Source organism: Bradyrhizobium sp. 191 (assembly GCF_023100985.1).
In the GTDB taxonomy this organism is placed as follows: Bacteria; Pseudomonadota; Alphaproteobacteria; order Rhizobiales; family Xanthobacteraceae; genus Bradyrhizobium; species Bradyrhizobium diversitatis.
In genome coordinates this window covers 5,399,232-5,456,902 of record NZ_CP064692.1, presented here as the reverse complement: position 1 = coordinate 5,456,902, position 57,671 = coordinate 5,399,232, and the positions used below count along the sequence as shown (strand labels likewise).

Sequence of the window (57,671 nt, the reverse complement as noted above, 5' to 3'; positions counted from 1 at the left end):
ACACTTGTTGGTCTTGGTGTTGAAGTTGCCGCACTTCTTGCCGACCCAGTCGCCGATCAGGTCCTTGGAGCCTTCCAGCTCCTTCGACCAGGCATCGCCCGCGACGAGGCCCGGCGTCTTCCAGACCACGTCGAACTGGCCGTTCGCCTTGATCTCGCCGATGAACACCGGCTTGGTGATGTGGTGGTTCGGCAGCATCTTCGACACGCCGCCGGTCAGGTTCGGCGCCTCGATGCCGGGAAGCGCGTCGATCACCTTGTCCGGATCGGTCGACTTCACCTTCTCGACCGCCTTTACCCACATGTTGAAGCCGATCACGTGCGCTTCCATCGGGTCGTTGGTCACGCGCTTGGGGTTCTTGGTGTAGGCCTGCCAGTCCTTGATGAACTTCTCGTTCGACCCGTCCTTGGTCTTGATCGACTCGAAGTAGTTCCAGGCAGCGAGATGACCGACCAGCGGTTTGGTGTCGATGCCGGCGAGCTCTTCCTCACCCACGGAGAACGCGACGACCGGGATGTCCTTTGCCTTGATGCCCTGGTTGCCGAGCTCCTTGTAGAAGGGAACGTTGGCGTCACCATTGATGGTCGAGACCACCGCGGTCTTCTTGCCGGCCGAGCCGAACTTTTTGATGTCGGCCACGATCGTCTGCCAGTCGGAGTGACCGAACGGCGTGTAGTTGATCATGATGTCTTCCTGGGCGACACCCTTCGACTTCAGATAGGCTTCCAGGATCTTGTTGGTCGTGCGCGGATAAACGTAGTCGGTGCCCGCGAGCACCCAGCGCTTCACCTTCTCTTCCTTCATCAGATAGTCGACGGCCGGGATCGCCTGCTGGTTCGGTGCCGCACCCGTGTAGAACACGTTGCGCTCGCTCTCCTCACCCTCGTACTGCACGGGGTAGAACAGGATGTTGTTCAGCTCCTTGAAGACCGGCAGCACCGACTTGCGCGACACCGAGGTCCAGCAGCCGAACACGACCGAGACCTTGTCCTTGGTGATCAGCTCGCGCGCCTTTTCGGCGAACAGCGGCCAGTTCGAAGCGGGGTCGACGACGACGGCTTCCAGCTTCTTGCCGAGCACGCCGCCCTTCTTGTTCTGCTCATCGATCAGGAAGAGGATGGTATCCTTCAGCGTGGTTTCGCTGATGGCCATGGTGCCGGACAGGGAGTGGAGCACGCCGACCTTGATGGTGTCGTCCGCGGCCTTCGCGCCAGTCAATGAAGCCAGACCAAGCACCAGTCCGGCGGTCGCGGCGAGCACGCCACGGCGGCTAAATGAAGCCGCTATATCGTGAGTGGATTTGCTAAACATGAGTGTCTCATCTCCCTGACGCAGACGTGAAAATGCTGCGAAACGGCCCCACGGCCGCCTGCGATTAACGGAATCGCAAGAACCATGCCATGGGCTGAGCACCCATCAACGCTTTGATGTCGCTTATAGAATCGGCCGAAATCGAAGTTTGGCCATAGTCAGACTGACTAAATTCTAGGCGTCCGAAATGTGTGCGAAAGCGGCATGCAGTTTATTTTATGGGCAAATCGCCAGTTCTGGCTAAATTTCCGGCATCACTATTTTTGCACCGCAATCGCTATTTCAGGCGCGCCTGCCTTGAAAGCGCCCCTTCAATGTTCCATATGACCACCCGAGACCTCTTGCGAATCAAGAGGTCATAGCGAGCCGCGTGTTCTTAAGCCCATACGGGCGTCTGGCTTGCCCCACATCTCCCAAGCCCATCCGACACCCCAAACACGCAGGTGTCTTCTCGACACCTTTTTGCGCGCGCCGCGCCGAATGCGCCGGGCGCTCGCTTTTGACATGGAAAGAACCCCTCTTTTGACTTCGTTTCAGGATTTCGGCCTCGCCGAACCCATCGCGCGCGCTCTTCGTGAAGAGAATTACGTCACCCCCACCCCGATCCAGGCCCAGACCATTCCGCTAGCGCTGACCGGCCGCGACGTCGTCGGTATCGCCCAGACCGGAACCGGCAAGACCGCGTCCTTCGCGCTTCCGATCCTCCACCGGTTGCTCGAGAACCGCATCAAGCCGCAGCCCAAGACCTGTCGCGTCCTCGTGCTCTCTCCGACCCGCGAGCTGTCCGGCCAGATCCTGGACAGCTTCAACGCCTATGGCCGTCACCTGCGGCTGGCGTCGACCCTCGCCATCGGCGGCGTGCCGATGGGCCGTCAGGTCCGCGCCCTGATGCAGGGCGTCGACGTTCTGGTTGCCACTCCAGGCCGCCTGCTCGACCTCGTGCAGAGCAACGGGCTGAAGCTTGGAAGCGTCGAGTTCCTCGTGCTCGACGAAGCGGACCGCATGCTCGACATGGGGTTCATCAACGACATCCGCAAAATCGTCGCCAAGCTGCCGATCAAGCGGCAGACGCTGTTCTTCTCGGCCACCATGCCCAAGGACATCGCCGAGCTCGCCGACGCCATGCTGCGCGATCCGGCCCGCGTCGCGGTGACCCCGGTCTCCTCGACCGCCGAGCGGATCAACCAGCGCATCATCCAGGTCGACTTCTCTTCCAAGCCCGCCTTCCTGACCAAGCTCCTGAAGGACGAGCCGATCAACCGCGCACTGGTTTTCACCCGCACCAAGCACGGCGCCGACAAGGTGGTGAAGACCCTTGAAAAGGCCGGCATTGCCGCGAGCGCCATCCACGGGAACAAGTCCCAGAACCATCGCGAGCGGACGCTCGCCCAGTTCCGCTCCGGCGAGATCCGCACCCTGGTGGCGACCGACATCGCCGCCCGCGGCATCGACGTCGACGGCATCACCCACGTGATCAATTTCGACCTGCCCAACGTCCCCGAGACCTACGTCCACCGCATCGGCCGCACCGCCCGCGCCGGCGCCGACGGCACCGCGATCTCGCTGGTCGCAGGGGGCGAGGAGCTCAGCTATCTCCGCGACATCGAACGGCTGATCCGCGTCGCGCTGCCGCGCGAGGACCACCGCACCGACGCCGGGCGCCGCGATGCCGGCCCCGCCCCGTCGCAGCAACGGCAGGGCCGGCCGGGTGGCCGCCCGGGCCAACGCCCGCAAGGGACGCGGCACGGTGACGGGCGGCGTGCTGACGAAAGACATGCCGACGGACGTCACCATGGTGCCGGCAAGCAAAGTGACGGAAGGCACGGTGAAGGACGGCACGCCGAGGCGAGGCATGCTGACGGACGACCCGGCAATGGCCCGAATGCTTCGAAGGGTTCTCGGCGCCGCCGCTCCGGTGGTAAGATGCATGCATCGCCGGTCGACCGTCCGGAACAACGTTCCGCGCATAGCGCCGGGACGCCTGATGGGATACAAGGCGTTGCCTTTTTGCGCCGCGAGAGTCGGCCAAACAGCCAACCGAACCGCAAACCCTATTCGCACTAGCCGTCCACGACCTGGAGAAATTCATGGCTAAGGAAGAGCTGATCCAGTTCGAAGGACTGGTCACCGAAATCCTCCCCGACGCCCGTTACCGCGTACAACTCGACGCCGGACACGAGATCGTTGCCTATACCGCCGGCAAGATGAAGAAGAACCGCATCAAAACGCTCGCAGGCGACCGCGTGACGGTGGAGATGTCGCCGTACGACCTGGAGAAGGGCCGGCTCATTTTCCGCCACAAGGACGAACGTCCCAGCACGGCGGGCGGACCGCCCCGTCCCGGCCAGCGCGGCGGCCAGTTCCGCCGCCGCTGATCGGCTGGGGCGCGCACGCGCGAGATAAAACCCGACTTGGATCTTGATCCGCCGTTGGCAGCACGGCGGATCAAAAAATCGTGCGCGTCCCGATTGTCTCGAATCCCTGTTTCTGATAAAATGAATTAATCGATTTTCGGCCGGACGACATTGGCATCCACCGGTACAGCCGGTTCAGACACCCTGACGACCCTTCCAGAAATTCGATCTAAACCTGCCCGCGCGAGCGGGCTCCGACATTGTGTATCTGAGAAGGAACTACCCATGAGCATGGGAACCGTGAAGTGGTTTAACGCGACCAAGGGCTTCGGATTCATCCAGCCCGACGACGGCGGCCAGGACGTGTTCGTTCACATCAGCGCCGTGGAGCGCGCCGGTCTCGGCTCGCTGCGCGAAGGCCAGAAGATCTCCTACGAGATCGTGGCCGACCGCCGCTCCGGCAAGTCGGCGGCGGACAACCTCCGCGCCGCGGGCTGAGCCCACCGGGCTCTTGGCCCGATCGAGGAAACAAGAAGGCCGTGCGTCGCGCACGGCCTTTTTTATTCTACGGCATGATCCGGAAAAGTGTGCAGCGCTTTCCCGAGAAGAACATGCTCGAACAATAACCTAGAGCGCGCCGACCATTCATCCTGATCGCGTCGCGCCTTAGTTGGGTTTGGTGCTGCCGCTGGCACTGCTGTTCAGCGAACCAGCCTGGCTCATCGTGTTGTTGAAGTAGGCGTCGCTGTCGCCGAGCGTCACGCGACGCTGGCAAAGCGGTACGCAGCTGTAGGACTCGCGCTCGATCCCACGATAGACGGTGACGAGCCGGTCGCTCGGACCTTCAACCTGGATCTGGCGGTCGACCAGGATCTCGCCGCCCCGGTCGAGCGCGATGAAGTTGGTGGCACCATAGCCCTTTCCGGTCACGACGATCATGCCGCCCGGCTGGAGCGTGACGTCGGCGATCAGGGGATTGCCGACCACGATGGTTGCCACCTTGCCGGGCAGCCGTACCAGCTTGGCCTGATCGACATTGACGGCGATCGTATCGGCGGTGGACTCGGCAAGGCCGGCGGCCGGCCATGCCAGCACCGCAGCGGCAACCAGAAGACACACGCGCGCATGACGGCGCAGCAATTCCTTACGCATACTCTTACCCCCGGGACGTCACAAACCGGCAGAAGCGACCAGATAACAGCGGAGCCGGCGCCCGACCCGGCCAACCTGCCTTTAATTCATGAACGTTCCGCAAACTCGCCGGCTATTGTTTGAACGGATAGGAGAGTTGGCCCCAGATCTCCTTCGGCATGGTCGCTTCGTCCTTGCCGTAGTCCTGCGGCAGCTTCCCCTCCGGCATGCGGAAGGTGCCGAACAGCACGTCCCAGATCGGAAACGTTCCCGCGAAATTGGTGTCGCCGCCCTCTTCGAGGGAGGTGTGGTGCCAACGGTGGAATACCGGCGTCGCCAGCACGTATTTGAACGGTCCGAAGGTCCAGTTCAGGTTGGCGTGCACGAAGGCCGAATGGAAGGTGGTGAACGGGCCGACCCAGATCATGACGTTGGGGGAGATACCGGCCATCAGCAGCACGACGTCGACGCTGATCGTCCCGAGCAAGAGATTGACGGGATGGAAGCGGGCCGCGGAGATCCAGCCGATCTCCTCCGACGAATGATGGACGGCGTGGTACTTCCAGAAGCCGCCGTCGTGGAAAAGCCGGTGCAGCCAGTACAGCATGAAATCGGACAGCACCAGGAACAGCAGGGCCTGGACCCACAGCGGCAGCTGCGACAGCGGACCATGGCCATTGTCGTAGAAAGCAATGAGCTCGTCGGCGTCGTGGATGTTGAAGACGACGCTGGCGCCGACGATCAGAAGCCCGATCCGCATGGTGCGGGCGAACACCGGGACGAAGAACCAGTAGCAGATGTCGGTGATGATCTCCCGCTTGCGCCACCACGGCGCGCCGGGATTGCAGGCCCAGAAATGCTCCAGCACGGTGAAGACGGCCGCGAGTACGAAGGTGACGGGGATCACCTTGACGATGGTCTCGCCGAGCATCAGGGCGACTTGCATGGGCAGGCTCGACATCGTCGCCTCTCTTGCGAATTCCAGTCCTGCCTAGGCGTACTCCGCGAAATTTAAGGGAGCGTGAAGCAGGCACCGCGCTGCCGATGCACCGGGAACCGGAATGCATCGCGGCTGCCGTCTTAAGGCGAAATTCACTCTGCGCGAAAGCTTCGCGCCGGACCTTGGTTTATGCGATCGATTTAACTTTACCGAAAGAGCTCGGCTCTCATGGTCTTCGCCGCAGACAGCGCCGAACGAGGCGATTTCACCCAGACGGAGTTTGTTCATGAAGAACTTGATCGCGCGTTTCGCGAAGGATGAATCCGGCGCCACCGCCATCGAATACGGTCTGATCGCCGCCGGCATCGCGCTGGCCATCATCACCGTCGTCAACAGTCTCGGCACCGCGCTGAACGGCAAGTTCACCTCGATCAGCACGTCGCTGAAGTAGGCAACCGACGATCGACAACAAAAGCCCCGGGCCTCCGGGGCCTTTGCTTTTTTGAAGACGGCAAGTTCCAGTGGCGTTGTACAAGTTCAGAACCGATGCCGCGGTCGCGGCGAAAGAGGTGGGGGCGGCTCAAGCCGGCTCGCCGGCCTATTGGATCTGCCTTGCGCTGCTGCTTGCGACGGTCGCGCTCGCCGCACGCATTGCCAGCTTCTGGTGAAAACGCATTCGGCGGCCTTGGCCGCACGCCCCTGTCGCCGTTGTCGGTTTGTTTAGCACTACGCGCTAGCATCCGGCGACGCCAGCTCCCGCGGCCAACCCAGGCCTCAAGACGCAGCCCATGATCCTCGACCTTGCGCGCCTTCTGCTCTTCCCGGCCCTGATGGCATTCGCTGCCGCGAGCGATCTCTTCACGATGACGATCTCGAACCGCGTGTCGCTGGCGCTGGTCGCAGGCTTCTTCGTGCTCGCCCTTGCTGGTGGCATGGCACCTTACGAAATCATGAGTCATGTCGGCGCCGGAGCGCTCGTCCTGGTCGTGGCCTTCACCTGCTTCGCGATGGGCTGGGTGGGCGGCGGCGACGCCAAGGTCGCGGCTTCCGTCGCGCTCTGGTTCGGCTTCGCGCAGCTGATGAACTTCCTGCTCTACGCCTCCCTGTTCGGCGGCGCGCTGACGCTGCTCCTGCTCCAGTTCCGGCAATGGCCGCTGCCCTACGGGCTGGCGGGTCAGGCCTGGCTCGCACGGCTGCACGCCAAGGAGAGCGGCATTCCCTACGGCATCGCGCTCGCCCTGAGCGCGTTGATGGTCTACCCGGAGACCGAATGGGTGAAGGCGATCGACCTCACTCACCTCGCACTGCGCTGAACGCACCGGGTAACCCGGCGTTAAGGCGATTTAGATACGCCTCATTAACCATGCTTTGACGAATAGCTGGTCAACTGCCGATCACGGCGGCGGCAGCGTCGCCGCGTATTGTTGGAAAGTGAAGCGTATGAATAGGGCACGCATTGTCGTCCTGACGGTCGCCATCTGCGCCGGCGGCGTCGCCGCGTACCTGGCGAGCGGCACCGACAATTCTGCGCCGCCTCCGCTTCCGGTCGCACAACTGCCGACCGTCGACGTCCTCGTCGCCAAGAACGACATCGGCCTCGGCCAGACCGTGAAGCCGGAAGACGTGCAATGGCAGACCTGGCCGACCGCGACCGCCAGCGCCACCTTCATCCGACGCAACGAGCGCCCCGACGGCGCGACCCAGGTGGCCGGCTCGATCGCGCGCGCGCCCTTCATTCAGGGTGAGCCGATCCGCGACCAGAAGCTGGTCAAGGCCGAAGGCTCCGGCTTCATGGCGGCGATCCTGCCCACCGGCATGCGGGCGATCTCGACCGAGATCTCGCCGGAGACCGGCGCGGGCGGCTTCATCCTGCCCAACGATCGCGTCGACGTGCTTCTCACGCGCCGGTTGAAGAACCCGGACGAGAGCAGCGGCGCCCCCGACCTCGTCACGTCCGAGATCATCCTGGCGAATATCCGCGTCCTGGCCATCGACCAGGCGCCCAAGGAGAAGGACGGCCAGAACGCGGTGATCGGCAAGACCGTCACCCTCGAGCTCAATCCAGCGCAGACCGCAACACTCTCCGCGGCGCGGCAGAGCGGCACGCTGTCGCTGGCGCTGCGCAGTATCGCCGACGTCAAGCTGAGCGAGATCACGCTCGACGACTCCGCGCAGAAGCGAGACGGCGTTTCGATCATTCGCTACGGCATTCCAAGTCAGACGGCTAAGGCACGATGAAGACAGTCGATATGAAATGCAGGGCGGATTCGGCGACGATACGAACCTCACTGGTCCGCGCCCTGTCGTTTTCGGCAGCCTTCGCGCTGGCGTTCAACCCGGTGATCGCTGCCGACTACCGCCCCGTGGCGCCGGCCGCGGCGGACGGCCAGATCAACGCGCGCTTCCTCTCGCTCGGCATCGGCAAGTCCATCGTGATCGACCTGCCGCGCGACATCAAGGACGTGCTTGTCGCCGATCCCAAGATCGCCAATGCCGTGGTTCGCTCGGCGCAGCGCGCCTATATCATCGGCGCCGCGGTGGGCCAGACCAACATCGTGTTCTTCGATTCGGCCGGTCAGCAGATAGCGGCCTATGACATCGCGGTGAAGCGTGATCTCAACGGCGTGCGGGCCGCGCTGAAGCAGGTGCTGCCCAATTCAGACATCCAGATCGATGGCCTCGGCGACGGCATCGTCCTGACCGGAACGGCTGCTAACCCGATGGAAGCTCAGCAGGCCAACGAGCTCGCCGCGCGCCTGGCCGGCGGCGCCGACAAGGTGGTGAACTCGATCGTGGTGCGCGGCCGCGACCAGATCATGCTCAAGGTGACGGTGGCCGAGGTCCAGCGCAGCATCATCAAGCAGCTCGGCATCGACCTGACCGCCAACCTCAACTACGGCACGTCGGTGGTGAGCTTCTCCAACTCCAATCCGTTCACGGCTCTCGGCAAGAACCTCGTGGACGGCAACAACCTGACCACGAAGTTCGGCGCGACGCCATCCGTGCAGGCCACCCTGCGTGCGATGGAAACCGCTGGCGTGATCCGCACGCTGGCCGAACCGAACCTGACCGCAATCTCCGGTGAATCGGCGACGTTCGTCGCCGGCGGTGAATTCCCGGTGCCGTCAGGCTATGCATGCGATCCCGTCACTCACGTCTGTACAACGCAGATCAACTTCAAGAAGTTCGGCATCTCGCTGAACTTCACGCCCGTGGTGCTGAGTGAAGGAAAAATCAGCCTGCGGGTGATGACGGAAGTCTCGGAGCTGTCGAACGAGAATTCGATCACGCTGTCGCAGGCGGTGACATCGACCACGGTGAACTCGCTGACGGTGCCCTCGATCAGGACCCGCCGCGCGGAGACCTCGCTGGAAATTCCGTCCGGCGGCGCGATGGCGATGGCCGGCCTGATCCAGCAGCAGACCAAGCAGGCGATCAGCGGATTGCCGGGACTGATGCAACTCCCGATCCTGGGAACGCTGTTCCGCAGCCGCGACTTCGTCAACAACACGACCGAACTGGTCGTGATCGTGACGCCCTATGTCGTTCGCGCGGTGGCGCCGAAGGACCTGTCGCGGCCGGATGACGGCTTCGCTCCGCCTGCGGATCCGCAGGCCCAGCTGATCGGCAATATCAACCGGCTCTACGGCGTGCCCGGACGGGCCGAGCCGGGCAAGAGCTACCGCGGCACCTACGGCTTCATCACCGACTGAGGCGGAACGGGGACTTCACGATGATCACGAGACCACCCCAGCTTCGCAGACGCGCCATCCGCCTCGGTGGCGCGCTCGTCGGCATGGCGCTCGCGCTCGGCGGCTGCCAGCACGACGAGGTCGCCACGGCCTCCATTCCCGACGATTACAAGCAGCGCCATCCGATCGCAATCGAGGAGCAAAATCGCTCGATCGTCGTCTTCGTCGGCCATGCCCGCGGCGGACTGACCGCCGCCCAGCGCGCCGACGTGATGGGGGTCGCATCGGCATGGTTGCACGAAGGCACCGGCGCCATTCGCATCGACGTACCGTCCCAGACGCCCAACGCTCGTCCGATCGCGGATACGATGCGAGAGATCCAGGCGATGCTGGCGGCGGCTGGCATTCCGCCGCGCGGCGTCAGCGTTCACCCCTACCGGCCGGAGGACAAGCGCTTCCTGCCGCCGATCCGGCTCACCTATTCCAGGATCGCCGCGATCGCCGGTCCCTGCGGCCTGTGGCCTGAGGACATCGGCCCCTCGATGAAGAACAAGCGCTGGTTCGAGAACAAGGACTACTACAATTATGGTTGCGCCTATCAGCGCAACCTCGCGGCCATGGTCGACAATCCATCGGATCTGGAGCAGCCGCGGCCCGAAACTCCGTCATACACGCCACGGCGCATCACCGGTCTCGAGAAATATCGCAAAGGGCTCTCGACGGCGACGACCTATCCCGAGGCCGACAAGGCCAAACTCAGCGAAACCGGCAGATGATCAGCTACGCGCGCCAGACACAAGAAGAGCAGCAGCAAGCCGCTCCTCCGCCGATGGAGGAGCATATTGCGCCTGCGCCGCGCGTCTCGGTCCAGGCCTTCTGCGAAACCGTTGAGACTGCCGCCGCGGTACAGGCGGCCGGCGAGGATCGCCGTCTCGGCAAGGCCCACCTGAAGATCCAGATGGGCGGCATGGCGGCCGCGATCGAAGCCTATCGCTCGGCTCCCACGCCGAACGTGATCGTGCTCGAGAGCGACGGCCGCAGCGATCTGTTGAGCGGGCTCGACCAGCTCGCCACCGTCTGCGACGCCGGCACCCGCGTGGTCGTGATCGGCCGCATCAACGACGTCACGCTCTATCGCGAGCTGGTTCGCCGCGGCGTCAGCGACTACGTGCTCGCGCCGGTCGGCGCGATCGACGTCGTACGCTCGATCTGCAACCTGTTCTCGGCGCCGGAAGCCAAGGCGGTCGGCCGCATCATCGCCGTGGTCGGCGCCAAGGGTGGCGTCGGGGCTTCCACCATCTCCCACAATGTCGCCTGGGCGATCGCGCGTGACCTCGCGATGGACGCCGTCGTCGCCGATCTCGACCTCGCCTTCGGCACCGCCGGGCTCGACTACAACCAGGATCCGCCGCAGGGCATTGCCGACGCCGTGTTCTCGCCCGACCGCGTCGACACTGCCTTCATCGACCGACTGCTGTCGAAATGCACCGACCATCTCAGCCTGCTGGCGGCGCCTGCGACGCTCGACCGGGTCTATGATTTCGGCACCGACGCTTTCGACGCCGTGTTCGACACGCTGCGCTCCACCATGCCCTGCATCGTGCTCGACGTTCCGCATCAATGGGCGGGCTGGACCAAGCGCGCCTTGATCGGAGCGGACGACATCCTGATCGTGGCCGCGCCTGACCTCGCCAACCTGCGTAATACCAAGAACCTGTTCGATCTGTTGAAGGCCGCACGCCCCAACGACCGGCCGCCGCTCTACTGCCTCAACCAGGTCGGCGTACCGAAACGGCCCGAAATCGCCGCCACGGAGTTCGCCAAGGCGATCGAGAGCCAGCCGGTCGTCTCGATCCCGTTCGAGCCGCAGATCTTCGGCTCGGCAGCCAACAACGGCCAGATGATCGCGGAGATCTCCGCCAACCACAAGTCGATCGAGATGTTCCTGCAGATCGCCCAACGCCTGACCGGCCGCAGCGAGACCAAGAAACAAAAGTCGTCCCTGCTTTCACCTCTGATTGAGAAGTTGCGGGGAAGATAAGCGCCGCATGGAGCTGTTAAGTGTTCGGTAAGCGTAGCGGAACAGACACCGACTTTCGGGCGCCTAAGCCCGGCGCCGTGTCGCACGAGCCTGCCCCGGCTCCGGCGCCGACGATGTCGCGCGCCCCAACTCCGCCGGCCGTCGCCTCGCCGCCGCTTGCCCCTGCCAAGGTCGCGCCGCCTCCGGCCATGGAGAGCCGGCGTTCGGACAATTACTACGAGGTCAAGGCGACCATCTTCGGCGCACTGATCGAGGCGATCGACCTCGCCCAGCTCGCCAAGCTCGATTCGGAGTCCGCGCGCGAGGAAATCCGCGACATCGTCAACGAGATCATCGCGATCAAGAACATCGTGATGTCGATCGCCGAGCAGGAAGAGCTGCTCGACGACATCTGCAACGACGTCCTCGGCTACGGCCCGCTCGAACCGCTGTTGTCGCGCGACGACATCGCCGACATCATGGTCAATGGTGCCAATACCGTCTACATCGAGGTCGGCGGCAAGATCCAGCGCACCGGCATTCGCTTTCGAGACAACCAGCAGCTTCTCAACATCTGCCAGCGCATTGTCAGCCAGGTCGGCCGGCGCGTCGACGAATCCTCGCCGATCTGCGACGCGCGCCTCGCCGACGGTTCTCGCGTCAACGCCATCGTGCCGCCGCTGTCGATCGACGGCCCGACGCTCACCATCCGCAAGTTCAAGAAGGACAAGCTGACGCTGGATCAGCTCGTCAAGTTCGGCGCCATCTCGCCGGAGGGCGCCGAGATCCTCCAGATCATCGGTCGCGTCCGCTGCAACGTGCTGATCTCCGGCGGTACAGGCTCGGGCAAGACGACGCTGCTCAACTGTCTGACCAATTACATCGAGCACGACGAGCGCGTCATCACCTGCGAGGACGCCGCCGAGCTCCAGCTCCAGCAGCCCCATGTGGTGCGGCTGGAGACCCGTCCGCCCAACATCGAGGGCGAGGGCCAGGTCACCATGCGCGAACTGGTGCGCAACTGCCTGCGTATGCGGCCCGAACGCATCATCGTCGGCGAGGTCCGCGGACCCGAGGCGTTCGACCTGCTCCAGGCCATGAACACCGGCCATGACGGCTCGATGGGCACGCTGCATGCCAACAACCCGCGCGAGGCGCTGTCGCGCTGCGAATCCATGATCACGATGGGCGGCTTCTCCCTGCCCTCGCGAACCATCCGCGAGATGATCTGCGCATCGATCGACGTCATCATCCAGGCCGCGCGCCTGCGCGACGGTTCGCGCCGCATCACCCACATCACCGAGGTGATGGGCATGGAAGGTGACACCATCATCACCCAGGACATCTTCCTCTACGACATGGTCGGAGAGGACGCCAACGGCAAGATCATCGGCCGGCACCGCTCGACCGGCATCGGCCGTCCGAAGTTCTGGGAACGCGCCCGCTATTACGGCGAGGAGAAGCGCCTTGCCGCTGCGCTCGACGCAGCGGAAGTCGCTCCGAAGACGTGAGCAGGTCAGCACCGCCATGAACATGCAGGTCCTCGCCCTCGCCTTCCTCGCCACCGCAGCCGTCGGTGGCATCGCCTGGGTCTTCCTCTATCCGTTGCTGTCCGGGGAGCGAAAGGCGGAAAGCCGCCGCGCATCGGTCGCGCGCGCCGAGGCGCCGACGGCCCGCCAGGCCGAGAAGACCCAGCGCTCGCGCCGCGAGCAGGTCGAGACCACGCTCAAGGACCTCGAGGCGCGGCGCGCCCAGGAGAAGAGTGCTCCGCTCAGCGTCCGCCTGTCGCAGGCGGGGCTTGACTGGACGCCGCAGAAATTCTGGATCGCGTCCGCCGTCGTGGCGGGCTTGTTCTTCGCAGTCGCGCTGATCGGCGGCGGCGGCATGATCGGCGCCGCCGGGCTCGCCTTCGCCGGCGGCTTCGGCCTGCCGCGCTGGGCGCTCAGCTTCCTGAAGAAGCGTCGCGAGGCCAAGTTCCTGGCTGCGCTGCCCGACGCGGTCGACGTGATCGTTCGCGGCATCAAGGCGGGCCTGCCGCTGTTCGAATCGATCAAGGTCGTCGCCGCCGATTCTCCCGAGCCGCTGCGCAGCGAATTCCTGGCTATCATCGAGACGCAGGCGATCGGCATGCCGCTCGGCGAGGCCTGCGCGCGGCTCTACGAGCGCATGCCGCTGCCGGAGGCCAATTTCTTCGGTATCGTGGTGTCGATCCAACAGAAGTCGGGCGGCAACCTGTCCGAAGCGCTCGGCAACCTCTCCAAGGTGCTGCGCGACCGCAAGAAGATGCGGGAGAAGATCCAGGCGATGTCGATGGAAGCCAAGGCCTCGGCCGGCATCATCGGCTCGCTGCCGCCGATCGTGATGTTCCTCGTCTATCTCACGACGCCGCAATACATCTCGGTGCTTTGGACTCATCCTACCGGCCAGCTGATGCTGGTCGGCTGCGTCGTCTGGATGTCGATCGGCATCATGGTGATGAAGAAGATGATCAACTTCGATTTCTGACGGTGCCGTATGGTCGAATTCCTCGTCTCGAAACTGCACGACGTCCGTTTCATGACCATGCTGCTCGCGGCCGTCGCCGCCAGCGCAACCGTGTATACGCTGGTGATGCCGTTGTTCGCCGGCGAGGGCCTCTCCAAGCGCATGAAGGCGGTGGCGAGCGAGCGTGAGCGCATCCGGCAGCGCGAGCGTGAGCGTCTTCACAAGAGCGAAAAAGTCTCGCTGCGCCAGACCCCCAAGCAGCTCGTCTCCAAGGTGGTCGAGGACTTCAACCTGACCAAATGGCTCGCGCAGGAAGCTGCGCGGGACAAGCTCATCATGGCAGGTTACCGCGGCCAGGCGCCCTACATCACCTTCCTGTTTGCCCGCATGGTCGCCCCGATCGTGCTCTTCATCGGCTCGGCCCTCTACGTCTTCGTGATCGCGCGCATGGAACAGGCGCTGCCGGTCAAGATCGGCATCTGCATCGGCGCTGCCTATCTCGGCCTTCAGGCGCCGATGCTGTTCCTCAGGAATGCGATCGCCAAGCGCCAGCTCTCGATCAAGCGTGCATTTCCCGACGCGCTCGACCTGCTCCTGATCTGCATCGAATCCGGCATGTCGGTCGAGATGGCGTTCCGGAAGGTCGCGACCGAAATCGTGGGCCAGTCGATCGCGCTCTCGGAGGAGTTCACCCTGACCACGGCCGAACTGTCCTATCTGCAGGATCGCAAGGTCGCCTACGAGAACCTCGCACGGCGCACCGGGCTCGAGGGCGTCAAGTCGGTGTGTCTCGCGCTTCAGCAGGCGGAGCGCTACGGCACCCCGCTCGGCCACTCCCTGCGCGTCATGGCGCAGGAGAACCGCGACATGCGCATGAGCGAGGCCGAGAAGAAGGCCGCCGCCCTGCCACCGAAGCTGACGGTGCCGATGATCCTGTTCTTCCTGCCGGTGCTGTTCGTGGTCATTCTCGGGCCGACCGCCATCAAGGTCACCGAGTTGCACTGAGCGAGAGCGGACCGCGCGGCTCGTCGCTCAGGCTGAGATCGGGCGATCAGATCTGATCAGTCGGGCTGGCTGAGCGAAGCAACCGGCGTCCGCTTCGGTGCACCGTGCGGGGCGTCGTTGCGGCTGAGCATGTCCTTGAGATAGGCGACATTGGCGGCGGCCTGGTCCGGCGGCAGGTCCGCTTTCACGATGGTCTCCGCTTCCGCGAAGCGACCCTGGAGACCGACGACCAAAGCGAGGTTCTGCCGCACCCGCGCGCTCGCACGCGGCGAGGCGTAGGCCTGCCGCAGCGCCTCTTCGGCTTTCGGCAGCTCTCGCGACAACATGTAGGACAGGCCGAGATTGGAGAGCACGCCGGGATCACCCGGTGCGATCTTGAGCGCGCTCGCGTAGTAGGATCGCGCCTCCTCATGACGGCCCATCTGGTCCAGCGCCGTGCCCTGCACCGAAAGCAGGCGCCAGTCCGGATTGTCGGGCGAGTGCGCCTTCGAGAGGACGTCGTAAGCCTGCTGGAAATTGCCGTTGTCGGCGAGTGCGCGGCCGTACTGGGCGAGCAGCGCCTTGTTGCCGGGATTGGCGATGGTCGCCTGCTCGAGCACGGCGGCGGCCTGGGCGCGCTGGCCGTTGGCGCGCAAGGCCTGTCCGTAGGCGAGTGCGGCGTCGGCATCCCTGGGATTGGCGCGGTAGCGCTGGCCATAGGTGTCGACGGCCCGCGCCGGATCGGTGGACGCGCGGTCGGCGGGAGCCGGCTCCGCCCGAGGGCCGACCGAGCCCGTCACGTCGGAGAGTTTCGACATGGCCGTGCAACCGCCGAGGCCCATGGCCACCGCTGCGATCAGCGACGTCGAGGCAAGAAGCCGGGCAGGACTGATCCGTTGACGCATGAGGCTTTGATTCTGGAACCGCTTGATCGAGCCGAACGCGCCAGCAATAGAATGTTAACCCTAACGGCCGGTTAACGACGCCCTCTGGCCTCTCGCGGCGGCATCACGGGCCGCAACGCTCGCAAAGGCGTGAGGCCGTCCCCTTTCCAACCGTAGCTCTCGGCGCGAGATACGGGATCCGCCCGAGGACGGCGTCCTCTCACCCGGTCAATATTCGATGGCGAGCCGCCTGCGGATTTCGTCGATGCGCTTGTCGAGCGCATCGAACCGCGCGTGGACGGAGCGGTCGTGGAGATAGAAGACGTAGCCGCCGGCAAGGAATGCGAAGATCCAATGGTGATGTTCGATATAGCCAAAAATCGCCTCGACGGCCTGGCCGACGAATGTGACCACGCTCCACACAAATTCCATCGCATTTCCTCCCGGCGCTTCCTGGTCGGTCGCCTCCGATCTCCACATCTGGCGGCCGCACCCCGAACCTAGCATGGCCTTGCTGCGCGCAGCAGTTCGCTGAACGGTGACGGCAATGCCGATTGCAGCGGCGCCGAAACTCTGCGAAGTCTCGTCAGTTCGCATGACCCCGCTTGATCTGACGATCCGGACCCGCCAATGCCCTCTGTCTTCGAGACGTCGCCCACCGCCATCCCGATCACTTTCGTCACCAAGTCGAGCTGGGATCAGATTGCCGAGACGCTGCCCCCGGCGCAGCGCCAGTTCGCCGCCGCGAGCGCCTTTGCCGCAAAGCCGGCTGGCTATCTGGCACTTCCCGCGCCGGACGGGACGATTGCTCAGGTGCTGTTCGGCCTCGAGGATGAGGGTGCAAGATCGCGGGACCTGTTCCGACCCGGGGCCCTGCCCGGCCTGTTGCCGCCGGGAACCTATCGCTTTGCCAACGCGCCGCACGATCTGCGGCTGGCGGCGCTCGCCTTCGCACTGGGGTGCTACCGCTTCGCCCGCTACCGCAAGGCCGATCGCCCGGAGGTCCGGCTGGTGCCGCCTGACGGTGTCGACGCAGCCGAGATCGAGCGGATCGCCGATGCCGCAATGCTGGCGCGCGACCTCATCAACACGCCGTCCAACGACATGGGCCCGGCGGAACTCGCCGCAGCCGCGCAGGCGCTCGCAACCGAGTTCGGCGCGAGCTTCGCCTGCACCGTCGGCGACGATCTGAAGACGAATTTCCCGCTGATCCACGCCGTCGGCATGGCCTCCAGCCGTGCGCCACGGCTGATCGACATCGGTTGGGGCGATCCTGATCATCCCAAGGTGACGCTGGTCGGCAAGGGCGTGTGTTTCGACACCGGTGGACTCGACCTGAAGCCGTCGAGCGGCATGCTGATCATGAAGAAAGACATGGGCGGCGCCGCCAACGTGCTGGCGCTCGCGCGCATGGTGATGGACGCGAAGCTGAAGGTGCGGCTGCGCGTGCTGATCCCGGCCGTGGAGAACGCGGTCGCCGGCAATGCCTTCCGCCCCCTCGACATCTTCACCTCGCGCAAGGGCATCACGGTCGAGATCGGCAATACCGACGCGGAAGGCCGGCTCGTCCTCGCCGACGCGCTGGCGCTGGCAGACGAGGAGAAGCCCGAGCTGCTGATCGATCTGGGCACGCTGACGGGCGCGGCCCGCGTCGCGCTGGGGCCGGATTTGCCGCCCTTCTACACCAATGATGAGGCGCTGGCCGCCGACGTCGCGCGCTGCGCGGCGAAGGAGAACGATCCGTTGTGGCGCATGCCGCTGTGGCCGCCTTACGACGCCTGGCTGGATTCCAAGACGGCCACCATCACCAATGCGCCGTCCGGCGGCTTCGCCGGCTCGATCACCTGCGCGCTGTTCCTGCAACGTTTCGTCGAGCACGCCGCGAGCTGGCTGCATGTCGACATCTATGGTTGGACGCCATCGGCGAAGCCGGCGCGGCCCGAGGGCGGCGAGTGCCAGGCCGCTCGCGCCCTCTACACATTGCTGAGCGAGCGCTATGCATGATCCCAAACATGATCCACGGCTGACGCCGGCGCGCGGGGACCTCGCCGCGAAATATCTCGAAGGCAAGGTCGAGGCGGATCGCTTCGTCACCGGGGAGGAATTCGAGGTGGTCGAGGCGATCGCACCGGTGCGCGAGCAGCCGTCCTCGAACGCCATGCTGATGACAGAAGCGCTGCGCGGCGAGCGCGTCACGGTCTACGACCGCAACGGCGAGGGGTGGGCCTGGGGCCAGCTCAATGGCGACGGCTATGTCGGCTGGCTTCCCGACGCGGCGCTCGTGAAACCGACGGCCGCGCCGACGCACAAGGTGGGCGCACTGCGAACGTTCGCGTTCCCCGGTCCCTCGATCAAGCTGCCGCCGGCCGACACGCTCGTGATGGGATCGAAGATTGCCGTGGCGCGCGAGGATGGCTCTTTCGCCGTGACGCGCGACGGGAGATTTCTGCCGGGGACGCATCTCGTCCCGCTCGATCATCGCGAGGCAGATTTCGTGTCGGTAGCCGAGCGCTTCGTCGGCACGCCCTACCTGTGGGGTGGCAAGAGCAGCCTCGGCATCGACTGCTCGGGCCTCGTGCAGATCTCGCTGACCGGCGCAGGCATCGGCTGCCCGCGCGATAGCGATATGCAACTGGCCGGACTCGGCCGTGCTCTGGAGCCTCATGAGCGAGGCAGCTTGCTGCGCGGTGATCTGATCTTCTGGAAGGGCCATGTCGCCATCGTGCGCGACGGCGACACCATGGTTCATGCCAATGCCTATCACATGGCGGCCGTGGTCGAGCCGATCGAGCCCGCGATTGCGCGGATCAGGCAGGCCGGCAGCGAGGTCACCGCGATCAAGCGACTCTAGCGGGCCTCCCTCGACCACGCCTCTCGTTCCACAAACACACGACGCTTTCCGTGTTTGAACGACAGCATTGGGCCGGACTGCAAGTATGGCGCACAACGAGCTTGTTGACCGCACCATGTCGATCCACATCTCACCGCGCCGGCTGCACGACGCGCCGGCTGGTGATGGAGATCGACTATGACTGGACTTAAGATTCTCGCTGCCGCGACCTTGCTGTCGAGCCTGACCTTAAGCACCGCCTACGCGCAGTCTGGCTTTGCGAGCAGCCATCCGGATACGTACGAGGCCGAGTACCCCAACCGCAACCTGAATGGCACACTGACGCCGGCAGGTCGGATAGGCCTCGAGTTGCCGGATGGCGCGGCTCCTTCGCGGAGGGTGGACAACGCCCTGGCTCGCATTGACGGCGTCGCCTCACGTTCTTGCGCGGAGCGCTACCGATCCTACGATCCGGCAACGGGCACCTACATCGGTCGAGACCGTCGCCGTCATCTCTGCAGGTAACGCCGCGAACTGCGGACCTTCATCCGTGGCAGGATTTGAGGCGACGCCGAGGCGGCGTCTCAAATCCTCCCGAGCATTTCGCCTTCGCCCCTCGACGGACAGGTCGCAGTTTCAAGAATGACGAAAGCTACGTCGCGACCGAGCCATTCCCGGCCGTCTCCAGCCGGAACGCGGCCGCGAACAGCGCGCGCGTGTAATCCGTCTTCGGATTCTTGAACAGCTCGGCGGCCTGGCCTTCCTCCACCACCTTGCCGCCGCGCATCACGATGAGATGGCTGGCGAGCGAGGCGACGACGCGCAGATCGTGCGAGATGAACATGTAGGTGAGATCGCGCTTGCGCTGGAGCTCGCGCAAGAGGTCGACCATCTGCGCCTGGAACAGCATGTCGAGCGCGCTGGTCGGCTCGTCCAGCACGACGAAATCCGGCTCCAGCACCACCGCGCGCGCGATGCTGATGCGCTGGCGCTGGCCGCCGGAGAATTCATGCGGATAGCGGAAGCGCGTCTCAGGATTGAGCCCGACATCCTCCAGCGCCTTGACGACGCGCACCTCGCGCTCCTCGCGCGACAGCTTCGGCTGATGCACGGAAAGACCTTCGGCGATGATGTCGGCGACCGACATGCGCGGGCTGAGCGAGCCGAACGGATCCTGGAACACGATCTGCATGTCGCGCCGGAACGGCCGCATCTCCTTGAAGCGCAGGCCCTGGATATCCTTGCCCAGGAACACGATGCGCCCGTTTGAGGAGATCAGCCGCAGCAATGCGAGACCCAGCGTGGTCTTGCCCGAGCCTGATTCGCCGACGACTCCAAGCGTCTCGCCCTTGCGCACGGCGACGCTGACGCCATCGACCGCTTTGATATGGCCGACCGTCTTGCGCATCAAGCCGCGCTTGATCGGAAACCAGACTTTGAGATCATTGGCCGACATCACGACGGGCGCATCCGGCTGCGGCGGCGCCGGATCGGGCTTCGGCTCCGCCGCGAGCAGGTCGCGCGTATAGGGATGTTTCGGGGTTTTGAAGACCTGCTCGACCGGTCCCTGCTCGACGACCACGCCACCCTTCATGACGCAGACGGTGTCGGCGATGCGGCGAACGATGCCGAGATCGTGGGTGATGAACAGTAGGCTCATGCCGAGCCGCGAACGGATCTCGGCGAGCAGCGCCAGGATCTGCGCCTGCACGGTGACGTCGAGCGCCGTCGTCGGCTCGTCCGCGATCAGAAGGTCCGGCTCGTTGGCAAGCGCCATCGCGATCATCACGCGCTGGCGCTGGCCGCCGGAGAGCTGGTGCGGATAGCTTTTCAGCCGCGTCTCGGGCTCGGGGATGCCGACCTGGGTCAGCAACTCCAGCGTCCGCTTGCGCGCCTGCGCATTGCTGGTCGGATTGTGCAGCTGGATGATCTCGCCGATCTGCGCCTCGATCGTGTGCAGCGGATTGAGCGAGGTCATCGGCTCCTGGAAGATGATGGAGATGTCGCTGCCGCGAATCTCGCGCATCTTCTGCTCGGACCGGTCGATCAGCTCCTGCCCCTTGAAGCGGATGCTGCCCGAGGGGTGCGACGCGTTCGGATAGGGCAACAGCTTCAGGATCGAGAGCGCGCTGACCGACTTGCCGGAGCCGGACTCGCCGACCAGCGCCACGCATTCGCCGCGCTTGATCTGGAACGAGACCTTGTCGACCGCGAGCGTGGTGGCGCCGCCCTGGTGGAAGGCCACCGAAAGGTCGCGCACGCTGAGCAGGGGCTGGTTGATTGCGTCCATCGCCTTACCTGAACGTCTTGCGCGGATCGAAGGCGTCGCGCACGGCCTCGCCGATGAAGATCAACAGCGACAGCATGATCGCAACCGAGAAGAAGCCGGAAAAGCCGAGCCAGGGTGCCTGCACATTGGACTTGGCCTGCGACAGCAATTCGCCGAGCGAAGGCGATCCCGGCGGCAGGCCGAAGCCCAGGAAATCGAGCGCCGTCAGCGTCATCACCGAGCTGGACACGATGAAGGGAAGGAACGTCATGGTCGCGACCATCGCGTTCGGCAGCAGGTGGCGGAACATGATGACCGGGTTGGAGACGCCGAGCGCCCGCGCCGCCTGGATGTATTCGAAGTTGCGCCCGCGCAGAAACTCGGCCCGCACGAGACCGACCAGCGAGACCCAGGAGAACAGCAGGAGGATGCCGAGCAGCACGAAGAAGCCGGGCACGAGGACCGAGGACAGGATCAAGAGAAGGTAGAGCGAAGGAATCGCCGTCCAGATCTCGATGAAGCGCTGGAAGATCAGGTCGACCCGACCGCCGAAATAGCCCTGCACCGCCCCCGCCGCGATGCCGATGACGGACGAGACGATCGTGAGACAAAGTCCGAACAGCACCGAGATACGGAAGCCGTAGATCAATCGCGCGACCACGTCGCGGCCCTGATCGTCGGTGCCGAGCCAGTTATATTCGAGGTCGCGGCAGCTCTTCAGCCCCTTCTTCTCCACCACCGGCTGACACTGCTTCTCCGTCAACATCCAGGTCGGCGGCGACGGCGCCGGCGTCGGCAAGTCGAGATTGTGAGTATCGTAGGAATAGCGGATCAGAGGCCAGACGATGCTGCCGCCCTTGTCCTTGATCAGCTTCTGCAAGTACGGGTCGCGATAGTCGGCCGCCGTCTCGAAATCGCCGCCGAAGGTCGTCTCCGAATAGGTGACGAAAGCCGGCCAGTAGAGCCGGCCGTCGAACTTGATCAGGAAGGGCCGATCATTGGCGATCAGCTCGGCGAACAACGAGATCACGAACAGGCTGATGAAGATCCAGAACGACCAGTAGCCACGCCGGTTGGCCTTGAAGTTCTGCCATCGTCGCCTGTTGAGCGGCGAAGGCGCGAACGGCTTGCGCGTGATCGGCACCGAATCGCCGAGCGGCGATTTCGCCGTGGTTTCGATCGGCGTCGTTGGGGCGGCCAGCGTCATCAGACCTCCCGCGCCTCGAAATCGATCCGGGGGTCGATCCACATATAGGTCAGGTCGGAGATCAGGTTGATCACGAGACCGACCAGCGAAAAGATGTAGAGCGTGCCGAACACGACGGGATAGTCGCGGTTGAGCACGCTCTCGAAGCTGAGCAGCCCCAGCCCGTCCAGCGAGAAGATGGTCTCGATCAGAAGCGAGCCTGAAAAGAAGGCGTGGATGAAAGTCCCGGGGAAGCCGGCGATCACGATCAACATCGCATTGCGGAAGACATGGCCGTACAGCACCCGGTTCTCGCTGCAGCCCTTGGCGCGCGCGGTCATGACATATTGCTTGCGGATCTCGTCCAGGAACGAGTTCTTGGTCAGGAACGTCATGGTGGTGAACGCGCCGAGGCCCATGGCGATCAGCGGCAGCGTCAGATGCCAGAAATAGTCGATGATCTTCCAGTACCAGGGAAACTCCGACCACCCGTCCGAGGTCAGCCCGCGCAGCGGAAACCAGTTGAAGAAGGAGCCGCCGGCGAACAGGATGATCAGAAGAATGGCGAAGAGGAATCCGGGAATGGCATAGCCGAGCACGAGCACCGTCGACGTCCAGGTGTCGAGGCGCGTACCGTCGTTCATCGCCTTGCGGATGCCGAGCGGGATCGAGATCAGATAGGTGATCAGCGTCAGCCAGATCCCGAGCGAGATCGACACCGGCAGCTTCTCCTTGATGAGCTGGATCACGCTGACATCGCGAAAGTAACTCTTGCCGAAATCGAAACGGGCGAAATTCCAAACCATCAGCGCGAAGCGTTCCGGTGCCGGCTTGTCGAAGCCGAACTGCACCTCCAGCTTCTTGATGAAATCAGGATCGAGCCCCTGCGCACCGCGATATTTCGAGTTGATGGCGTCGCCCCCGGCACCGACCTGCCCAGGCGCGCGCTGCGCAAAATCGCTGCCGCCAGAGATGCGCGAGGTACCGCCGGTGTCGGCGCCCGAGAGTTGGGCGATGACGCGCTCGACCGGGCCGCCGGGCGCGAACTGCACAACGATGAAGGACACGAAGAGAATCCCGAGTAGCGTCGGGATCATCAGGAGGAGGCGGCGGGCGATATAGGCGCTCATGGCTATTTTGCCTGCTCGAGCTTGGCCGCCTTGGCGGGTTCATGCCACCAGATGTCCGGCGCGCCGACGCCGTTGGCATAGCGCGGCAGCTTCTGCGGATGGCCGAACTGGTCCCAATAGGCCAGCCGGTGCGTCTTGTTGTACCATTGCGGCACCCAATAGCGGCCGGCGCGGAATAGCCGATCGAAAGCGCGGCAGGCGACGGTCAGCTCTTCGCGGGTGTCAGCCGACATGATCTTTTCGATCATGGCGTCGATGGCCGGGCTGGCGATGCCCGCGAGATTGTACGAGCCCTTGGTATTCGCGACCTGAGAGGAGAAGAACGAGCGCATGGCGTCGCCCGGCGTCGCCGACATGCTGAAGCGCTGGATCGTCATGTCGAAATCGAAGTCATCCTGCCGCGCCCTGTATTGCACCGCATCGACGAGGCGCACGTTCGCTTCGATACCGAGCGTCGCGAGATTCTTGATGTAGGGCGCATGATGCGGCTGGAAGGAAGGCTCATCCAACAGGAACTCGATCTTGAACACCTCGCCATTCGGCAGCATCCGCTTGCCGTCCTTGATGGGCACACCGGCCTCGTTCAGCAGTTGCTGCGCCTTGCGCAAGAGGCTGCGGTCCTGCCCGGAGCCGTCCGTGACCGGAGGCGTGAACGGTACGGTGAAAACGTCGTCCGGAACCTGGCCACGAAACGGCTCCAGCAATTTCAGCTCTTCCGGCGAAGGCGGCGCATTGCCTGCCATGAGGTCCGAGTTCTGGAATGGCGACACCGTACGGGCATAGGCGCCGTACATGATGGTCTTGTTGGTCCATTCGAAATCGAAAGCGTTGATCAAGGCCTCGCGCACGCGAGGATCCCTAAATTTCTCGCGTCGCGTGTTGATGAACCAGCCTTGCGCTCCGGATGGCGTGTCATCGGGCACGACCTCCATCTTGACGCGGCCATCCTTCACCGCCGGAAAGTCATAGCGCGTCGCCCAGATGCGCGAGGTGAACTCCTCGCGATAGAGATAGCTCTTGCCGGTGAAACCTTCGAAGGCGACGTCACGGTCGCGATAGAACTCGTAGCGCACGACATCGAAATTGTAGCTGCCGCGGCAAACCGGCAGATCGGCGGCCCACCAGTCCTTGACCCGCTCGAATTCGATGTAGCGATTGACCTCGAACCTGCCGACCCTGTACGGACCGGAGCCGAGCGGAATATCCAGCGTCGATTCATCGAACGGCCGGGACGCATAATAGGCCTTCGAGAAGATCGGCAGTCCGGCGACATAGAGCGGCACGTCGCGGGCGCGTCCCTTCGCAAAGGTGACGACGAGCGTCGCGTCGTCGATGGCTTCCGCGTTCACAAAGTCACGCATCTGCACGATGATCAGCGGATGGCCCTTGGCCTTCAACGTCGTCAGCGAGAACGCCGCGTCGTGGGCGGTGAGCTTGGTGCCGTCGTGGAATTTCGCCTCCGGCCGCATCGTGAAGCGATAGACCAGCCTGTCCGGCGATATCTGCACGGATTTTGCGGCAAGTCCGTACATCGCGTCCGGCTCGTCGCTGCCGCGCACCATCAGCGGCGAAAACGTCATGTCCATGCCTTGCGCGCCATCGCCCTTGAGGATGTAGGCGTTGAGCGAGTTGAAGGTCTGGTAGGACTGGTTATACGACCTCGTCGATGGGATCAGCGAGAACGTGCCGCCCTTCGGCGCAGACGGATTGACGTAGTCGAAATGGTGGAAATCGGCGGGATATTTGAGATCGCCGAACGCAGAGATGCCGTGAGCCTCGGTCCCGGCTTCCGATGCACACGCACCGCGCAACGGCGCACCAATGGACGCCCCGAGGGCGCCGCCAACACCCAAGGCCAGCACATGGCGGCGTGACATCTGCGTCATGCGGGGAATGTCCTTCACGACTTCTTTGCGATCCGCGCCGCCTTGTCTGCGTCGTACCACCAGATAAACGGGAAACCGGACTGACCATATCTGGGCAATTCCGCCGGCCGGCCGAAGCGGTCCCAGCGCGCGGTGCGCACCTTGTTGTAGGTCCACTGCGGCACGACATAGTGATTCCACAGCAGCACCCGGTCCAGCGCCTTTGTTGCAGCCACCAGGTCGTCGCGATCGGTGGCGTAGATGACCCGTTCGATCAGCTTGTCGATCGCCGGATTCTTGATGCCGCCGATGTTGCGCGACCCGGCGATGTCGGCCGTCTTGGACGACCAGAACTCGCGCTGCTCATTGCCCGGCGACTGCGACTCGCCCCATGAATTGGTGACGACGTCGAAATCCCACTCGCGGGTCCTGTTCTCGTATTGGGTCGGATCGACCGTCCGCACGCTGACGGCAATGCCGAGCCGCTCCAGCGACGGCTTGTAGAACAGCGTGATCCGCTCGAAGCTCGGATCCTGGTTCAACAACTCCAGCGAAAACTGGGTGCCGGTCTTGACGTCGATCAGCTTGCGGTCGCGCACCTCATAACCAGCCTCCTTGAACAGACGCAGCGCCTCGCGAAGATTCTCCCGGACGGCCTCCGGGCTGCCGCCAACCGGATTGCTGTAGGGCGTCGTGAAGACCTCGGGCGGGACCTGGGCACGGACGGTCTCGAGGATCTCGAGCTCCTTGCCCTGCGGCAAGCCGGTCGCCATGAGCTCCTCGATACCGTCGAAATAGCTGCTGATACGCTTGTACTGACCAAAGAAGATCTGCTTGTTCATCTCCTCGAAGTCGAAGGCGTAGTTGAGCGCACGACGCACGCGGGGGTCGCTGAATTTGGCGCGTCGCAGGTTCGGCACGAAGGCCTGCATCACGCCCGAGCTGCGATTGACGAATTCCTCCAGGATCACGCGCTTTTCGCTCACGGCGGGAAAGTCGTAGGCCGTCGCCCAGCTCTTGGCGCTGTTCTCGGTGCGCCAATCGACCTGATCGGCCTTGAAGGCCTCGATCGCGACCGTGGCGTCTCGGAAATATTCGTAGCGTAGCTCGTCGAAATTGTTGCGGCCAACATTGGCGGGGAGGTCGCGGCCCCAATAATCCTTGACGCGCTCCAGCGCGATCGACCGTCCTGCGACGAACTCCTTGACCTTGTAGGGGCCCGAACCGAGCGGCACTTCGAGCGTGGTGGCGGAGACATCGCGCCTGCGGCCCTGCGCGTCCGTCCCCTCCCACCAATGCTTCGGCAAGACCGTAAGCTGTCCCACGATTTGCGGCAATTCGCGATTGCCCGGCGCGTCGAATACGAACTTCACCTCGCGCTCGCCGACCTTCTCGGCCTTCACCACATGGCTGTAGTACGCCGAATACATCGGATGGTGCTTCTTGAAGGAATCGAGCGAGAAGATCACGTCCTCCGGCGTGACGGACTTGCCGTCATGCCATTTCGCCTGCGGCCGCAAGCGGTAGGTGACGAAGGAGAAATCGTCCGGGTGGCTGACCGCTTCCGCCAGCGCGCCGTATTCGGTCGAGACCTCGTCAAGCGAGGGCGTGGTGAGGGATTCGTAGATGAAGGCGACCGCACCGGCGACCTGCCCCTTCACACCCGACACGACGATGTTGAAATTGTCGAAGGTGCCGACCGCGATCTGGCGCGCGATGCCGCCCTTGGGCGCGTCCGGATTGACATAGTCGAAGCGCTTGAAATCGGCGGGGTACTTGATCTTTCCGAACAGGGACAGCGCGTGGCGCCAAGGCAACTCATTGGAAGACTGCGCCTCGGCCGCGCCGACGACGGGAACGCCCGCCACGGAACCGAGGACGGGAAGCGCTGCGGCCGCAGTGCCGGTGAGCAGAAGATCGCGTCGGGTGATGGCCAAATCAACATCCCTGTCTTGAAGGAGGCTACTCCTTTAAGTTCCTAATATAGACGAGGTTTCGACCGAATATGTGTTGCTTTTTCCTCATCTTGGAGGCCGGGCGGCCGATCGGATGCGGCCAAACGCCCCGATAAACTGGCCGCGAGGCCTGGATAAGCAAACGGCCAGGCATTTCAGCCTGGCCGCTCATTCCAAGATGCGTTCCGGCGACCTTATTTGGAGGCCGTCGGCAGCGGCTGCGGATGTTCCGACAGCGAGTTCAGATAGGCAATGACGTCGGCGCGCTCGGAATCCTTCTGGATGCCGGCGAAGCCCATCGCGGTGCCGGGAATGAAGCCCTTTGGATTGGCGATGAATTTGTTGAGATCGTCGAACGTCCAGTCGCCACCCTTGGCCTTCATGGCGGCCGAGAAGTTGAAGCCACCACGGCCCTGGCCCTTTGGCTCACCGACGACGCCATAGAGGTTTGGACCGACCCGATTCGGGCCGCCCTTCTCGAACGTATGGCAGGCGCCGCACTTCTTGGCGGCCGCCGCGCCCTTCTCGACGGAGGCAGTCTGGAGCAGCTTCTCGATCGGCTCGGACGGTGCGGCCGCAGCGGCGCCTTCCTTGCCATGGCCGGCATCTTCCTTCACCGCAATTTCGAAGCCCGGCTTTTCCGGCATCTTGGGGGAGAACAGCGCACTCGCGGTGAAGCTCGTCACCAGCAGAAAGAGGCAGGTGCCGAGCACGGCACCGAGAATCTTGTTGAGTTCGAAAGAGTCCATTTCCGGCCAGGCCCCACCGCAAGAAGGAAACAGCGGCCGAAGCGGCCGCCAGGACGAGCCTCGGGAGAATCAAAACATTCCTTATTGTTTCCCCGAGTTTTGCCATTGAGATATCGGTTTGCCCGGGGTCTGGCAACCCGTATAAGCGAGCCGGCTTTCAGCCCGTCCCCACTCCATTTCCCGGCGCGGAAAACGCCCCGTTTCCAGGCTCTTGACCCCAGACCTTTGAACCCAATGATCGATCCTCGCATCCTGGTGCTGATCCCGGCCCGCATGGCCGCCACTCGCCTGCCGGGCAAGCCGCTGGCCGATATCGCGGGATTGCCGATGATCGTGCATGTGCTGCGCCGGGCCGAAGCCGCTGCAATCGGCCGGGTCGCGGTGGCCACCGACACCGATGAGATCGCCTCCGTGGTGACTGCCCATGGCGGCGAGGCGGTGATGACCCGCTCCGACCACCCTTCCGGCTCGGACCGCATCCACGAAGCCATGCAGAAGCTCGATCCAGACGGCAAGGCCGAGATCGTGGTCAATGTCCAGGGGGATTTTCCGACCATTACGATCGACAACATCCGCGAGGTGCTGCCGCCGCTGCAAGACCCGGCCGTGGACATTGCGACGCTCGCCTCGCAGATCCACACCGAGGAAGAGGATCTTGCCCCAAGCGTGGTGAAGGCGATCGGAACCTCGGTTGGCGGCAGGCGGATGCGTGCACTTTATTTCACCCGCGCGACCGCCCCGACCGGCGACGGACCACGTTACCACCATATCGGCCTCTATGCCTTTCGCCGCGCCGCGCTGGAGCGCTACGTCTCGCTTCCGCCGTCTCCGCTGGAATTGCAGGAGAAGCTCGAGCAGCTCCGGGCGCTTGAGGCCGGAATGCGCATCGATTTCACCATCGTCGATACCGTGCCCCGCGGGGTCGATACGCCGGCGGACCTCGAAACTGCGCGCAGCATCCTTTCCAAATCCTGAGCCGCTGTTACAAGGCCGATCATGAGCAAGATGAAGATCGCATTCCAGGGCGAACCCGGCGCAAATTCCCACATCGCCATCGTCGAGGCCTATCCCGAGGCGGAACCGATGCCCTGCGCCACCTTCGAGGATGCGCTGTCGGCGATCTCGTCGGGCGAAGCCGAGCTCGGCATGATCCCGATCGAGAACTCGGTCGCCGGCCGCGTCGCCGACATCCATCATTTGCTGCCGGCGTCGGGCCTCTTCATCATCGGCGAATGGTTCTTGCCGGTCCGGCACCAGCTGATGGCGGTGAAGGGGACCAGGCTCGAAGACATCAAGAGCGTCGAGAGCCATGTCCATGCGCTCGGCCAGTGCCGGCGCATTATCCGCAAGCTGGGCATCAAGCCGATCGTGCACGCCGACACCGCCGGCAGCGCCCGCGACATCTCCGAGCGCAAGGACAAGACCGTGGCCGCGATCGCCTCGCGTCTCGCCGCAAAGATCTACGGCCTCGACATTCTCGCCGAGGACATCGAGGACGAGGCCCACAACACCACGCGCTTCGTGGTGCTGGCACGCGAGCCGAAATGGGCGCCCCAAGGCGCGGGCCCGCTGGTCACCACTTTTGTGTTCCGGGTGCGCAATTTGCCGGCCGCGCTCTACAAGGCGCTCGGCGGCTTTGCGACCAACGGCGTCAACATGACCAAGCTCGAGAGCTACATGGTCGACGGCAACTTCTTCGCCACGCAGTTCTATGCCGACGTCGACGGCCACCCCGATGACAAGGGCCTCGCCTTCGCGATCGAGGAGCTGAAATTCTTCTCGCGCGAATTCCGCATCGTCGGCGTGTATCCGGGACATCCGTTCCGCGCGACGTTCAGCGAGACGCAGGAATGATCCTGTCGTTCCGGGGCACGCGAAGCGTGAACCCGGAACCTCGAGATTCCGGGTTCGATGCTTCGCATCGTCCCGGAATGACAGCAATAGCTAAGCCGCCTGCCTCGCCAGCCCGAACGCCTCCGCCAGCAGCGAATACGACTTCTTGCGCGCCTCGTGGTCGTACACGGCGGTGATCACCATCAGCTCGTCCGGCTTGCTGGCGTAGATCAGCGGCTGAAGCTTCTTCTGCACCGTTGCGGGGCTGCCGACGAACAGGCGCGAGCGGTTGCGCAGGATCGAGGTGCGCTCGGCGTCCGTATATGGATAGGCGATCGCCTCCTCGACGCTCGGCAACGGCAGATATTGACCGCGATCACGGCGCAGCCGGTTGAGGTCGAAGGACGAGGCGAGCCTCTCCGCCTCCTCGTCGGTATCAGCCGCAATGACGGCAACCGCGAGAATGGCATGCGGACTCGCACGCCAGGCCGAGGGCTGAAAACGATTGCGGTAATGGACCATCGCATCGATCGCGTCGTGGGTGGCGAAATGGTGGGCGAAGGCGAAGCCCATGCCGACTTGCGCGGCCAGTTCCGAGGAATAATCGCTGGAGCCGAGCAGCCAGATCGGCGGCAACCTGGTGTCGTCGGGCATCGCGACCACGTTGTTGTAGGGGTGTCCCGCAGGAAATTCGCGGGTCTCCCACAGAATCAGCTCGTGCAGGCGCTCCAGGAAATCGTCGCCCTCGCGCCGATCGAGCCGGCTGCGCAGCGCGTAGGCCGTCGCACCATCGGTGCCCGGCGCGCGACCGAGGCCGAGATCGATCCGGCCGGGAAACAGCGCCTCCAGCATCTTGAAGCGCTCGGCCACCACCAGCGGCGCGTGGTTAGGTAGCATCACGCCGCCGGACCCGACGCGGATGTGCTTCGTCACAGCTGCGATCTGCCCGATCATGACGTCGGGCGCGGGACTCGCGACGGAAGCGAGGTTGTGATGCTCGGCGAGCCAGTAGCGGAGATAGCCGAGCCCGTCGACATGGCGCGCCAGATCGATGCTGTTGCGCAGCGCCGCGGCGGGCTTGGTGCCTGTCGTAACGACAGAGAGGTCGAGGACTGAGAGCGGGATCATGGCGCATTAACCTAACGAAGGACCGTGCGGCGGCAATGGCAGGCTGCGCAGGTCAGAGAGTACGGAGGGGCGGGTCGCGGACGATTTCCGGTTGGGACAAATTACCTTCGCAACACAACAACTTCATCATGCCCACCAGCCGCATTGACATTTTGAAAACGCCTTAATCAAATAAATCTACTATAATACAATATGTTATAGCAATTGACCCGCCTTCCCACGACAAAGGCCATTGAGCATAAAATTTCAGAGTATTCGGGCATTGGTGGGCCATTTCCCATCATCGATGGGCTGTCGGCCAAACTGCCTTTGCCTTATGTTTGGCCCTCCCAAGCTAGACCCCGCGGCCGGCGGAAATTGGAGCGAGCGGTGCCATGACTGACGTGACGACCCCTGCGACCGCCGACGGGCACCTGAAGCGGCCTGCTATCTCGTTCGAGTTCTTTCCGCCCAAGACCGAGGAGATGGAGCGCAATCTCTGGGACACCATCAAGCGGCTCGCCCCGCTCGAGCCGAAATTCGTCTCGGTGACCTATGGCGCCGGCGGTTCGACCCGCGAGCGCACCCATTCGACCATCGCGCGAATCCTGAAGGAGACCGCGCTGCTGCCCGCCGCGCATCTGACCTGCGTCGGCGCCTCGCGCGGCGAGATCGACGAGATCGTCGACCGCTATCACGAAGTCGGCGTCCGCCATATCGTGGCCTTGCGCGGCGATCCCGTCGGCGGCATCGGCACGCCCTATTCAAGCCATCCCGAGGGTTATCAGAGCTCGGCCGACCTCGTCGCGGGAATCAAGAAGCGGCACGGCGACATCGAAGTGAGCGTGTCGGCCTATCCCGAGAAGCACCCCGAGGCGCGCGATTTCGACGCCGACATCGACACGCTCAAGGCCAAGGTCGATGCCGGGGCGACGCGCGCGATCACCCAGGTGTTTTTCGATAACGACCTCTACTTCCGCTATCGCGACCGCGTCCGCGCCCGCGGCATCGACATCCCGATCGTGCCGGGCATCATGCCGATGCACAATTTCAAGCAGGCGCGCAATTTCGTGACCCGTGCCGGCACCACGGTGCCGGACTGGTTCGCCGCGAAATTCGACGGCCTCGATGACGATGCCGAGACACGCAAGCTGGTGGCCGCGACCGTCGCGGCCGGCCAGGTGCAGAAGCTCGCCAAGCACGGCGTCGACACGTTCCACTTCTACACCATGAACCGCGCCGATCTCGTATTCGCGATCAGCCATTTGCTCGGCATTCGCGCCAAGAGCGTGCAGAAGGCTGCGTAAGAGAAAATGACCGTACCCACTTCGCCCAAGCGAACCGCCCTCCTCAACGCCGCACGCGAGCGCATTCTCGTGCTCGACGGCGCCATGGGCACGATGATCCAGAACCTCCAGCTCGACGAGGCCGCCTTCCGCGGCGAGCGCTTCAGGAGCTTTCATCGCGACCTGCGCGGCAACAACGACCTCTTGATCCTGACCCAGCCGCAGGCGATCGAGGACATCCACGCCGCCTATTTGCGCGCCGGCGCCGACATCGTCGCGACCAACACCTTCTCCACGACCTCGATCGCGCAGGCCGATTACGACCTCACCGACATTGTCCACGAGATGGCGCGCGAAGGCGCCCGTCTCGCCGGCAATGCCGCACGGCGCGTGGAGGCGGAAGACGGCAAGCCGCGCTTCGTCGCCGGCGCCATCGGTCCCACCAACCGCACCGCCTCGATCTCGCCCGACGTTTCCAATCCCGGCTACCGCGCGGTCACCTTCGACGATCTGCGCAAGTCGTACGGCGAACAGATCCGCGGGCTGATCGACGGCGGCGTCGATCTGCTGCTGGTCGAGACCATCTTCGACACCCTCAACGCCAAGGCGGCGCTCTATGCGATCGCCGAGATCACCGAAGCACTCGGCATCGACGTGCCCGTGATGGTGTCGGGCACCATCACCGACAAGTCCGGCCGCCTGCTCTCGGGCCAGATGCCGGAAGCGTTCTGGAATTCGGTGCGGCACGCAAAACCCATCACCATCGGCTTCAACTGCGCGCTCGGCGCCGAGGACCTGCGCGCGCATATTGCCGATATCGGCCGCGTCGCCGATACGCTCGTCTGCGCCTATCCCAATGCCGGCCTGCCCAACGAGTTCGGCCAATATGACGAGACGCCGGAATACATGGCGCGCCTGATCGGCGAGTTCGCCCGCGACGGCCTCGTCAACATCGTCGGCGGCTGCTGCGGCACCACGCCGGACCATATCGCGGCGATCGCAGCCAGCGTCGCCCCTCACAAGCCGCGCATCGTGCCGGAGATCGAACCTCGCCTCCGGCTCTCCGGCCTCGAGCCGTTCATGCTGACCGACGCAATCCCGTTCGTGAATGTCGGCGAGCGCACCAACGTCACGGGATCGGCCCGCTTCCGCAAGCTGATCACCGCCGGCGACTACACCGCCGCGCTGCAGGTCGCGCGCGACCAGGTCGAGAACGGGGCTCAGATCATCGACGTCAACATGGACGAGGGCCTGCTCGACTCCGAAGCCGCGATGGTGACCTTCCTCAATCTCGTCGCCGCCGAGCCCGACATCGCCCGTGTCCCCGTCATGGTCGATTCCTCGAAATTCTCGGTGATCGAGGCCGGCCTGAAATGCGTGCAGGGCAAGCCGGTCGTCAACTCGATCTCGATGAAGGAGGGCGAGGAGAAATTCATTCACGAGGCGCAGATCGCGCGCCGCCACGGCGCGGCCGTGGTGGTGATGGCGTTCGACGAGGCCGGCCAGGCCGACACGTTCGCGCGCAAGACCGAGATCTGCAAGCGCGCCTACGACATCCTGGTGAACCGGGTCGGCTTCCCGCCGGAAGACATCATCTTCGATCCCAACATTTTCGCGATCGCGACCGGCATCGAGGAGCACAACAATTACGGCGTCGACTTCATCGAGGCGACGCGCTGGATCCGGCAGAACCTGCCCGGCGCACATATCTCGGGCGGCGTCTCGAATCTCTCGTTCTCGTTCCGCGGCAACGAGCCGGTGCGCGAGGCCATGCACTCGGTGTTCCTGTATCACGCCATCAAGGCCGGCATGGACATGGGCATCGTCAATGCCGGTCAGATGATCGTCTATGACGACATCGATCCGGAGCTGCGCCAGACTTGCGAGGACGTCGTCCTCAACCGCGATCCCGGCGCCTCCGAACGCCTCTTGGCGCTCGCCGAAAAATTCCGCGGCAAGAAGACCGAAAGCAGGGAAGCCGATCTCGCCTGGCGCGAATGGCCGGTAGAGAAGCGGCTGTCGCATTCGCTGGTGCACGGCATCACGGAGTTCATCGAGCAGGACACGGAAGAAGCCCGCAAGACATCGTCGCGCCCGCTCGACGTGATCGAGGGGCCGCTGATGGCCGGCATGAACGTGGTCGGCGACCTCTTCGGCGACGGCAAGATGTTCCTGCCGCAGGTGGTGAAGTCCGCGCGCGTCATGAAGCAGGCGGTTGCCTATCTCATGCCGTTCATGGAGGAAGAGAAGGCGCGCAACCTCGCAAACGGCATCGGCACGGAGGGCTCCTCGTCCGCCGGCAAGATCGTGCTTGCGACGGTGAAGGGCGACGTCCACGACATCGGCAAGAACATCGTCGGCATCGTGCTCCAGTGCAACAATTTCGAGGTCATCGATCTCGGCGTGATGGTGCCGGCGGCGAAGATCGTCGAGACGGTGAAGGCGGAGAAGGCCGACATCGTCGGGCTGTCAGGCCTGATCACGCCCTCGCTCGACGAGATGGCGTTCTTCGCCGGCGAATTGCAGCGCGAAGGTTTGAAGCTGCCACTCCTGATCGGCGGCGCCACCACGAGCCGCGTGCATACCGCCGTCAAGATCGACCCGAGCTATCGCGCCGGTCCCGTCGTGCACGTCAACGACGCCAGCCGCGCCGTCGGCGTCGCGTCCTCGCTGCTCTCGCCCGAGAAGCGCGAGGCCTACGCCGCCGAGGTGCGGGCCGAATACGCCAGGATCTCGGAGGCGCATCTGCGCGCGCAGGCCGACAAGAAGCGCCTGAAGCTGGCTGACGCCCGCGCCAACCGCGTGCCGGTCGACTTCGCCAAGAGCCAGCCGGTGAAGCCGACCTTCCTCGGCATCAAGAGTTTCGACGAGTACGATCTCGCCGAGCTCGTGCCCTACATCGACTGGACGCCGTTCTTCCAGACCTGGGAGCTCGCCGGCCGCTTCCCCGCCATCCTCGACGACGCCAAGGTCGGCGAGGTCGCGCGCTCGCTCTATGACGATGCGCGCAAGATGCTCGACACCATCGTGAAGGAGAAGTGGTTCCGGGCCCGTGCGACGATCGGCTTCTGGCCGGCGAATGGGCAAGGCGACGACATCGTGCTCTATGCCGACGAGAGCCGGACCAGGCCAATCGCGACGCTGCACACGCTGCGCCAGCAGCTCGAGAAGCGCGAGGGCCGCTTCAACGCCGCGCTCGCCGACTTCATCGCGCCCGCCGGCGTGCCCGACTATATCGGCGGCTTCGTCGTCACCGCCGGCATCGGCGAGGATGCCGTGGCCGACTGCTTCAGAAGCGCCAACGACGACTACTCCTCGATCCTATGCAAGGCGCTGGCCGACCGCCTCGCCGAAGCCTTCGCCGAACGCATGCATGCCCGTGTGCGCCGCGAGTTCTGGGCCTATGCACCAGACGAGGCGCTCACCAGCGAGGAGCTGATCCTGGAGAAATATCAGGGCATCCGCCCCGCGCCCGGCTATCCCGCCCAGCCCGATCACACTGAGAAGGCGACGCTGTTCGAATTGCTCGATGCCAAGAACACGGCCGGCGTGAAGCTGACCGAGAGCTTTGCGATGTGGCCGGGCTCCTCCGTATCGGGGCTCTATTTCGCGAATCCCGAGAGCTATTATTTCGGCGTCGGCAAGATCGAGCGCGACCAGGTCGAGGACTACGCGGCGCGCAAGGGCATGACGGTGGCGGAGACCGAGCGCTGGCTGGCGCCGGTGCTGAACTACATCCCGTCGCAGCAGGACAAGACATTCGCGGCAAAGCCGGCGAACGACGAGCCGTCGAACGACCTCGCCTCGCATCCGCCAGGCTGCACCTGCGCGGTGCACCTCGTCTGGCAGAAGAAGCGCGCGGGGGTGGGGTAAAGCGGGCGCTCAAAACAGAAAGTTGGAAAACAACCCCATGCACAGTAGCGATGGGGTTGAAAAGGCTGGGTTATTTCTGTTTGGCCGAAATCGCATTGCGGCGTCGGGCAAAACAGGGGTATTATGACATCATCGGGTGCCGTGGCCACTGGCGGATAGGCGTCGCCCTCACCTTGCTCTCGGTCTCGTGCCCCGGACGCTGCGCAGCACGAAGTGATGCGCTGCAGAGCCGGGGCCCACGTCTCCCAGCAATCCGTGCCGCCTGGGTCCCGGCTCTGCGGCCGGGACACGAGAGCGCCTACCCCTTCGGCGGCGCCAGCGGCTGCACGATCTCCTTGAACGGGGCCAGTGCCTCGCAACGCTCGGCATGGGCGCTCAGTGCCGGATAGCGCGCCGCGTCGAACAGCTGCGGGTGCGCTTCGCGGGTGAAGCGAACGACGCAGGCCACCGCGACGTCGGCATGGCCGATGCGGTCGCCCAGCCAGTACGGCGTCGTCACCTTGGCGCGCTCGGCCTCGAGCACCTTCAGGACATCGCCGATCTGCGCCTGGCAGCGCTCGACCCACAACGCGAGCTGTTCCTTCCGCAGCACGCGCTCGTAGAGCAGGCTCACCGCCTTGTCGCCGAGGCCGGAGGCGAGCGCGCAGATGCGCAGATGCCTGCGCCGCTCGGCACCGCCGCGCGGCAGCATCGCCTTCCCCTCGCCGACCAGCTCGTCGAGATAGTCGAGGATGATCGTGCTCTCGATCAGCGCCTCGCCGTCGTCCAGCACCAGGGTCGGCACGCGGCGCAGCGGATTGTACGGCGCGATCTTGTCGGCATCGCCGAAGGTCGACCACGGCTTGTGCTCGAAGGCGAGCCCGTAGAGCCGGAGCGCAATCGCGACGCGGCGGACGAAGGGGGAATCATATTGGCCGATCAGGAACATGTTTCTCGCTCTTGTCAGTTTTTGAACACGGCATGGCCGATCAGTTCATCGTCAATGCGAAGGTGCCGCAACAACTATCTCGGAACAAGAGCATTGCGCACGACGCAACAAAGCGGGATCAAATGGACAACCGGCCGGGGCTCTCGTCAGCGCTTCCCCCGGGATATCGCTGCTCTCATCCGAGCCACAGCCTGCTGGATTGCTTCGTCGCAAGTGCTCCTCGCAATGACGGTGGGGACGCAGCCGTGCACTTACTCGATGATCGGCACATGCCTCGCCGCATCGCGCGGCGCGGTGCCGTCGAGTCGCGGGTCGTCGGCGATCTCGATCTGGCGGCGGAACGCGCGGAAGCCGGAGCGCTGGTAGAAGGCAACGGCGAAGGGGTGGTCGAACGTGCAGGTGTGGACCCAGACGCGGCGGACATCGCGTGACCAGGCGCGCTCCAGCGCGCGGTTCATCAGGAAGCGGGCGGCGCCGGTGCCGATCAAGGGCGCGGTGACGCCGAAATAGACCAGCTCGCATTGGCCGGGCTCGCGGAAATCCAGCTCGAGCAGGCCTTCGTCGCGGCCGTCGGCGACCAAGGCATAGATCTCGATTCCCGGCGCGTGGATGATTGCGGCGAGCTCTGCATCGCTCATGCGGGCGCGCGAGAACCACAGCCAGTCCTCGCCGACGCGGCGGAAGAGATCGCGGTACCAATCGAGCTCGGGGGCATCGACCTTGCGCAGGGTCCAGGCGCCTGGCGGATCGGCGCGGCGTGTTGGCGGCGCGGTCATCTCCAGATGGGTGACGACGGCGGCGATCTTGCCGTTGGGGACGTCGGAATAGCCGTCGGGGAGGATCATGGTTGTTGCTTCACTTGGGAACAGCTAGCGTGCGGCGTCGTTTTGAGCGCAGCGCAGCAATCCAGAATCTTTCCGCAGAGGCAGTCTGGATTGCTTCGTCGCAAGAGCTCCTCGCAATGACGACGTGGAGGCAGTGAGCGCGCCTCGCGGCATCGAGCTGCGAGGCTGTGCTACCCCTCCCCCTCGTCGCTCGCGAGCACGCCTTTCACCGCCCTCGCCCAGCCGGCGAGCTTTCGCTCCCTTGTCGCCTGGCTCATGTTCGGCTTGAAGCGGTGTTCGCGGCGCCAATTGTCGGCGAATTTGGTCGGCTCGGGATAGACCCCCGCATTGAGTCCGGCGAGGTAGGCGGCGCCCAGCGCCGTGGTCTCCTGGATCACGGGGCGGTCGACCGGTGCGTCGAGCAGATCGGCGAGGCGCTGCATGGTCCAGTCGGAGGCGGTCATGCCGCCGTCGACGCGGAGCACGACGCTGGCGGTTTCCGAGCTCGGCCAGTCCGCGCGCATCGCGGCCCAGAGGTCGAAGGTCTGGTAGCAGACGCTTTCCAGCGCGGCATGGGCAAGCTCGGCCGGGCCGGTGTTGCGGGTGAGGCCGAACAACGCGCCGCGCACACGCGGATTCCAGTAGGGCGCGCCCATGCCGACGAAGGCGGGGACGAGATAGACGCTCTGCATGGAGTCGGATTGATCGGCGAGAGGTCCGGTCTCGGCGGCGTGCTTGATGATCCCGAGGCCGTCGCGCAGCCATTGCACGGCCGAGCCTGCGACGAAGATCGAACCTTCCAGCGCATAGGTGCGTTTGCCGTCGAGCTGATAGGCGACGGTGGTGAGCAGCTTGTTCTTGGAGACGACCGGCGTGGTGCCGGTGTTGAGCAGCGCAAAGCAGCCGGTGCCGTAGGTGGACTTCATCATGCCCGGGCGGAAGCAGGCCTGGCCGATGGTGGCGGCCTGCTGGTCGCCGGCGATGCCGGAAATGGCGATGGCGCCGCCGAACAGGTCCGGCGTGCTCTCGCCGAAGCGGGCGGAGGAATCCTTCACCTCGGGCAGCATCGAGCGCGGCACGCCGATGATCTCCAGCAGCTCGTCGTCCCACTGTCCCGTGTGGATGTTGAACAGCAGCGTACGCGAGGCGTTGGTGGCGTCGGTGGCGTGCACCTTGCCGCCGGTGAGCCGCCAGAGCAGATAGCAATCGACGGTGCCGAACATCAATTCGCCGCGCGCGGCGCGGGCGCGGGCGCCCGGGACGTGGTCGAGGATCCAGGCGACTTTCGTTCCGGAGAAATAGGGATCGATGATCAGGCCGGTCTTCTCAGAGATCACGGGCTCGCGGCCGTCGGCTTTCAGTTTGGCGCAGATGTCGGCGGTGCGGCGGTCCTGCCAGACGATGGCGCGGTGCACGGCCTGGCCGGTGGCGCGGTCCCACACCACGGTGGTCTCGCGCTGGTTGGTGATGCCGATCGCGGCGATGTCCTTGGCGCTGATGCCGGCGTGCTCGATCGCCTCGCGGCAGACCATCACGGTCGAGGTCCAGATGTCCTCGGGCTCGTGCTCGACCCAGCCCGAGGCCGGAAAGTGCTGCGGAAACTCGGCTTGCGCTTTGGCGGCGATGGATATATCGCCGCGAAACACGATGGCGCGCGATGAGGTGGTGCCCTGGTCGATGGCGAGGACGAAAGACATGGCGGCTTACCTTGGCGTTTCCCTGGTAGGGGATCGTTTTGTGATGCCAAAGGGAGCGGATTAGGGCGGGAAGGTCAATACCAGCGGCGCCGTCTTGTTCACCTCGCCCCGCTTGCGGGGAGAGGTCGGAATTCGCGCAAAGCGCGGATTCCGGGTGAGGGGGTACAGGTACCTCGACGATATCACGCGTGGAGAGAAGCCCCTCACCCCAACCCTCTCCCCGCAAGAGCGGGGCGAGGGAGTCAACCGGCTACACCGCCGCCGTCGTGACGCCGCCGTCGATGACGATGGTCTGGCCGGTCATGAAGCTCGATGCGTCGGAGGCGAGGTAGGCGACCGCGCCGGCGATTTCGTCGGGTTCGCCGATACGGCGCAGCGGCGTGGTGGCGGTGCGGCGCTTGAGGTTGGCTTCGTCTTCCCATAGCGCGCGGGCGAAGTCGGTCTTGACGAGGCCGGGGGCGATGCAGTTGACGCGGACACCCTTCGGGCCCCACTCGCCGGCGAGTGAGCGGCACAGCGCGAAATCGGCGGCCTTGGAGATGCCGTAGGCGCCGATCACGGTGGAGCCGCGCAGGCCGCCGATCGAGGAGATGATGATCACGGAGCCGTTGCCGCGCTCCGCCATCTGCGGAATCGCGAGCGCGGAGAGCCAGATGTTGCTCTTGACGTTGGAGCCCATGATCTTGTCGAAGGCTTCATCGGTGATGTCGAGCAGCGGGCCGTAGTAGGGATTGACCGCGGCGTTGCAGACGAGGATGTCGATCTTGCCGTAGTGCTTCGTCGCACCCGCGATCAGTGCCTCGACCTCGGCCTTCCGCGCGATGTTGCAGGGGATGACGGTGGCCTCGCCGCCGGCCGCATTGATGCCGTCGGCGACTTCCTTGCAGGCGTCCGCCTTGCGCGAGGAGACCACGACCCTGGCGCCGAGTTTCGCCAGCAGTTCGGCGGAGGAGCGGCCGATGCCGCGGCTGGAGCCGGTGACCACGGCGACCTTGCCGGTGAGATCGAACGGGGTGTTTTTCATTTTTGGTGCCTCGTTGCTTCAACAACCTCCGTCATTGCGAGGAGCGAAGCGACGAAGCAATCCAGAGATGTCCCAGCGGAAAGACCCTGGATTGCTTCGCTTCGCTCGCAATGACGGCAATCGTCAGATCAACCCGCCCGCATCGGCGACGCGGCGCTGGTGGTAGTCGGTGTCGCCGAACGTGTTCTCGATCATGGTGAGGCGCTTGAAGTAGTGGCCGATCCTGGCCTCCATGGTCATGCCGATGCCGCCGTGGAGCTGGATCGACTGCTGCCCGACGAATTTCAGCGACTTGCCGATCTGCACCTTGGCCGCGGCGATCGCATTCGTGCGCTCCCTGGCGTCCTCGAAATCACCAGCCATGGTCGCGAACATCGACATCGAGCGCGCCTGCTCGGCCGCGACGAACATGTCGGAGGCGCGGTGCTGCAGCGACTGGAACGAGCCGATGGCGACGCCGAACTGTTTTCGCGTCTTGATGTACTCGACCGTGGTCTTGAGCGATTCGTCCATCAGGCCGACTGCTTCGGCGCAGAGCGCGACACGGGCTTCGTCCACCACGCGCTCGATCAGCGCGAGCGAATCCTCGGGGTTGCCGAGCACGGCATCGGCACCGACCTCGACACCGGTGAAGGTGACGTCGGCGGCGTGCAGGCCGTCCTGGGTCGGATAGCCCTTCCTGGCTACGCCCTTGGCATTCGCGGGCACCAGGAACACGCCGATGCCGCTTTTGTCACGGCGATCGCCCTTGGTGCGCGCGGTGACGATCAACGTGTCGGCGCTCTCGCCGTTGAGCACGACGAACTTCTCGCCGTCGATGACCCAGGCATCGCCCTTCTTCTTCGCGGTGGTCGAGACGTCGAACAGATCGTAGCGCGAGTTCTTCTCGAGCTGGGCGAAGGCGAGCGTCTTGCTGCCGTCGATGATGGCAGGCACGTGCGCGGCCTTCTGCGCATCAGTGCCGGCATGGCGCAGGAAGCCGCCGCCGATCACGACCGTTGCGAGATAGGGCTCGAGCACCAGCGCCTTGCCGAGCGCCTCCATCACGATCATGGTCTCGACGCCGCCGCCGCCGAAACCGCCATCGGCCTCGCTGAACGGCAGGCCGAGCAGGCCCTGCTCGGCGAGCTTGAGCCAGACCGCTTTGCTCCAGCCGCCCTTCTCCTTCATGTACTTCTTGCGCTGCTCGAAATCGTAGGAATCGGTCAGCAGGCCGTCGATGCTTTCCTTGAGAAGCCGCTGCTCCTCGGACAGATCAAAATCCATTTTATTCGTTCCTCGTACCCGAAATTATCTGGCTTCGTCATCCCGGGGCGCGCGCAGCGCGAGCCCGGGATCCATACTCCCGATCGTGGTTATGGATTCCGGGCTCGCGACTACGTCGCGCCCCGGAATGACGCCTAGAGCCCCAGCACCGCCTTGGCGATGATGTTGCGCTGGATCTCGTTGGAGCCGCCGTAGATCGAGACCTTGCGGTTGTTGAAGTAGCTCGGCGCGATCTGGGCGGTCCAGTCCATGGCTTCGTTCGAGCCGTCGTCGCCGTGCTCGTCGTAGGGCGCGGCGAACGGGCCGATCACTTCCATGAGCAGCTCGGTGGTGGTCTGCTGGATCTCGGAGCCCTTGATCTTCAGCACCGAGGACGCCGGGTTGGGCTTGCCCTTGCCGTGCTTGCCTTCGTCGGCGACGACGCGGAGCTGCGTGAGCTCGAGCGCTTTCAGCTCGATCTCGCAAGCGGCGAGCTTCTCGCGGAACGCCGCGTCCTGGATGATCGGCTTGCCGCCGGATTCGACCTTGGACGCCAGATCCTTGATGCGGCGGATGCGCTCCTTGGAGACGCCGACGCGGGCGATGCCGGTGCGCTCATTGCCGAGCAGGAATTTGGCGTAGTCCCAGCCCTTGTTCTCCTCGCCGATCAGGTTCTCGATCGGAACTTCCACGTCGTCGAAGAAGACTTCGTTGACCTCGTGGCCGCCGTCGATGGTCTGGATCGGGCGCACGGTGACGCCCTTCGACTTCATCGAGAACACGATGAAGGAGATGCCCATCTGCTTCTTGGCGTTGTTGTCGGTGCGGCAGAGGCAGAAGATCATGTCGGCGTGCTGGGCGAGCGTGGTCCAGGTCTTCTGGCCGTTGATGATCCACTTGTCGCCGCGGCGCTCGGCCTTGGTCTTGAGCGAGGCGAGGTCGGAGCCGGAGCCGGGCTCCGAAAAACCCTGGCACCACCAATCGTCGACATTGGCGATGCGCGGCAGGTACTTCTTCTTCTGCTCCTCGTTGCCGAAGGTGTAGATGACCGGACCGACCATGCTGACGCCGAAGGCGAGCGGCTGCGGCGCCGGGTGAGCCTGAAGCTCCTCGTTGAAGATGTAGTGCTGCACGGCGGTCCATCCCGTGCCGCCATATTCCTTCGGCCAGTGGCTGACGCCCCAGCCCTTCTTGTTGAGGATGCGCCACCAATTCACCATCTCGTCCTTCGAGAGGTGGCGGCCTTCGACCATCTTGCGCCGCGTATCCGGCGGCACGTTGTCGCGGAAGAACGACCGCACTTCCTCGCGAAACGCCTGCTCTTCCCTAGTGAATGCGAGATCCATCGGATCCTCCTGTGAGCGATTTATTCTTAACCAGTTCCGCCGTCATTCCGGGATGCGCCGCAAGGCGCAGGCCCGGAATCCATATCCCCGACTGGTGGTTATGGATTCCGGGCTCGCCGCTTCGCGGCGCCCCGGAATGACAGAAACTCCTACTGCAGCACCTCGAACAATCCCGCGGCACCCATGCCGCCGCCGACGCACATGGTGACGACCGCGTATTTGGCCTTGCGGCGGCGGCCCTCGATCAGGGCGTGGCCGGTGAGGCGCGCGCCCGACATGCCGTAGGGATGGCCGACCGCGATCGCGCCGCCGTCGACATTGATCTTCTCGGGGTCGATGCCGAGCTTGTCGCGGCAATACAGCACCTGCACGGCGAAGGCTTCGTTGAGCTCCCAGAGGCCGATGTCGTCGACGCTGAGGCCGTGGCGCTTGAGGAGGCGCGGCACCGCGAAGACCGGGCCGATGCCCATCTCGTCCGGCTCGCAGCCGGCGGAGACGAAGCCACGGAAGATGCCGAGCGGCGTGAGGCCGCGCCTGGCGGCTTCCTTGTCGCTCATGATCACGCAGGCGCTGGCGCCGTCGGAGAGCTGGCTGGCATTGCCGGCGGTGATGCTGAAGCCGTCGCCGCGCACGGGCTTCAGGCCGGCGAGGCCTTCAGCGGTGGTCTCGGGGCGCGGACCTTCGTCCTGCGACAGCGTGATCTCCTTCATCGAGACCGCGCCGGTGGCCTTGTCGGTGACCGCCATCTGCGTCGCGATCGGCGCGATCTCCTCCTTGAACCTGCCGCCCTGTTGTGCGGCCGCGGTGCGGCGCTGGCTCTCCAGCGAATATTCGTCCTGGCGTTCGCGCGAGATGCCGTAGCGCTTGGCGACGACTTCCGCGGTGTCGATCATGGGCATGTAGACCTCGCCCTTGATCTTGAGCAGCGCCGGGTCCTGGGCGTGGAAGCCGTTCATCTTGTCGTTCTGCACGAGGCTGATCGACTCGCCGCCGCCGCCAACCGCGATCTCGACGCCGTCGAAGAGCACCGATCGCGCGGCCAGCGCGATCGCCTGCAGGCCCGAGGCGCACTGCCGGTCGATCGTGGTGCCGGCGACGGTGACGGGAAGGCCGGCGCGCAGCAGCGCCTTGCGCGCGATGTTGCCGCCGGTCGCGCCCTGCTGGAGGGCGGCGCCCATCACGACGTCCTCGATCTCCTTCGGATCGACTTTTGCGCGCGCGACAGCCTCGCCGATGGCATGGCCGAGCAGCGTTGCGCCCTCGGTGGCGTTGAGCGCGCCGCGATAGGCCTTGCCGATCGGGGTGCGGGCGGTGGAAACGATGACGGCGTCGGTCAAGAACGGACTCCTGATACGGTTTGGGTGGATTGTGACGGTTTCTGCTGCTGGCGCAATTCGTGGCGCGACAATTTTCCGACCGGCGTGCGCGGCAGGTCGTCGACGAATTCGACCGCGGCCGGCAGTTCGTGCTTGCCGAGCTTGCCAGTGAGCTGCGCGCGCAGCTCGTCGAGCGAGAACGGCTTTGCGCCGGGCTTCAGCTTGATGAAGGCCTTTGCGGCCTCGCCGCGGTACTGGTCGGGGATGCCGAGCACGATCACTTCGTGCACGCCTGATATGGTGTAGATCGCCTGCTCGATCATCTGCGGATAGACGTTGAAGCCGCCGGAGATGATCATGTCCTTCTTGCGGTCGACCAGGAAGAAATAGCCGTCGGTGTCGACATAGCCGATGTCGCCGGTGAGGAAGCGGCCGTCGACGAAGGCGTCCGTGGATCCTTCCGGCTTGTTCCAATAGCCTTTGGTGACGTTCGGGCCCGTGATGCGGATCTCGCCGACTTCGCCCGGCGGCAGCACGCGCCGGGGATCGTCGAGCGCGACGACGTCGAGCTCGATGCCGGGCAGCGTCAGGCCGATCGAGCCCGGCTTCTCGGGACCGTCGGGCGGATGGCCGGTGCCGGGCGAGCAGGTCTCGGTCATCCCCCAGCCGCTGCGCAGCTTCTTGCCGACCTTGCGCTCGAAGAAATTCGCGATCTCCACCGGCAGCGGCGCGCCGCCGGAGCCGATGGTGGCGAGCGAGGAGAAGTCGCGCTTGTCGAGGTCTGGGAGCGCGGCGATCGCGATCCACATCGTCGGCACGCCCGGAAAGTAGGTCGCGCGCTTGACCTCGATGTCGCGCATGACAGCTTCGACGTCGAAGCGCTGGTGCAGCGAGATCAGATTGCCGCGGCTGAGCGAGGACAGCAGCACGACGGTGAGCGCGTAGATGTGGAACAGCGGCAGCACGCAGATCACGCGCTCGATCGTCTCGCCGCGCGTGGCACGCGTCGGCTTGCCCCAGACGTCGTAGATCGACACCGCCGCGGTGAGATTGCCGTGGGTCAGCATGGCGCCCTTGGGCAGGCCGGTGGTGCCGCCGGTATATTGCAGCAGCGCGACGTCGTCGGCCGTGACCTGCGGCCATTGCGCAGGCGCGGTGGCGCCCTTGACGAAGGTCTTGAAGGTGACGATGCGGGGATCGTCGGGGATCGCCGCCTGCGGCGTGCCGACCTTGCCCCAATGGTCGTCCTCGCAGACGACGAGCTTGTCGATCAGGCCCCTCTCCAGGAATTTCAGCGCGGTCGGCAGCAGCGCCTGGAGGTTGGAGGTGACGAGCAGGCGCGAGCTGGAATCGGAGACCTTGTGCGTCAGGGCGATCTCGCCGTCGAGCGGCGACAGATGAGCTACGCGGGCGCCCGCCTTCAGCGCGCCGAAGAAATTGACGGGATGGTCCGGCGTGTTGCCGAGGAACAGCGCGACGGAAGAGTTCCTGCCGCAGTCGGCGCGCAGGAACGCCGCCGCCGCGCGCTCGGCCTGAGCCGCGAGCTCGGTGTAGGTGATCGGACGGTCGCGGAATTCCAACGCGGTGCGCGGGCCGTACTCAGCGGCGGCTTTCGCCAGCAGGTCGGGCAATGTGCCCTGGACGATCGGATCGTCCCAACGCACGCCCTCGGGATAAAACTGTTCGCCGGGATGGGTCATGGAAGCTCGTTACTTTGCACGTAAGGCAGGCACCGGCGGATGGGCTCCCTCCCCCCTTGTGGGGGAGGGTTGGGGAGAGGGGTAGCCACGAACTCGAACCTCGCCCGGAGCCACCCCCCTCCGTTCCCTCCCCCACAAGGGGGGAGGGAACGGAGAGAGTGTGCCTCGGAGGACGAAATCGCCGCCACTGCCAATTCGATCACGCCGCTTTCGACGCCGCGGCCAGCGACGCGAACGTCTTGCCTTCGGCGGCGAGCTTCTTCAGCAGCGGGGCGGGCTCGAGGCTCGGATCGTTGGTCTCCTTGGCGTAGAAGGCGAGGCGGTCGGCGATGTGCTTGAGGCCGACGCTGTCGGCCCAGAACATCGGACCGCCGCGGTAGATCGGCCAGCCATAGCCGTAGAGCCAGACCACGTCGATGTCGCTAGGACGCGCCGCAATGCCCTCTTCCAGGATCTTCGCGCCCTCGTTGATCATCGGATACATCATGCGCTCGAGGATCTCCTCGTCGCTGACGACACGCTTCTTGCGGCCGAGGCGGGCAAGCGTCTCGTCGATCAGCTTCTCGACCTCAGGGTCGGGCAGCGGCGCGCGGCTGCCCGCTTCATACTTGTAGTAGCCCTTGCCGGTCTTCTGACCGAAGCGGCCGGCCTCGCACAGCGCGTCCGCGATCTCCGACTTGATGCCGCGGTCCTTGCGCGAGCGCCAGCCGATGTCGAGGCCGGCGAGGTCGCCCATCGCGAACGGGCCCATCGGCATGCCGAACTTGGTGACGACGGCATCGACCTGCTGCGGCAGCGCGCCTTCGAACAGCAGCTTCTCGGACTGCTTGCCGCGCTGGGCCAGCATGCGGTTGCCGACGAAGCCGTCGCAGACGCCGACCACGGCCGGCACTTTTGCGATTTTTCGCGCGATCGTGACGGCCGTCACGAGCGCGTCCGGAGCGGTCTTGTCGGCACGCACAATCTCGCACAGCTTCATGACGTTGGCCGGCGAGAAGAAGTGCATGCCGAGCACGTCCTGCGGACGCTTGGTCGACTTCGCGATCTCGTCGATGTTCAGGTACGAGGTGTTGGAGGCGAGCACCGCGCCCGGCTTGGCGTACTGGTCGAGCTTGCCGAACACTTCCTTCTTCACCGCCATGGTCTCGAACACGGCCTCGATGACGAGGTCGGCGTCGCCGACATTCTCGATGCCGACCTTGCCGTCGATCAGCGCCATGCGCTTGGCGGGCGCATCCGCCGGGATGCCGCCGCGCGCCGCTGTCGCTTCCCAGTTCTTCTGCATGACGCCCATGCCGCGCTTGAGCTGCTCCTCGGCGGTCTCGATCAGGGTGACGGGAATGCCGGCATTGGCGAACGACATCGCGATGCCGCCGCCCATGGTGCCGGCGCCGAGAATGGCGACACGGTTCACGGGGCGCGACTTGGTGCCTTCGGGGACACCCGCGATCTTGGCGGCTTCGCGCTCGGCGAAGAACGCATAGCGCTGCGCCTTGGACTGGTCGCTGGCGACGAGCTTCAGGAAGCCCTCGCGCTCCTTCTTCAACCCTTCGTCGAACGGAAGGTCGATGGCGTAGCCGACGGCATCGGCCGCCGCGAACGGCGCCTCCAGGCCGCGCGACTTCTTGGTCATGGCGGCGACGGCATTGGTGAAGATCGAGCGGTCGGCCTTGGCGGCCGCGATCTTGGAATCGTCGTCGCGCAGGCGGCGCAGCGGGCGCTTCTCCGCCAGCAGCTTGCGCACGAAGGCTTCGCCGCCCGAGGCCGGCCCTTCGACGATCTCCTCGATCAGGCCGTTCTTCAGGGCTTCCGCCGCACCGATCGGATCACCGCCGACGATCATCTTGACCGCGAGCTCAGGCCCGACCGCGCGGGGCAGGCGCTGGGTGCCGCCGGCGCCCGGCAACAGACCGAGCTTGACCTCGGGCAGGCCGAGCTTGGCCTCTTTGACCGCAACGCGGAAATGGCAGGCGAGCGCGACCTCGAGGCCGCCGCCGAGCGCGGTGCCGTGGATCGCGGCGACGACCGGCTTCGGCGAATTCTCGATCTCGGACAGCACGTCGTTGAGGGCCGGCGGCTTCGGCGGCTTGCCGAATTCGGTGATGTCGGCGCCCGCAATGAAGGTGCGGCCGGCGCAGGTCAGCACGATGCCCTTGATGGCGGGATCGGCGATCGCGGCCTTGATGCATTCCAGAATGCCGCCGCGGACCGCGGCACTCAGCGCATTGACCGGCGGGCTGTTGACCGTGACGATGCCGACCTCATCATGACGCTCAAGCTTGACCACTTCGCTCACGGTGTCCCTCCTTGGTGGGGATTTGCTTTTGTTCGATTTCGCGGTGCGGAATTTAATTCCGCATCTTGACGGCAGGGTTATTTTGAAGCACGGACGTTGTCAACGACTCCGCGCAAGAAGCAGATCAGGGATGAAGCGTACAGGAAAGAAGACTGCGACCGATCGGAATTTCGTCGTCGCGCTTTCCCGCGGACTGGATGTATTGCGCGCGTTCCAACCCAATGACGGCCTGCTCGGCAATCAGGAGATTGCGGCGCGCACCAATCTGCCCAAACCGACCGTGTCGCGGCTGACCTACACGTTGACCAAGCTCGGCTATCTGACGCCGGTTCCCCGCTTCGAGAAGTACCAGCTCGCACCCGCAGCGATGTCGCTCGGTTACGCGGCGTTGGCCAATCTGGGCGTTCGGCATCTGTCGGAGCCGTTCCGCGAGGAAGTGATGCGCGCGACCGGGGGCGCCGTCGCCGTCGGCGGCCGCGACCGTCACAGCATGATCTATTTCGGGCAGAGCCGCGGCAGCGAGACGGTCGGCGTTCAACTTGACGTCGGCTCGCGCGTGCCGATTGCAACCAGTGCGATGGGCCGCGCCTATTTCTGGGCGCTCGACGACGAGAGCCGCGCTGAAGTGTCGCGCATTCTGCGCGAACATTACGGCAGCCGCTGGCCGAAGATGCGCGAAGGATTGGAACGTTCCGGCGAAACGGTCGCGAAATACGGCTTTGCGATCTCGGTCGGCGACTGGCACGACGACATCGGCGCGGCCGGCGTCGCGCTCAAGCTCAACGACGGAACCGGACCTTACGCATTCAATTGCGGCGCGCCGGCATTCCGCTTCACGGAAGAGCGTTTGATCAACGACATTGGACCGCGTCTGCTGGCGATGGTAAGGAACATCGAAGCGGCGCTCGGGGGTCTGATGCCGCATTCAAAAAAAGACAACAGCAAAAAGCTGAAATCAGGAGGAAAAGTTGCGCGTGTGGCCGAGGGGTTCAGATAGCCTTTGTCATCATCGGGAGCGGTTCGCATCGCCCCATCGCTCACTGAACGACGTGAGCGAGACGACATGACGCAGGCACAGCTCGCGCGGGGGACATCGCCCCTGCTCGCGGTTCGCGACGTCAGCGTCGTGTTCGGCGGCATCATCGCGCTCAACGGCGTGTCCTTCGACATGCACAAGGGCCAGATCCTTGGGCTCATCGGCCCCAACGGCGCCGGCAAGACCACGCTGTTCAACTGCCTTTCGCGGCTGTATCAGCCGTCGTCTGGCGACATCCTGCTGGACGGCGTCAGCATCCTGTCGCGGCCGCCGCACCGGATCGCCGAGATCGGCATCGGCCGAACCTTCCAGAACGTGGCGCTGTTCCCGAATTTGTCGGTGATGGACAACGTCCGCGTCGGCGCGCATTCGAAGACCTCGAGCGACATCATCAGCGACTCCCTGAGGCTTGCCTGGGTCCGGCGCAGCGAGACCAGCGTCAACAAGAAAGTGCACGAGATTCTCGCCTATCTCGACCTCGAGGACGTCGCCCACACCATCGTCTCCGGCCTGCCCTTCGGTACGCAGAAGCGGGTCGAGCTGGCGCGCGCGCTCGCGGCCGATCCGAAGATCCTGCTGCTCGACGAGCCTGCCGGCGGCCTCAACCACGAGGAAGTCTACGTGCTCGGAGCTCTCATCCGCCGCATTCGCGACGAGCGCCACATGACCGTGCTCCTGGTCGAGCACCACATGGGCCTCGTGATGTCGATCGCCGACCACGTCGTCGCGCTGAATTTCGGCAAGAAGCTCGCGGAGGGGACGCCCGCCCAGGTGCAGGCCGACCCCGACGTCATCAAGGCGTATCTCGGGAGCAAGGACCAATGACGACGCTGCTCAACGTCAAGGACCTGCGCGCCTATTACGGCCAGGTCCAGGCACTCCATGGCCTGTCCTTCTCGCTCAACGAGGGTTCGCTGGTGACGCTGCTCGGTGCCAACGGCGCCGGCAAGACCACGACGCTGCGCGCGATCTGCAACATGGTGCGCTCGACCGGAGCGATCGAGTTCGAAGGCAAGCCTCTGAACAACCGCTCGACCGAAAGCATTGTGCGGTTCGGCATCGCCCACGTGCCGCAGGGCCGCGGCACCTTCACCACCATGACCGTCGAGGAGAACCTCCAGCTCGGCGCCATCACCCGCAAGGACAGCGCCGGCATCGTCTCCGACATCGAGCGCATGTACGCCCACTTCCCGGTGCTGAAGCAGCGGCACACCCAGGTGGCCGGCACGCTGTCCGGCGGCGAGCAGCAGATGCTCGCGGTTGCCCGCGCCCTGATGCTGCGGCCCCGGCTGATGCTGCTGGACGAGCCGTCCTTCGGCCTCGCGCCGCTGGTGGTGCGCGATCTGTTCGGCATCCTCGGCAAGATCAACCGCGAGGACAAGGTGTCGATCCTGGTGGTCGAACAGAACGCCCAGCTGGCGCTCGAGCTCGCCGACCAGGCCTATGTGATCGAGACCGGTCGGATCGTGATGTCGGGCAAAGCCAAGGACATCGCGAACAACGAAGAAATCCGCAAATCCTATCTGGGTTACTGAGGGAGCCGGGACAATGGAACTGTTCACCAACCAGGTCCTGGCCGGCATCGCCACGGGCGCGATCTACGCCTGCATGGCGCTCGCCGTGGTCATGATCTACCAGGCCATCGACCATCTCAATTTCGCGCAAGGCGAGATGGCGATGTTCTCGACCTTCATCTCCTGGCAGCTGATGCAGTGGGGCCTGTCCTATTGGGCGGCCTTCCTGATGACGCTGGCATTCTCCTTCGTCGCCGGCATCGCGATCGAGCGCATCCTGTTCAAGCCGCTCGCCAAGGCGCCGGTTCTGACCAACGTCGCCGGCTTCATCGCGCTGTTTGCGATCATCAACTCCTCGGCCGGCCTGATCTGGGACTTCACCATCAAGCAGTACCCGACCCCGTTCGGCTCCTCGCCCTTCCTGGGCAGCCAGCTGATCTCGACCCACCAGGCCGGCATGATCGGCGTCACCGTGCTGCTCCTGCTCGGCCTCTACTTCTTCTTCCAATACACCCGGATCGGCCTTGCAATGCGCGCGGCCGCCTCGGTGCCTGAATCGGCCCGCCTCGTCGGCATCAACACGAGCTGGATGATCGCGCTCGGCTGGGGCATGGCGACCGCGATCGGCTCGATCGCCGGCATGCTGATCGCCCCGGTCGTGTTCCTCGAGCCCAACATGATGGGCGGCGTCCTGATCTACGGCTTCGCCGCGGCGGTGCTCGGCGGATTGAGCAGCCCGTTCGGCGCCGTGGTCGGCGGCTTCCTGGTCGGCGTCTTCGAGAACCTCGCCGGCACCTACATCCCCGGCGTCGGCAACGAACTGAAGCTCCCGATCGCGCTCGCGCTGATCATCTCCGTCCTGGTCGTCAAACCCGCTGGCCTGTTCGGCCGGCACATCGTCAAGCGAGTTTGATCATGAGCGCTGCAGAAGAAGTCGTCGCCGAAGGCCACCAGGCGGTCGAGGCGGTTCCGAAGCGGGCCATGACGCTGGGCACCGGCACCTCGCTGGTGGTGCTGGCGGCGCTGTTGGTCGTGCCGATGTTCGTCAAGAACTTCATCATCTTCCAGATGACTATGCTCCTGATCTACGGGCTCGCCGTGCTGGCGCTGAACATCCTGACCGGCGGAAGCGGCCAGTTCTCGCTCGGCCAGAGCGCGTTCTACGCCGTCGGCGCCTATACTTCGGCGGTGCTGATGGAGCACGCCAACGTCAACTACGCGCTGACCATTCCGATTTCCGCGGCGATCTGCTTCGGCTTCGGCTACCTGTTCGGCAAGCCGGCGCTGCGGCTGTCCGGCGTCTATCTCGCGCTCGCGACCTTTGCGCTCGCCACCGCGATGCCGCAACTGTTGAAGCTGAACTTCCTCGAGCACTGGACCGGCGGCGTGCAGGGCCTCGTCGTCACCAAGCCGGACGCGCCGTTCGGCCTGCCGATGTCGCAGGACATGTGGCTGTACTACTTCACGCTCGCCGTGACGATCGCGATCTACATCTTCTCGGTGAACCTGCTGCGCTCCCGCTCGGGCCGCGCCTTCATGGCGATCCGCGACAACGAGATCGCGGCTTCCTCGATGGGTGTCAACGTCGCGCTCTACAAGACGCTGGCTTTCGGGGTGTCGGCCGGCATCACCGGCGTTGCCGGCTCGCTTGGCGCCATCGCCGTGCAATTCGTCGCGCCCGACAGCTACACCATCACGCTCGCGATCTCGCTGTTCCTCGGCATGGTGGTCGGTGGCGTCGGCTGGCTGCCCGGCTCGTTCGTCGGTGCCGCCTTCATCATCTTCGTGCCGAACATGGCGGAAAGCATCTCCAAGGGTCTCTCCGGCGCGGTGTTCGGCGTGCTGTTGTTCCTCGTCATCTACCTCGTGCCGCATGGCGCGAGGCAGGTCGCGGTCCTGGGCCAGCAACTCGTCGGCAAGCTCAGGAAGAACTGAAAACTCTCAAGGACTGTCGTTTAACCAAGGAGACCCAATTGCTTTTCGGAAGAACACTGCGAGCCGCCGCGCTGATCACGGCAACGGCGGCCGTCACCCTCACCTCCGGCGCTGCACTCGCCCAAAAGAAATACGACACCGGCGCGTCCGATACCGAGATCAAGATCGGCAATATCATGCCGTACAGCGGTCCGGCCTCGGCCTATGGCATCATCGGCAAGACCGAAGAGGCCTATTTCAGGATGGTCAACGACAAGGGCGGCATCAATGGTCGCAAGATCAACTTCGTAACCTATGACGACGGCTATTCGCCGCCGAAGGCCGTCGAGCAGGTCCGCAAGCTGGTCGAGAGCGACGAGGTGCTGGCCGTCTTCAACCCGCTCGGCACGCCCTCGAACACGGCGATCCAGAAATACCTCAACGCCAAGAAGATCCCGCAGCTGTTCGTCGCCACCGGCGCGACCAAGTGGAACGATCCGAAGAACTTCCCCTGGACCATGGGCTGGCAGCCTTCCTACCAGAGCGAAGCGCACATCTACGCCAAATGGCTGATGAAGGAGAAGCCGGACGCCAAGATCGCGATCCTCTATCAGAACGACGATTTCGGCAAAGACTACCTCAAGGGCACCAAGGACGGTCTCGGCGCCAAGGCCTCGTCCATGATCATCATGGAAGAGAGCTACGAGATCTCCGAGCCGTCGATCGACGGTCACATCGTCAAGATCAAGGCGGCCAATCCCGACGTGCTCCTGATCTACACCACGCCGAAGTTCGCGGCCCAGACCATCAAGAAGACCGCCGAGCTCAACTGGAAGCCGCTCCAGATCCTCACCAATGTGTCGATCTCGGTTGGCAGCGTGATGAAGCCGGCCGGATTCGAAAGCGCGCAGGGCGTGCTGTCGGCAGCCTATGCCAAGGACTCCACCGACCCGCAATGGGCCAACGATCCCGGCATGAAGAGGTGGAACGAGTTCGTCGACAAGTACATGCCGGGTGCCGACAAGTCCGATACCAGCATGGTCTATGGCTACGGCGCCGCGTCGACCCTGGCCAAGGTGCTCGAAATGTGCGGTGACGATCTCACCCGTGCCAACCTGATGAAGCAGGCCGCGAGCCTGAAGGACTTCGCGCCGGATACCCTGCTGCCCGGCGTCAAGATCAACACCAGCGCCACCGACTTCGCCCCGATTGCGCAGCTTCAGATGATGCGCTTCAAGGGTGAGAAGTGGGAACTGTTCGGCGAGATCATCAGCGGCGATATCGCCTCCGAGTGACACGCTGACGCGATCATCCAACGTAAATTGCCCCCGCGGGCAACCGCGGGGGCTTTTTGTTGACGGCCGGCCCCAATCTTGTTCAATGCGCCCGATCCGCCCGGGGGAAGGAGAACAATGGTCGCCGTTCGTTTCCAGGTTGCGTCCCTCTGGGTCGCGCTCGCCTTGTGCACTGCAACGAGCAGCGAAGTGCTGGCGCAGAAGAAATACGACAACGGCGCTTCCGATACCGAGATCAAGATCGGTAACATCATGCCCTATAGCGGGCCGGCCTCCGCCTATGCCGCGATCGGCAAGACCGAGGAAGCCTACTTCAACAAGATCAACGCCGAGGGCGGCATCAATGGCCGCAAGATCAAGTTCATCTCCTATGACGACGCCTATTCGCCGCCGAAGACGGTGGAGCAGGCGCGCAAGCTGGTCGAGAGCGACGGGGTGCTGCTGATTTTCGGCTCGCTCGGCACCTCCACCAATAGCGCCATCCGCAAATACATGAACGAGAAGAAGGTGCCGCAATTATTCGTGGCGAGCGGCGCGTCGAAATGGAACGATCCCAGGCAATATCCCTGGACCATGGGCTGGCAGCCGAACTACGCGAGCGAGGCCCGCATCTACGCCAAATACCTCATGAAGGAGAAGCCGGACGGAAAGATCGGTGTGCTCTACCAGAACGACGATTTCGGCAAGGACTATCTGAACGGGCTGAAAGAGGGCCTCGGCGCCAAGGCCTCGATGATCGTGCTGGAAGAGCCCTACAGCACCTCGGAGCCGGCGATCGACGAGCACGTAGTCAAACTGAAAGCCTCCGGCGCTGACGTCTTCATCAGCATCACCACACCGAAATTCACGGCGCAGGGCATCAAGAAGGCGGCGGAGATCAACTGGCATCCGGTCCACATCATCTCGAACGTCTCGGCTTCGGTCGGCGGCGTGCTCGAACCGGCCGGGCTCGAGATCTCGCAAGGCATCCTGTCGGCGAGCTACACCAAGGACGGCTCCGATCCGCAATGGAATGCCGATGACGGCATGAAGAAATTCTACAACTTCCTCGCCCAGTATGACCCCAAGGCCAACAAGCTCGATGCCGGCGTCGTGTTCGGCTATGCCGCCGCGCAGACCATGGTGAAGGTGCTGCAGATGTGCGGCGACGATCTCACCCGCGAGAACGTCATGAAGCAGGCCGCCAGCTTGAAGGACTTCGAACCCGATACGCTCTTGCCCGGCATCAAGATCAATACCGCGCCGGACGATTTCGCTCCGATCGAACAGCTCCAGATGATGCGGTTCAAGGGCCGGAAATGGGAGCTGTTCGGCGACGTCATCTCGAGCCACGTCGGCGACTGACCGCCGCGACGGCTCAATTCAAGATAGCCGCTTCTTCTGAAAGCAACTCCAGCGGCGGATTGGCGGCACGAAATCTCACGTGCCGGAATATTCCAGGATCGTCTTCGACGAGAATCGCCCGCCCCGCGACGCTTATGCGGGGGCGTTCTTCTTGCTGACGGCCGTGGATAGGTATTGAATGTACGATGGAGCGAGGAGCAACCATCGCCCCCAATAAGAACAATCGACACATTCAAACCTTCCCAGGGAGAACAAGATGCCTGCAATGCATGTGCGATTGGGGGCCTTCTCGGCTGCCCTCGTGCTGGCTGCCGCTCTTTCCACGGCAGCATCCGCGCAGAAGAAATACGACACCGGCGCATCCGACACCGAAATCAAGATCGGCAACATCATGCCCTACAGCGGACCCGCCTCCGCCTACGGCGTGATCGGCAAGACCGAGGAGGCCTATTTCCGCAAGATCAACGCAGAAGGCGGCATCAATGGCCGCAAGATCAATTTCATCACCTATGACGACACCTACTCGCCGCCCAAGACGGTGGAACAGGCGCGCAAGCTCGTCGAAAGCGACGAGGTGCTGTTGATCTTCAATTCGCTGGGCACGCCGCCCAACACGGCGATCCAGAAATACATGAACTCGAAGAAGGTGCCACAGCTCTTCGTCGCCACCGGGGCCACCAAGTGGAACGATCCGCAGAACTTCCCGTGGACGATGGGCTGGCAGCCCAACTACCAGATCGAGTCGATCATCTATGCCAAGTACATCCTGAAGAACCATCCGAACGCCAAGATCGCCGTGCTCTACCAGAACGACGACTACGGCAAGGACTATCTGAAGGGATTCAAGGACGGGCTCGGCGCCAAGGCCGCCTCGATGATCGCCATTGAGGACAGCTACGAAGTCTCCGAGCCAACCATCGATTCCCACATCGTGAAGATGAAGGCGACGGGCGCGGATATCTTCTTCAACATCACCACGCCGAAATTCGCGGCGCAGGCCATCAAGAAGAACGCCGAGATCGGCTGGAAGCCGCTGCATTTCCTCAACAACGTCTCGGCCTCGATCGGCAGCGTGATCAAGCCGGCCGGCTTCGAGAACGCCCAGGACATCATCTCGTCGCAATATTTCAAGGATCCGACCGACGCGCAGTGGAAGAACGACAAGGCGATGATTGGCTGGAACGAATTCCTGGATAAGTACTATCCGGAAGCGAACCGCGCCGACGCCTCGGTGATGTACGGCTACATCGTCGCCCAGGGTCTCGTTCACGTGCTCAAGGCCTGCGGTGACAATCTGACCCGCGAGAACATCATGAAGCAGGCCGCCAACATCAAGGAGTTCGAGCCCGCCGGCCTGTTGCCGGGCATCAAGGTCAACACGTCGGCCTCCGATTTCGCGCCGCTCTCGCAGCTGCAATTGATCCGCTTCAAGGGCGAGCACTGGGAGCGATTTGGCGAGATCTTGAGCGGCGATGTCGGCGGCTAACCTTACCCAGTTGCTCAAGATGTAGCCAAATCGACTAAAGACGCAGCCCCTGCGGCCATGCCGCAGGGGCTTTTCCTTGAAGCTTCCGGGCAAATCGTATTGAATTGCGGTCGCGTCGCCAAAAAACGAGACAAGAAAAGGGACGCGCACACAAAGAAAAATAGGGAGATTGGAATGCCTGCTGTCACCGGCAAGCTCGCGGCCGCATCATTGGCGCTCGCGCTCATTGCGGCTTCGACTTCAACTGCATCGGCCCAGAAGAAATACGATACCGGCGCGACCGACACCGAGATCAAGATCGGCAACATCATGCCCTACAGCGGACCAGCCTCCGCCTATGGCATCATCGGGCGCACCGAAGCCGCCTATTTCAAGAAGATCAACGACGAAGGCGGCATCAACGGCCGCAAGATCAATTTCATCTCCTACGACGACGCGTACTCGCCGCCGAAGACGGTGGAGCAGGCGCGCAAGCTGGTCGAGAGCGACGAGGTGCTGCTCGTCTTCAACTCGCTCGGCACGCCGCCGAACACGGCGATCCAGAAATACATGAACTCGAAGAAGGTGCCGCAGCTGTTCGTCGCCACCGGCGCCACCAAGTGGAACGATCCGCAGAACTTCCCCTGGACCATGGGCTGGCAGCCCAACTACCAGAGCGAGACGCAGATCTACGCCAAATACATCCTGAAGGAGCTGCCCAACGCCAAGATCGGCGTGCTCTACCAGAACGACGATTACGGCAAGGACTACCTGAAGGGCCTGAAGGACGGCCTCGGCGCCAAGGCCGCAAGCATGATCGTGCTGGAGGAAAGCTACGAGACGT

At 64.1% G+C, this 57,671-nt stretch carries 50 protein-coding genes (2 of these 50 cut by a window edge); 29 read left to right on the top strand and 21 right to left on the bottom strand.

From position 1 onward, the window contains the following. On the bottom strand, positions 1 to 1,311 hold the 5' portion of the coding sequence (gene urtA, locus IVB23_RS25340; protein ID WP_028177273.1) for an urea ABC transporter substrate-binding protein. It extends 18 nt beyond the left edge of the window; 1,311 of the gene's 1,329 nt are visible here — the first part of the coding sequence; the start codon lies at positions 1,309 to 1,311; its stop codon lies beyond the left edge, outside the window. Between the two features lie 480 nt (positions 1,312 to 1,791). Between urtA and IVB23_RS25335 the strand changes: the two genes are divergently transcribed. The 3 genes from IVB23_RS25335 (at position 1,792) to IVB23_RS25325 (ending at position 4,163) form a co-directional block, all read left to right on the top strand. Further along, on the top strand, positions 1,792 to 3,375 hold the full coding sequence (locus IVB23_RS25335; protein WP_061880978.1) for a DEAD/DEAH box helicase: 1,584 nt from the start codon (positions 1,792 to 1,794) through the stop codon (positions 3,373 to 3,375). A gap of 23 nt (positions 3,376 to 3,398) precedes the next feature. After that, a complete protein-coding gene (gene infA / locus IVB23_RS25330; RefSeq protein WP_024340539.1) occupies positions 3,399 to 3,686 on the top strand; it encodes a translation initiation factor IF-1 in 288 nt (95 codons plus the stop codon). Positions 3,687 to 3,950: 264 nt separating this feature from the next. After that, positions 3,951 to 4,163, top strand: coding sequence for a cold-shock protein (locus IVB23_RS25325; RefSeq protein ID WP_014439634.1), 213 nt, complete (start codon positions 3,951 to 3,953; stop codon positions 4,161 to 4,163). Between the two features lie 168 nt (positions 4,164 to 4,331). Here IVB23_RS25325 and IVB23_RS25320 read toward each other — a convergent pair whose 3' ends face one another. Both IVB23_RS25320 and IVB23_RS25315 read right to left on the bottom strand, forming a co-directional pair. Continuing rightward, the gene (locus IVB23_RS25320) at positions 4,332 to 4,817 is read right to left on the bottom strand and encodes a pilus assembly protein N-terminal domain-containing protein (protein WP_247800444.1); all 486 of its coding nucleotides are present in this window, start codon (positions 4,815 to 4,817) and stop codon (positions 4,332 to 4,334) included. 112 nt (positions 4,818 to 4,929) lie between these two features. After that, the gene (locus tag IVB23_RS25315) at positions 4,930 to 5,757 is read right to left on the bottom strand and encodes a sterol desaturase family protein (protein ID WP_061880980.1); all 828 of its coding nucleotides are present in this window, start codon (positions 5,755 to 5,757) and stop codon (positions 4,930 to 4,932) included. A 265-nt stretch (positions 5,758 to 6,022) separates the two neighbouring features. On the opposite strand from IVB23_RS25315, the gene IVB23_RS25310 reads away from it, so the two are divergent. From IVB23_RS25310 to IVB23_RS25265, 10 genes are all read left to right on the top strand, one after another. Beyond that, positions 6,023 to 6,187, top strand: coding sequence for a Flp family type IVb pilin (locus IVB23_RS25310; RefSeq protein ID WP_061880981.1), 165 nt, complete (start codon positions 6,023 to 6,025; stop codon positions 6,185 to 6,187). A gap of 76 nt (positions 6,188 to 6,263) precedes the next feature. Further along, complete coding sequence (locus IVB23_RS25305) at positions 6,264 to 6,404, top strand: hypothetical protein (protein ID WP_162131595.1); 141 nt, start codon at positions 6,264 to 6,266, stop codon at positions 6,402 to 6,404. A 120-nt stretch (positions 6,405 to 6,524) separates the two neighbouring features. Further along, a complete protein-coding gene (locus IVB23_RS25300) occupies positions 6,525 to 7,049 on the top strand; it encodes a prepilin peptidase (protein ID WP_028177278.1) in 525 nt (174 codons plus the stop codon). 127 nt (positions 7,050 to 7,176) lie between these two features. After that, the gene (gene cpaB, locus IVB23_RS25295) at positions 7,177 to 7,974 is read left to right on the top strand and encodes a Flp pilus assembly protein CpaB (RefSeq protein WP_061880982.1); all 798 of its coding nucleotides are present in this window, start codon (positions 7,177 to 7,179) and stop codon (positions 7,972 to 7,974) included. Positions 7,975 to 7,985: 11 nt separating this feature from the next. Next, positions 7,986 to 9,449, top strand: coding sequence for a type II and III secretion system protein family protein (locus IVB23_RS25290; RefSeq protein ID WP_061881235.1), 1,464 nt, complete (start codon positions 7,986 to 7,988; stop codon positions 9,447 to 9,449). Between the two features lie 20 nt (positions 9,450 to 9,469). After that, positions 9,470 to 10,204: a CpaD family pilus assembly protein gene (locus tag IVB23_RS25285; RefSeq protein ID WP_061880983.1), complete on the top strand. Its 735-nt coding sequence runs from the start codon at positions 9,470 to 9,472 to the stop codon at positions 10,202 to 10,204. After that, positions 10,201 to 11,469 carry an AAA family ATPase gene (locus IVB23_RS25280; RefSeq protein WP_061880984.1) on the top strand — a complete coding sequence of 423 codons (1,269 nt, stop codon included), beginning with the start codon at positions 10,201 to 10,203 and terminating at the stop codon, positions 11,467 to 11,469. The genes IVB23_RS25285 and IVB23_RS25280 overlap by 4 nt, the downstream gene beginning before the upstream one ends. A 20-nt stretch (positions 11,470 to 11,489) precedes the next feature. Continuing rightward, the gene (locus IVB23_RS25275; RefSeq protein ID WP_061880985.1) at positions 11,490 to 12,959 is read left to right on the top strand and encodes a CpaF family protein; all 1,470 of its coding nucleotides are present in this window, start codon (positions 11,490 to 11,492) and stop codon (positions 12,957 to 12,959) included. A gap of 16 nt (positions 12,960 to 12,975) precedes the next feature. Then, entirely contained in the window at positions 12,976 to 13,953 is a 978-nt protein-coding gene (locus IVB23_RS25270) for a type II secretion system F family protein (RefSeq protein WP_061881236.1), read from the top strand. A 9-nt stretch (positions 13,954 to 13,962) separates the two neighbouring features. Continuing rightward, positions 13,963 to 14,937 (top strand): type II secretion system F family protein, encoded by a 975-nt coding sequence (locus IVB23_RS25265; RefSeq protein ID WP_061880986.1) that lies wholly within the window; start codon positions 13,963 to 13,965, stop codon positions 14,935 to 14,937. A 56-nt stretch (positions 14,938 to 14,993) separates the two neighbouring features. Here IVB23_RS25265 and IVB23_RS25260 read toward each other — a convergent pair whose 3' ends face one another. Together IVB23_RS25260 and IVB23_RS25255 are read right to left on the bottom strand one after the other, a co-directional pair. Then, on the bottom strand, positions 14,994 to 15,821 hold the full coding sequence (locus IVB23_RS25260) for a tetratricopeptide repeat protein (protein WP_247800443.1): 828 nt from the start codon (positions 15,819 to 15,821) through the stop codon (positions 14,994 to 14,996). Between the two features lie 207 nt (positions 15,822 to 16,028). After that, positions 16,029 to 16,232 (bottom strand): hypothetical protein, encoded by a 204-nt coding sequence (locus IVB23_RS25255; RefSeq protein ID WP_028177287.1) that lies wholly within the window; start codon positions 16,230 to 16,232, stop codon positions 16,029 to 16,031. Between the two features lie 198 nt (positions 16,233 to 16,430). On the opposite strand from IVB23_RS25255, the gene IVB23_RS25250 reads away from it, so the two are divergent. The 3 genes from IVB23_RS25250 (at position 16,431) to IVB23_RS25240 (ending at position 19,155) form a co-directional block, all read left to right on the top strand. Further along, entirely contained in the window at positions 16,431 to 17,804 is a 1,374-nt protein-coding gene (locus tag IVB23_RS25250; RefSeq protein WP_247800442.1) for a leucyl aminopeptidase family protein, read from the top strand. Continuing rightward, positions 17,797 to 18,651 carry a C40 family peptidase gene (locus tag IVB23_RS25245; protein WP_247800441.1) on the top strand — a complete coding sequence of 285 codons (855 nt, stop codon included), beginning with the start codon at positions 17,797 to 17,799 and terminating at the stop codon, positions 18,649 to 18,651. The genes IVB23_RS25250 and IVB23_RS25245 overlap by 8 nt, the downstream gene beginning before the upstream one ends. 177 nt (positions 18,652 to 18,828) lie before the next feature. Further along, entirely contained in the window at positions 18,829 to 19,155 is a 327-nt protein-coding gene (locus IVB23_RS25240; RefSeq protein ID WP_061880990.1) for a BA14K family protein, read from the top strand. A gap of 127 nt (positions 19,156 to 19,282) precedes the next feature. On the opposite strand, the gene IVB23_RS25235 is transcribed toward IVB23_RS25240, so the two are convergent. The 6 genes from IVB23_RS25235 to IVB23_RS25210 form a co-directional block, all read right to left on the bottom strand. Beyond that, positions 19,283 to 20,920 (bottom strand): ABC transporter ATP-binding protein, encoded by a 1,638-nt coding sequence (locus IVB23_RS25235; RefSeq protein WP_247800440.1) that lies wholly within the window; start codon positions 20,918 to 20,920, stop codon positions 19,283 to 19,285. Between the two features lie 4 nt (positions 20,921 to 20,924). Continuing rightward, positions 20,925 to 22,106 (bottom strand): ABC transporter permease, encoded by a 1,182-nt coding sequence (locus tag IVB23_RS25230; protein WP_061880992.1) that lies wholly within the window; start codon positions 22,104 to 22,106, stop codon positions 20,925 to 20,927. Further along, positions 22,106 to 23,215 carry a microcin C ABC transporter permease YejB gene (locus tag IVB23_RS25225; protein WP_061880993.1) on the bottom strand — a complete coding sequence of 370 codons (1,110 nt, stop codon included), beginning with the start codon at positions 23,213 to 23,215 and terminating at the stop codon, positions 22,106 to 22,108. The genes IVB23_RS25230 and IVB23_RS25225 overlap by 1 nt, the downstream gene beginning before the upstream one ends. 2 nt (positions 23,216 to 23,217) lie before the next feature. Further along, a complete protein-coding gene (locus tag IVB23_RS25220; protein WP_247800439.1) occupies positions 23,218 to 25,101 on the bottom strand; it encodes an extracellular solute-binding protein in 1,884 nt (627 codons plus the stop codon). Between the two features lie 14 nt (positions 25,102 to 25,115). Continuing rightward, complete coding sequence (locus IVB23_RS25215) at positions 25,116 to 27,017, bottom strand: extracellular solute-binding protein (RefSeq protein WP_061880995.1); 1,902 nt, start codon at positions 27,015 to 27,017, stop codon at positions 25,116 to 25,118. A 212-nt stretch (positions 27,018 to 27,229) separates the two neighbouring features. Further along, positions 27,230 to 27,784 carry a cytochrome c family protein gene (locus tag IVB23_RS25210; RefSeq protein WP_061880996.1) on the bottom strand — a complete coding sequence of 185 codons (555 nt, stop codon included), beginning with the start codon at positions 27,782 to 27,784 and terminating at the stop codon, positions 27,230 to 27,232. 234 nt (positions 27,785 to 28,018) lie between these two features. Here IVB23_RS25210 and IVB23_RS25205 point away from each other — a divergent pair, with 234 nt between their 5' ends. Together IVB23_RS25205 and IVB23_RS25200 are read left to right on the top strand one after the other, a co-directional pair. Further along, on the top strand, positions 28,019 to 28,759 hold the full coding sequence (locus IVB23_RS25205) for a 3-deoxy-manno-octulosonate cytidylyltransferase (protein WP_197964944.1): 741 nt from the start codon (positions 28,019 to 28,021) through the stop codon (positions 28,757 to 28,759). Positions 28,760 to 28,780: 21 nt separating this feature from the next. Continuing rightward, positions 28,781 to 29,638 carry a prephenate dehydratase gene (locus tag IVB23_RS25200; RefSeq protein ID WP_247800438.1) on the top strand — a complete coding sequence of 286 codons (858 nt, stop codon included), beginning with the start codon at positions 28,781 to 28,783 and terminating at the stop codon, positions 29,636 to 29,638. Positions 29,639 to 29,728: 90 nt separating this feature from the next. Here the strand turns inward: IVB23_RS25200 and IVB23_RS25195 are convergent, their stop codons facing one another. Then, complete coding sequence (locus IVB23_RS25195) at positions 29,729 to 30,745, bottom strand: LLM class flavin-dependent oxidoreductase (protein WP_247800437.1); 1,017 nt, start codon at positions 30,743 to 30,745, stop codon at positions 29,729 to 29,731. 374 nt (positions 30,746 to 31,119) lie between these two features. Between IVB23_RS25195 and metF the strand changes: the two genes are divergently transcribed. Both metF and metH read left to right on the top strand, forming a co-directional pair. After that, entirely contained in the window at positions 31,120 to 32,031 is a 912-nt protein-coding gene (gene metF / locus IVB23_RS25190) for a methylenetetrahydrofolate reductase [NAD(P)H] (protein WP_061881000.1), read from the top strand. A 6-nt stretch (positions 32,032 to 32,037) separates the two neighbouring features. Further along, positions 32,038 to 35,883 (top strand): methionine synthase, encoded by a 3,846-nt coding sequence (gene metH / locus IVB23_RS25185; protein WP_247800436.1) that lies wholly within the window; start codon positions 32,038 to 32,040, stop codon positions 35,881 to 35,883. Positions 35,884 to 36,181: 298 nt separating this feature from the next. Here metH and IVB23_RS25180 read toward each other — a convergent pair whose 3' ends face one another. From IVB23_RS25180 to IVB23_RS25140, 9 genes are all read right to left on the bottom strand, one after another. Further along, a complete protein-coding gene (locus tag IVB23_RS25180) occupies positions 36,182 to 36,811 on the bottom strand; it encodes a glutathione S-transferase family protein (RefSeq protein WP_247800435.1) in 630 nt (209 codons plus the stop codon). A 251-nt stretch (positions 36,812 to 37,062) separates the two neighbouring features. Continuing rightward, positions 37,063 to 37,656, bottom strand: a complete 594-nt coding sequence (locus IVB23_RS25175) for a GNAT family N-acetyltransferase (protein ID WP_247800434.1) — start codon at positions 37,654 to 37,656, stop codon at positions 37,063 to 37,065. A 170-nt stretch (positions 37,657 to 37,826) separates the two neighbouring features. Next, positions 37,827 to 39,332 (bottom strand): glycerol kinase GlpK, encoded by a 1,506-nt coding sequence (gene glpK / locus IVB23_RS25170; RefSeq protein WP_247800433.1) that lies wholly within the window; start codon positions 39,330 to 39,332, stop codon positions 37,827 to 37,829. Positions 39,333 to 39,582: 250 nt separating this feature from the next. Then, positions 39,583 to 40,356, bottom strand: coding sequence for a glucose 1-dehydrogenase (locus tag IVB23_RS25165; protein ID WP_197964867.1), 774 nt, complete (start codon positions 40,354 to 40,356; stop codon positions 39,583 to 39,585). Between the two features lie 123 nt (positions 40,357 to 40,479). Beyond that, positions 40,480 to 41,622 carry a pimeloyl-CoA dehydrogenase small subunit gene (pimD, locus tag IVB23_RS25160; protein ID WP_247800432.1) on the bottom strand — a complete coding sequence of 381 codons (1,143 nt, stop codon included), beginning with the start codon at positions 41,620 to 41,622 and terminating at the stop codon, positions 40,480 to 40,482. A gap of 134 nt (positions 41,623 to 41,756) precedes the next feature. Further along, positions 41,757 to 42,947, bottom strand: a complete 1,191-nt coding sequence (gene pimC / locus IVB23_RS25155) for a pimeloyl-CoA dehydrogenase large subunit (protein ID WP_247800431.1) — start codon at positions 42,945 to 42,947, stop codon at positions 41,757 to 41,759. A 149-nt stretch (positions 42,948 to 43,096) separates the two neighbouring features. Continuing rightward, positions 43,097 to 44,284: an acetyl-CoA C-acyltransferase gene (locus IVB23_RS25150; protein WP_247800430.1), complete on the bottom strand. Its 1,188-nt coding sequence runs from the start codon at positions 44,282 to 44,284 to the stop codon at positions 43,097 to 43,099. Further along, complete coding sequence (pimA, locus tag IVB23_RS25145; protein ID WP_247800429.1) at positions 44,281 to 45,963, bottom strand: dicarboxylate--CoA ligase PimA; 1,683 nt, start codon at positions 45,961 to 45,963, stop codon at positions 44,281 to 44,283. Before pimA ends, IVB23_RS25150 begins: the two co-directional genes overlap by 4 nt. A gap of 199 nt (positions 45,964 to 46,162) precedes the next feature. Next, positions 46,163 to 48,259, bottom strand: coding sequence for a 3-hydroxyacyl-CoA dehydrogenase NAD-binding domain-containing protein (locus tag IVB23_RS25140; RefSeq protein WP_247800428.1), 2,097 nt, complete (start codon positions 48,257 to 48,259; stop codon positions 46,163 to 46,165). 130 nt (positions 48,260 to 48,389) lie between these two features. Between IVB23_RS25140 and IVB23_RS25135 the strand changes: the two genes are divergently transcribed. The 9 genes from IVB23_RS25135 to IVB23_RS25095 form a co-directional block, all read left to right on the top strand. Next, positions 48,390 to 49,256 (top strand): IclR family transcriptional regulator, encoded by an 867-nt coding sequence (locus IVB23_RS25135; protein ID WP_197964862.1) that lies wholly within the window; start codon positions 48,390 to 48,392, stop codon positions 49,254 to 49,256. Between the two features lie 66 nt (positions 49,257 to 49,322). Further along, positions 49,323 to 50,120, top strand: coding sequence for an ABC transporter ATP-binding protein (locus IVB23_RS25130; RefSeq protein WP_061881012.1), 798 nt, complete (start codon positions 49,323 to 49,325; stop codon positions 50,118 to 50,120). Beyond that, complete coding sequence (locus IVB23_RS25125) at positions 50,117 to 50,830, top strand: ABC transporter ATP-binding protein (protein ID WP_025033919.1); 714 nt, start codon at positions 50,117 to 50,119, stop codon at positions 50,828 to 50,830. The genes IVB23_RS25130 and IVB23_RS25125 overlap by 4 nt, the downstream gene beginning before the upstream one ends. Positions 50,831 to 50,843: 13 nt before the next feature. Next, positions 50,844 to 51,722: a branched-chain amino acid ABC transporter permease gene (locus IVB23_RS25120; RefSeq protein ID WP_028179412.1), complete on the top strand. Its 879-nt coding sequence runs from the start codon at positions 50,844 to 50,846 to the stop codon at positions 51,720 to 51,722. 2 nt (positions 51,723 to 51,724) lie between these two features. Continuing rightward, a complete protein-coding gene (locus tag IVB23_RS25115; RefSeq protein ID WP_061881013.1) occupies positions 51,725 to 52,744 on the top strand; it encodes a branched-chain amino acid ABC transporter permease in 1,020 nt (339 codons plus the stop codon). Positions 52,745 to 52,782: 38 nt separating this feature from the next. After that, complete coding sequence (locus tag IVB23_RS25110) at positions 52,783 to 54,018, top strand: ABC transporter substrate-binding protein (protein WP_197964861.1); 1,236 nt, start codon at positions 52,783 to 52,785, stop codon at positions 54,016 to 54,018. Positions 54,019 to 54,135: 117 nt separating this feature from the next. After that, the gene (locus tag IVB23_RS25105) at positions 54,136 to 55,362 is read left to right on the top strand and encodes an ABC transporter substrate-binding protein (protein ID WP_061881015.1); all 1,227 of its coding nucleotides are present in this window, start codon (positions 54,136 to 54,138) and stop codon (positions 55,360 to 55,362) included. 256 nt (positions 55,363 to 55,618) lie between these two features. After that, positions 55,619 to 56,848: an ABC transporter substrate-binding protein gene (locus tag IVB23_RS25100; RefSeq protein WP_197964859.1), complete on the top strand. Its 1,230-nt coding sequence runs from the start codon at positions 55,619 to 55,621 to the stop codon at positions 56,846 to 56,848. Positions 56,849 to 57,022: 174 nt separating this feature from the next. Next, positions 57,023 to 57,671, top strand: the 5' portion of a protein-coding gene (locus IVB23_RS25095) for an ABC transporter substrate-binding protein (RefSeq protein ID WP_194390000.1). It continues 581 nt past the right edge of the window; the window shows 649 of its 1,230 coding nt (coding positions 1–649); it begins with the start codon at positions 57,023 to 57,025; its stop codon lies beyond the right edge, outside the window.

Coding starts and splice junctions, on each gene's coding strand:
- IVB23_RS25335 (WP_061880978.1), top strand. CDS start 1,792: ATGCGCCGGGCGCTCGCTTTTGACATGGAAAGAACCCCTCTTTTGACT.
- infA (WP_024340539.1), top strand. CDS start 3,399: ATGGCTAAGGAAGAGCTGATCCAGTTCGAAGGACTGGTCACCGAAATC.
- IVB23_RS25325 (WP_014439634.1), top strand. CDS start 3,951: ATGAGCATGGGAACCGTGAAGTGGTTTAACGCGACCAAGGGCTTCGGA.
- IVB23_RS25320 (WP_247800444.1), bottom strand. CDS start 4,817: ATGCGTAAGGAATTGCTGCGCCGTCATGCGCGCGTGTGTCTTCTGGTT.
- IVB23_RS25315 (WP_061880980.1), bottom strand. CDS start 5,757: ATGTCGAGCCTGCCCATGCAAGTCGCCCTGATGCTCGGCGAGACCATC.
- IVB23_RS25310 (WP_061880981.1), top strand. CDS start 6,023: ATGAAGAACTTGATCGCGCGTTTCGCGAAGGATGAATCCGGCGCCACC.
- IVB23_RS25300 (WP_028177278.1), top strand. CDS start 6,525: ATGATCCTCGACCTTGCGCGCCTTCTGCTCTTCCCGGCCCTGATGGCA.
- cpaB (WP_061880982.1), top strand. CDS start 7,177: ATGAATAGGGCACGCATTGTCGTCCTGACGGTCGCCATCTGCGCCGGC.
- IVB23_RS25290 (WP_061881235.1), top strand. CDS start 7,986: ATGAAATGCAGGGCGGATTCGGCGACGATACGAACCTCACTGGTCCGC.
- IVB23_RS25285 (WP_061880983.1), top strand. CDS start 9,470: ATGATCACGAGACCACCCCAGCTTCGCAGACGCGCCATCCGCCTCGGT.
- IVB23_RS25280 (WP_061880984.1), top strand. CDS start 10,201: ATGATCAGCTACGCGCGCCAGACACAAGAAGAGCAGCAGCAAGCCGCT.
- IVB23_RS25270 (WP_061881236.1), top strand. CDS start 12,976: ATGAACATGCAGGTCCTCGCCCTCGCCTTCCTCGCCACCGCAGCCGTC.
- IVB23_RS25265 (WP_061880986.1), top strand. CDS start 13,963: ATGGTCGAATTCCTCGTCTCGAAACTGCACGACGTCCGTTTCATGACC.
- IVB23_RS25260 (WP_247800443.1), bottom strand. CDS start 15,821: ATGCGTCAACGGATCAGTCCTGCCCGGCTTCTTGCCTCGACGTCGCTG.
- IVB23_RS25255 (WP_028177287.1), bottom strand. CDS start 16,232: ATGGAATTTGTGTGGAGCGTGGTCACATTCGTCGGCCAGGCCGTCGAG.
- IVB23_RS25250 (WP_247800442.1), top strand. CDS start 16,431: ATGCCCTCTGTCTTCGAGACGTCGCCCACCGCCATCCCGATCACTTTC.
- IVB23_RS25245 (WP_247800441.1), top strand. CDS start 17,797: ATGCATGATCCCAAACATGATCCACGGCTGACGCCGGCGCGCGGGGAC.
- IVB23_RS25240 (WP_061880990.1), top strand. CDS start 18,829: ATGACTGGACTTAAGATTCTCGCTGCCGCGACCTTGCTGTCGAGCCTG.
- IVB23_RS25235 (WP_247800440.1), bottom strand. CDS start 20,920: ATGGACGCAATCAACCAGCCCCTGCTCAGCGTGCGCGACCTTTCGGTG.
- IVB23_RS25230 (WP_061880992.1), bottom strand. CDS start 22,106: ATGACGCTGGCCGCCCCAACGACGCCGATCGAAACCACGGCGAAATCG.
- IVB23_RS25225 (WP_061880993.1), bottom strand. CDS start 23,215: ATGAGCGCCTATATCGCCCGCCGCCTCCTCCTGATGATCCCGACGCTA.
- IVB23_RS25220 (WP_247800439.1), bottom strand. CDS start 25,101: ATGACGCAGATGTCACGCCGCCATGTGCTGGCCTTGGGTGTTGGCGGC.
- IVB23_RS25210 (WP_061880996.1), bottom strand. CDS start 27,784: ATGGACTCTTTCGAACTCAACAAGATTCTCGGTGCCGTGCTCGGCACC.
- IVB23_RS25205 (WP_197964944.1), top strand. CDS start 28,019: ATGATCGATCCTCGCATCCTGGTGCTGATCCCGGCCCGCATGGCCGCC.
- IVB23_RS25200 (WP_247800438.1), top strand. CDS start 28,781: ATGAGCAAGATGAAGATCGCATTCCAGGGCGAACCCGGCGCAAATTCC.
- IVB23_RS25195 (WP_247800437.1), bottom strand. CDS start 30,745: ATGATCCCGCTCTCAGTCCTCGACCTCTCTGTCGTTACGACAGGCACC.
- metF (WP_061881000.1), top strand. CDS start 31,120: ATGACTGACGTGACGACCCCTGCGACCGCCGACGGGCACCTGAAGCGG.
- metH (WP_247800436.1), top strand. CDS start 32,038: ATGACCGTACCCACTTCGCCCAAGCGAACCGCCCTCCTCAACGCCGCA.
- IVB23_RS25180 (WP_247800435.1), bottom strand. CDS start 36,811: ATGTTCCTGATCGGCCAATATGATTCCCCCTTCGTCCGCCGCGTCGCG.
- IVB23_RS25175 (WP_247800434.1), bottom strand. CDS start 37,656: ATGATCCTCCCCGACGGCTATTCCGACGTCCCCAACGGCAAGATCGCC.
- glpK (WP_247800433.1), bottom strand. CDS start 39,332: ATGTCTTTCGTCCTCGCCATCGACCAGGGCACCACCTCATCGCGCGCC.
- IVB23_RS25165 (WP_197964867.1), bottom strand. CDS start 40,356: ATGAAAAACACCCCGTTCGATCTCACCGGCAAGGTCGCCGTGGTCACC.
- pimD (WP_247800432.1), bottom strand. CDS start 41,622: ATGGATTTTGATCTGTCCGAGGAGCAGCGGCTTCTCAAGGAAAGCATC.
- pimC (WP_247800431.1), bottom strand. CDS start 42,947: ATGGATCTCGCATTCACTAGGGAAGAGCAGGCGTTTCGCGAGGAAGTG.
- pimA (WP_247800429.1), bottom strand. CDS start 45,963: ATGACCCATCCCGGCGAACAGTTTTATCCCGAGGGCGTGCGTTGGGAC.
- IVB23_RS25135 (WP_197964862.1), top strand. CDS start 48,390: ATGAAGCGTACAGGAAAGAAGACTGCGACCGATCGGAATTTCGTCGTC.
- IVB23_RS25130 (WP_061881012.1), top strand. CDS start 49,323: ATGACGCAGGCACAGCTCGCGCGGGGGACATCGCCCCTGCTCGCGGTT.
- IVB23_RS25125 (WP_025033919.1), top strand. CDS start 50,117: ATGACGACGCTGCTCAACGTCAAGGACCTGCGCGCCTATTACGGCCAG.
- IVB23_RS25120 (WP_028179412.1), top strand. CDS start 50,844: ATGGAACTGTTCACCAACCAGGTCCTGGCCGGCATCGCCACGGGCGCG.
- IVB23_RS25115 (WP_061881013.1), top strand. CDS start 51,725: ATGAGCGCTGCAGAAGAAGTCGTCGCCGAAGGCCACCAGGCGGTCGAG.
- IVB23_RS25105 (WP_061881015.1), top strand. CDS start 54,136: ATGGTCGCCGTTCGTTTCCAGGTTGCGTCCCTCTGGGTCGCGCTCGCC.
- IVB23_RS25100 (WP_197964859.1), top strand. CDS start 55,619: ATGCCTGCAATGCATGTGCGATTGGGGGCCTTCTCGGCTGCCCTCGTG.